The following is a 56996-nucleotide window of genomic DNA, read 5'->3' as shown; positions in this document are numbered from 1 at the left end:
AATTTTACCAGACATTGCAAAGCGGTTTTTAAAGTTTGAAGGGAAACAGCTTTCATCGTCGTTTGCAGAAAAAGTAAATGAGGTTTTAATAAATGTACTGACAGAGTCTCAAAAAATTATTGGTGGTGTTTCTCATCTTGTAACAATTATAAAAGAGCTCAAACAAATATTTAAAACAAAAAAAGCATCTAAATTAAGTTAGATGCTTTTTTTGTTTTATGGGGTGTGGGTTAGAAGTTGATGTATTTAGCAGGGATGTATTTGTATTTCTTACCCGCTCTAATAATGAGTGAAATCATTGGAGTAAAAGAATAAGCCCAACCAGCATCACCACCAAGATTAGCGGTTCCGAATAATGGGGCAATAGCAACTGTATGTTGTTTGTCGAAAATATAGGTAAATACAGGTCCACCTCTTACAAATTCTATACCTGTAAAATCTTCACTCCATCTATAAAAAGGTCCAACCAATCCACTTACAATAAATTTTTCACTTACAATTTGGTTATAGGTGATTACATACCTGAAACCATGTCTTAAGTTTCCTTTGGTATCAATATCCATTTGGTATTTTATTTGGTTTACAAACTGGCCTTTTAATACATTTTTATCATTGGTGAAATTAAATTTTCTTACACCTCCTAATCCGAATCTAAAATCTTGTCTATCCGTTTTAACACTTGCTCTAAAATCAGGTGCTATCTCCCATTTTGCGTTAGGGGAGTAGGTTAAAACACCTTCATAGTACCATTCTTTTAAGGCACTCATATTTTCATTAACACGCCATTGTAATTCATGAGAATGTTGAAAATCATTTTGACCACCAAAAACAATTTTATTCCCCACAAGTAGCCAGTTATCCCATCGGTCAATGTCGTCTTGAGCTTGTGCAAAAAAAGAAGTAAATAGGAAAGCAAGAATTACTAATCGGGTTGTTTTCATAAATCTAGATTATTTCAATTGATTATAGGGCTATTCTTCCTCTAATACCGGCAATAAAAATGTTGTTCGTGTTCGGATTTAAAGCAGGGTTTACCAAATATTGAAGGTCGGGTGATAATGCAAATCTGTTTGAGAAATTTATTTTATAAAAAATTTCTGCCGTAATTTGATTGTCTAAATCAGGTCCAAAAGAAGTTTCGTTAACTTCACCCCAACCTAAAGATACTCCTAATAAACTCCCTTGTTCTGTAGTTTGATAAGCGAAGCCACCAACCAATGATTTTTGCAAAAGAGTTCCTCCATCTTTAGCATAACCTCCTCTAAAAAAAGGATGCAGTCCATTTTTGAAATAATGAGTTGCAGAGAAAGCGAGTCCCCAACCCGGTAGTGATGCGGTTACAGGACTACCATCAGAATGCCAATAAGTAAGATGTATGTTATCAAGAAAGAAACGGTCTTTTCCGGTGGTGTATCCAAATTCTACACTTTTAAAATAGTTGTTGTTTGAAAAAAATGAATTGAAATTATCCCATGGTTTCGTCGGGTCCGACCCAGCATCACTGATGCTCGCGATTCCATAAATATTGTCTGTTATATACATCGCAACAGCCGCACCTAATGCAGCATCATTGGGAATATATACAGCTTCTGATCCGGTACTAAATTGGAAGTTCATAAAACCAGTCCAAGGACTAGCATATGCATAAACGTCTACATAATCTGTGGCATCCAAGAGTCCGGCTACAAAGGATATTCTTCCATCCATTAACCGTTGTCTCCAATAAAAGTTGGTCATTCTAAAGCCATCTTCGTTAAAAGCGGGTACCTGCATTCCAACATAACCCATTTCAAATCCGAAATTCTTTGGGGTTATCGCTGTGTATTTATGTCGGTGCTCTATTTTGTAAACCAGCGCTCCGTTGTTTTTAGAACCTCGGTTCACAAGTTCCCATGAACCATATAATCTTACCATTCCAGCTGCGGAAGATTGATCTCCCAAACTCTCTGAGGCTCCAAAGTAGACAGAGGAATAATCAACTCCAAAATCAAAACCTGACTTTTCTTTTAATTTACCTTTAGCATCAAAATAAGATTTCATAAAGTCGAATTCGAATATAGAAGATTTATCCTGAGCTAGTTGGTTGTCAACTTGATCTTTACTACCTAATTTGTAGTCCTCATCTTTTTTAGTGTTTTCAGATTGTGCATAAAGAGCTCCTAAGTTCAGAAGCATTAAGGTGTATAAGGTGTATTTTTTTATCATAGTTTATGGTTTACCAAGGAAGATTAATTACAGGAGTTATTTGAAAGAATATGCCCCAACTAGGTCCAATAGCTTCGGGTCTTGTAACATAATATTGAGCTTGGAGTGTGAATTTAAGAGGTGTTTTTCCTATCAATTGAGTTTTTGCGAAACCTAGATTTAGCGGAATTGAAAAATCTATGTCGCTAGCAGTTATGTAATTAGCAGTAGGGATGGGGCTACCTCCAATTTGCCAACCATTTCCTACAGGAAACCAATAAAATAGCTGTGCAGTCCCGGTATTAACTTTATTGTTGTTTTCATTGTGTCCAGAAATTCCCCACCAATGCTGCCATAAAACCCCAAGGACTCCCCATTTTTTTACAACCCCTACTAAAGCAACGGGTCCGATCTGGAATTGATTTTTCCCTAATGAAGTCTCGCTTGCTGTGGGAAAGAACATCGTAGGACCTGCACCCCAGATAAAACCTTTTTCATTCATTGTTCCATACATTGCCATTAATCCAATATCTCCCAATCCTCTTTCTGTAGACCATGTCCCTGCTTGGTTAACAGGAGCTGCGGCTACAGGTAAACTAGGTCGAATACTGATACTTCCTTTTTTTAGTTTAACAGGGATTGTAGGCATGAAAACTAGTGCTGAAGTATGTTGATTTGAAGCTCCTGAAATGGAACCATCCCATCCTGTGTAGGTTCCTTGGAATGTTAGACTTGCTAATGTTCCTACAGGATTTGACAGTTCTTGGGCTATTTCATCGGCAGATTTTTCAGTGGCTTTTTGAGCATTAATTTGAAAGAGTGCGATAATTGTTCCAATGGTTAGTAATTTTCTTTTCATACTAGTTTATCAAATTAAAAAAGATCAAATCTTAAAATCATTAATCTAGGATTAGTAAATATTAATAATAATGGATATTTAGACAGTAAACTGATTTATTTTGCTTTATAATTGAAAGAGTATTTTGCTGAAAATTGCAATCTGTAAAAACCATCACCTGATCCATCTTCTAGTCCACGATAGGCATACATGGTTTCAATTCCAAAAAGTAAATTTTTATCAGGTTGGTAAATAATATTTGCCGATCCGCTCCATGCATTTTTATTTGCGTTTTGCTTTGTGATATTCTTTGGGTTTTCAGCATTTAAAAATGAATAATTAACACTAGAACGCCATTTATGGTTCCAATGATGCAGATAAGATACGAAACCATTTGTAGATTTGATAGCTTTCAAATCTCCTTGATCATTCACAATAGAACTGTTTAGAAAAGCTAAAGCAAGATAACGACCTAAACCATTTCCATAAGTACCTTGAATTCTAAGATCGTCGCTTTTACCGATATTAAACTTTGCACCACCCGTGATCCCATAGGCATTAAAACTTTTACGATTTTCATTAATGTCGTAGTATCTTGGGTTTCTATAGATAGCTGAAACCCCTGCAGTACCCCAATTCCCATTAAAATTTCTTCGTAGGATAATGTCGGGTATTCCACCTGAAGAAATTACAAATGGTCCGCCATCGTTTGGAGTAACGGTAGATTCTGGTACCTCTAAAGAAAACTGCCAGTGTTTCGTGGAATAACGAATTTGAGGCTGTCTATTGAACACAATTCCTTCAGCAGCTCCAGAAAAATCGAGATCATCAGGGATGATAACAATCATAAATGTTGACCAGGTTTGGCCAAAAAGCCATTTTTCATAATTGATATAAAAATGTCTGATTCTTGGATTGTATGAGTTACTAACTCTAGCATCTCCTGCCGCTGAAAGTAAAAAATCCATTTCAAAATAAGCTTCAATTTTTTTGTTGTTTTGCAATATTTGATCAAAATCTAAATAAAATCTTGATTCTTTAATATGCATATGTGTATCGTATGTCTGTTTACCACCAACCGGAATGGCACTTGGCAAATGAATATCTCTTAGTGGACTTTCAGGATCGGTAAGTTCTCCTCCCTCAAATACGGTGATCATAGCATCCATTTTAGCAAAGCCTCCTATCGAAAAATTTGTTTTTTGTTGCTTAGGAGCTTGGGAAAAGATAGCTGTCGGTAAAAGAAATAATAAGAATATTTTTTTCATTGCAATAGGGTTAGAGAAAACAAAAAACAATCTAGCATCCTTAAAGATAGTAGATTGTTTTTGGTTTTTGTGAAAAGTGAAGATTATTTACCTAAAGTATTTTTGTAAATAATCCCATCTTTCATAATTATTTTCATTGTTTTGATACCTTTTCTTACAGGAGCATCAAACCATTTTTCATTTCCTCCGATTACTGAAATATCTTCCAAAGGATTTCCGTCTACTAAAAGTAAATCTGCGTAAGCACCTTCTTCAACAACTCCTAGTTTTCCATCTGGGTATGGATCCATAAACTCACCTGAAAGTTTTACAATTTCTCCATTTACAGAGGTAAGCGCTTTTAAGTAATAATGGTTTCCGAAGTAATGGGCACCTAAATATATTTGATGGTCATTTTGTTTGTTACAAGCATCTGGCATACCTACACAATCTCCCTGATATCCTAATTTTGGACGATGTTTTTTAACATTTTCAATATATCCTTTAAAGGCTTCTTGAGCAGAATTAGCTTTTCTTGCAGAAGCTTTACTTGCAGAGATAGCAGAAACTTGTGATAAAGCAGGAGAGAAAGCTTGCATATTAGTTGTCATATAAGCACCTTTTTTCTTCATTAATTTAGCAACATCACCATCAAACATAAAACAGTGCTCAATTGTTTTTACACCATTTTCTAAGCAACGCATGATTGATTTTTTACTATAAGCATGTGACATTACATAGGTACCATAGGCATCTGCTACTTCCACAGCTGCTCTAATTTCTTCAGGGCCGTACGCATCTAACTGCCAAGGGTCAAATTGTGATACCACACCGCCACTAGACATAATTTTTATTTGAGAAGCACCTTGCATAAAGTTTTGACGAGCCGCTGCTTTAATTTGATCAATCCCATCTGCAGTAATGGTCATTCCTAATTTACCTCCGCTAGATTGAATCCCGTTAAAGGTTTCATTTGGTGTATTGAAATTTCTAAAATCAGCATGAGAACCGGTTGGTCCAATGAAACCACCAGAAGGATAAATTCTAGGTCCTAAAACCAAGCCAGCATCAACAGTTTTTTTTAGTCCAGCACCCATTCCACCAGCATCTCTCCAAGTTGTAAAACCAGAAAGTAAAGCATTTTTAGCGTTTACAGTAGAGCGTACGGCTAGTTCTTCCCAATTTCTACTATTCTCAATGTCACTTATAGAATGGCCGTTCATTTGTAAATGACCATGTCCTTCGATCAATCCGGGCATTAAGGTCATTCCTTTTCCATCAATAACTTTAGTGCCTTTTGGAGCAGCAATATCTGCAGCTATTGTTTTAATTAGATTGTTTTCAATTAAAACAGACATTCCAGAAGTCAGTGTTTCTGAAGTTCCATCAAAAATTTGAATATTATTAAATAAGATATACTTGTTTTTTTCTTTTTGTTTTTTTTGCGCCGAAAGTGTAAATACACTTAACACCAGGGCAATATATAGCGACAGTAGTGATTTTTGTTTCATAGAAGTATCATTAAGTTTTATAAAATAAAAATAGAAAAAAATTATTACAATCCAAACCTGTAATTAAGGGAGAGCATGAGTTGTTGTTTTGATTTTAAAAATCCATATTCTCCTCTAAATTGCCACTTGTCGTTGTGCTGATAATTGAAGCCCAATAGCATGTTCCATTCATATTCCAATCGTTTGTTGAATTTGTAATATACATTTTGATCCACAACCCCACGAACCAAATTATAGGTTGCTTCTGCTCTAATTTTTTCGGCTAAAGTCAGATCACCCCAATAATCGCCGTTACCATTAGGAACATCACCATTTTTAAAACTATTCCAATGATTGTCTAAGTTTTGCTTGTCTTCTTCTGTGATTCCAAGTGCTTCATCAAAGGCAATATTACCAGAAGTTTGGCTGTCTAATTTTTGAAACTGTGCACCTCCCCAAATTGCCCAAAAACGTCCTTTGGTGGGGGTCATGATTCTTTTGATAACTCTCATACCACTTACATTTACCAAAACCGGTTTGTCAAGTCTAGCATTGGTAGTCCAAGACCATGAGTAATCTGCAGCAATGTTAATAGGTCCGACTGGAGCAACGGCAAGTAAATTTAAACCATAATATTTTCCACGTATATCAGTAGTACTTTTTATCAAGTCGCTACCTACCACACTGAATGTAATGTCTTGTTCTCCCCAAACTTCTCCATAATATCCACCCACTGAAAAAAATGGAAGAATCCAAGTGTCTAAGCGAGCATTGACAGTATTTATTCTACCTTCAGAAGGGCCAAAATCTAGAATTCCATCAAGAGCGAAATAATTTGTAGGTGGTGTTTGATCATCACTAATAGCCATTTCAAAATTATCAATCACAATACCTTGTTTGTTAAACAGGGTTCCGAGCATCACACCAAATGGTTTTTGTAATTCATATCCTTTAGCATAGGCTTTTTTTCCTAAAATAGGTAACACATAAGGATATTCTTTACCTATTTGAGTAGAGTCTATGGTTTGTGATTGAGAGGTAAAAGTAAAAAAGATACATATAAATATAAAGTATGTTTTATGCATAATTTAGGTTGTAAATGTTGGCTTTATGTATAGTGTTGATAAAATAAAAATAAGACAAAAATGGTAAATAAAAAAGACTACAATTATTGCAGTCTTTTTTATTTAATATTTATTAATTTTTAAGGAGTGATATTTTGCACTATAGCCAAATAAAGTGGCATCCCAATGGTTATATTTACAGGGAAAGTAACCGCTAAGGCCATTGGTAAATATAAACCTGGGTTTGCTTTTGGTACTGCCATTTTCATTGCTGCAGGTACAGCTATATAAGAAGCACTTGCGGCTAGAATAGCAAAAATAAATCTATTAGAAATGTCATCTGTAATGTAACCACTAAGGATTCCGAAGATGCTACCATTGATTAGGGGTATTAATATGGCAAAAATAAATGGATATATTCCCTTAGCGATTAATGCATTTAATTTACGACCACTAACAATTCCCATATCTAATAAAAATATGGCTAGGAAGCCTTTAAATAAATCATCTGTAAATGGTTTTATATCATTGGCTTGTTCTGCACTAGCAAGGTAGCCAATCACTAAACTTCCCATAATTAATAGTACACTTCCGTTGGTGAGGGAGTGTTTCAAGGCATCTTTTTTGTTGATTTTGTCGTCATTGTTTTTATTGTATAATGATATTAGTATCAAACCGGCAATAATAGCGGGACTCTCCATAATAGCCATAATCGCAACCATATGACCATCCATATGTAAACCTTGCGCTTCTAAATATGAGATAGCCGTAACAAAAGTTACTGCACTTACAGAGCCATAGGCAGCAGCAATTGCCCCTGCGTTTTGAATAGTGAATTTCTTTTTTAAAATAAAAAACGTGTAAATGGGTATGGCTACAGCAATAAAGATTCCAAATAGCATGGAATATATAATCTCACTATTAAATTCTTCATGAGAAAGCTCTTGCCCTCCTTTAAAACCTATGGCAAATAAAAGGTAAAGAGAGATGAATTTTGAGGAATTGGGGGGGATTTCTAGATCACTCTTCAAGCAAACAGCTAGGATACCTAGAATAAAAAATAATAAAGCAGGGTTGGTTAAATTACTGATAAGTAGATCAATGTTCATTTTTTGTTATTTGATGATTTATATTGATTTGTGATAAAAATTTTTTGATACTTCTGAATTTTTTACATCTATAATAGACGACGACAATTCAGTGATAATAAGTTCCAATAAAACGTTTTTAGGAGTTTTCTTGATTTCATTAAGAACTTTTTTCTCTTGAAGAATTTTTTTACGAATTTCATTGGTGTCGGTATCTTGAGATTCACATTTTTTTAAAAGTTCTAAGTTGAGGGTATTCAACTTTTTTTGGATGATTTTTTTTAATTTTTCATTTGATAAAGACATCGAATTAGTGGAGTTTTGAATATTCATTTTGTTCTTATTAAAATTAGACATTGCAAAAGTAATTGCTCATAGTCATAAATTTTTATTTATGTTTGTAATGAATTGTATTAAAATATTTTATGAATTATACTTTGAATCAATTGCAAATCTTCTTGAAAATAGTTGAAACGCATAGTATCACTAAAGCTTCAGAGGAGTTGTATTTAACACAACCTGCAGTTTCTATTCAGTTAAAAAATTTTCAATTACAGTTTGATATTCCACTGACAGAAGTGATTGGTAGAAAAATTTATATTACTGAATTCGGTAAAGAAATTGCTGTTTTAGCACGTGAAATTATTGATGGAGTGGAGCAGATAAAAGCAAGAAATTTAGCATTTCAAGGCAAGGTTTACGGAAAATTAACCTTATCCATTGTGTCTACGGCCAAATATGTAATGCCCTATTTTTTGAGTAAATTTATCAGAATGTACCCTGAGGTAGAATTAGAAATGAATGTAACTAACAAATCTAGTGTTGTTAAAGATTTGGAGAATAATCTAGTTGATTTTTCCTTAGTTTCTGTGATGCCGGATACTATAAATTTAGGTAGCTATGAGCTTTTAGCAAACAGGTTGTATTTGGTAATTAAATCAGATGTTGATATTCCAAAAGGTGAATCTGCTAAGCAAATTTTAGAAAATTTTCCTCTTGTTTATAGAGAGTTAGGATCTGCGACTCGTTTTTCTATGGAGAATTTTATTAAAAAAGAAAATGTATCCAATATTAAAAAGATTGAATTGACTTCAAATGAAGCTGTTAAGCAAGCAGTTTTAGCAGGGATGGGTTGCTCCATTATGCCGCTAATTGGTCTAAAGAATGAAATTTTAAATGGGAGTTTGAAAATTATTCCGTTAAAAAACTTACCCATTGAAACGCAATGGTCCCTTGTGTGGCCAAGCGGAAAAAAAAGAACCCCTGTAGTAGAAAAATATTTTGAATTTTTAGATACCTATAAACAAGAGATTATCGAGGAATACTTTTCATGGCACGATAGTTATCTCTAATTTTCAGGTTTATGGGTAAAGTAAATACTTGGCTCTTTTTACTTTAAATTTTATAAGATCGTTTTGCCATGATTGCTCTATTTCTTCTGCCGTTTTATTATTTTCTAGCTGCTCTTGTAATTTTTTATTCCCAGCGTGAATGGTAAATGTTTTGCCAAAAAAATCTTTTTTGTTTGGGTATTTCTTGTAAGCATTCATTAGAAAAGAGATATCTACTTTAGAGCGTTTTTTTGTTTTTGATAAATCGTAACCGTAACATTTTTTATTTTGATCTTTTGGGTATTTACTACCAAAATTAGCAACAGGAAAATATGCAAATAACGTATTTGGAAATTTTGAAGATCCATAACGTTGGAATTGATATTCGGTTCCTCGACCTGCATTGATAGGAGTTCCTTCAAAAAAACCTAAGCTAGGGTATAGGTTGATTGATTTTGAGTTGGGGAGATTAGGTGAGGGCCTTATTGGTAAATCATATTCTTTCTGATGGTTATATTTTTTTAAAGGGACTATAGTTAAATCACATTGAATTTTGTTTTTCAACCATTGTTCTCCATTGATCATTTTAGCATATTCTCCGATAGTCATTCCATATACCAAAGGAACTGCATGCATGCCAACAAAACTTTTATATTGAAGGTCTAACGTTGGGCCATCTATGTAGTGCGCATTTGGATTGGGCCTGTCTAGTACTATTACAGGAATATTGTTTTCCGCGGAGGCCTCCATGACATAGTGCAAAGTTGAGATATAGGTATAAAAACGTACCCCAACGTCTTGGATGTCAAATACAACGATGTCAATGTTTTTTAGCTGCTCTTTAGTTGGTTTTTTATTTTTTCCATACAGAGATATAATTGGTAAGCCAGTTTTTGTGTCTATTCCATTTGCAACATGTTCGGCGGCATCTGCTTTTCCTCTAAACCCGTGTTCTGGAGAAAACACCTTGATAATTGAAACATCATGAGAAACCAAAGAATCCACAAGATGAGTATACCTATTTCTAGAGGTTTTGTGGAAAATCACTGAGGTTTGATTTGCTACAATGGCAATTTTTTTATCAGCTAGTAATGGTAGGTAGTTTTTTGTCTGGTTGGCTCCTACAGAAATCTGTTGTTGTGATTGACATGAAAATTGTAATCCTGTGAAAACGAAAACAAGCATAAAATTAAGGAGCTTAATTTTGTCATGTATGAAGCCATTAAAATCTTTTTGCTTTGTAGGATTTGCAAAGGAATTATATGTATTTTTGAATCTCAACATTGATACGAATAAATTGAATTACGAATTATTTTTAGCCAAACGTTTTACCGCCTCTAAAAAGCATAAAAGTAGTATATCATCACCAATAATAAAAATTGCTATTACGGCCATTTCAATTGGAATTCTATTAATGTTAATAACGGTTTCTACTGGAGTTGGACTTCAGAACAGAATACGAGAAAAAATATCTGTATTCAAGGGGCATATTCAGATTACGAATTATGACAATAATACTTCGGAAACTACACAAAACCCGGTAGCTAAAAGTCAAGAATTTTACCCAGATTACACCATGTTAAACGGTGTGTCTAAAGTACAACCTTTTGCTACAAAAGCAGGGGTTATTAGAACAGAGAAAGATTTTGAAGGTGTTGTTTTGAAAGGGGTGGATGAAAATTATGACTGGTCAGGTATAAAAGAATATTTGGTTGAAGGTAAAATTCCGTCAGTTTTAGAAAAGACTATTGGTAAAGAAGTTTTAATCTCTAAAATTCTTGCAGATAGGTTAGGCCTAAAGGTTTCGGATACATTTGATATGTATTTTATCAAAGAAAATTCTTCAAGACTGCCGAATAGGAGAATTTTTACGGTAACTGGCATTTATAATTCAGGCTTTAAGGATTTTGATGAGAGTTTTATTTTAGGAGACTTAAAGCAAATTCAAAAATTAAATAAATGGACTACCAATCAGGTGGGAGGTTTTGAGGTTTTTGTAGATGATTTCTCAAAAATTAGTGAAACAGGACTATCCGTATACAAAGAGATAGATCCCATGTTGAATAGTCAAACTTTACTAGAGCTTTTTCCTGCTATTTTTGAATGGTTAAAGTTGTTTGATACAAATATTGCGGTAATTATTGGAATTATGATATTGGTTGCTGGAATTAATATGATTACGGCCTTGTTGGTATTGATATTGGAAAGGACTCAAACTATTGGAATTCTAAAGTCGCTAGGTAGTACCAATTGGAGTATCAGAAAAATGTTTTTGTACAATGCCTCTTATTTAATATTTAGAGGTCTGTTGATAGGGAATGTTTTGGGAATAGGACTTTTGTTGATTCAAAAATATTACCAAGTGATACAATTAAATCCTGAAACTTATTATGTGAGTAGTGCTCCGGTTAGTATCAATCTTTGGCATGTATTGTTGCTGAATTTAGGTACACTTGTATTATGTTTGGTAATGTTGTTGGTGCCATCTTATATAATAACAAAAATTAGTCCTGCAAAGGCTGTTAAATTTGCTTAAGAATTTCTAAAATTCATAAAAAAACAGCCCCATTGATAAATTATCAATGGGGCTGTTTTTATAGTATAAACGGATTGTTATCCGAAAATTTGATCTTTAGAAAAATGAAACTCAGATTCTAAAAGAGCATTTTCATCGCTATCAGATCCATGTACTGCATTTTCTGTAACGGAAGTAGCAAAACTCTTACGAATGGTTCCTTCAACAGCATCGTCCGGATTGGTTGCACCGATTAATAGTCTAAAATCTTCAACCGCATTTTCTTTTTCTAGAATGGCTGCTACAATAGGACCACTGGTCATGAAAGCAACCAATCTTTCAAAAAAAGGAAGTCCCTTGTGTACTGCATAAAATTTTTCAGCATCGTTTTGAGAGAGTTGTGTTAATTTCATTGCAACTATTTTAAATCCAGATGCATTTATTTTTTCAAGAATAGCACCAATGTTTCCCTTAGACACAGCGTCTGGTTTTAACATTGTAAATGTTCTATTTGTTATCATGTTTAATTTTTTTATCTACATTTTGTGCGCAAATATACTTTATTCTATTGAAAAATAAGTTACTGCAAAACAATGCTTTTATGAACCTTTGGTTCTGCGTTAAAAATTAGGATTTATATTAAGTTTTTTTAACTTTTTTTTTGCAGGATTAATAAAATCAAGGCTTATTTAAATCGTATATTCGCAAACTATGAATGAAAATGAAATTAAAGAGATAAAAGAGTTGTTGTCAACTCCTAAAAATATTGTTTTAGTAGCGCATAAAAATCCTGATGGTGATGCCATTGGTTCTACTTTGGGAATGCAACATTACTTAAAGCAAAAAGGACATAAAGCAACAACGGTTTTACCAAATGATGTACCAGAATTTTTACAATGGTTGCCAGGGGTAGAGACTGTTTATAAATATGATAAACAAAACAAACAATCCAAACGTGCTTTGGAGGAAGCTGATATTGTTTTTGTTTTAGACTTTAATGCTTTTCATAGAGTGGGTGATGATATGCAAAAAGCCTTAGAAGAATATAAAGGGACGTATATTATGATCGACCATCATCAGCAGCCTGATCCAATTTCTAAGTACATTTATTCTGATACTTCCATTTGTTCTACTTGCCAGATGGTGTATCATTTTATTGAAAAAGTGGGGGAGTTAGATTTGATAAATGCAGATGTTGCTACCTGTTTGTATACTGGAATTATGACAGATACAGGTTCTTTTAGGTTTCCATCAACCACCAGTACAACCCATAAAATAATTGGAGAGTTAATAGATAAAGGTGCTGATAATGCTAAAATTCACGATAAGGTTTTCAATGCAAATTCATATAGTCGTTTGCAACTGATGGGAGCTGCATTAACTAATTTAACAGTTTTTGAGGAATATCATACTGCTTATATTACGTTGTCACAGAGGGAATTAGATACATATAATTACCAGAAGGGTGATACCGAAGGTTTGGTAAATTATGGATTATCAATGAAGGGGATATATTTGGCTGCCATATTTATTGAAGATGTAGAACAAGGAATTATTAAAATTTCGTTCAGATCTAAAGGGCGTTTTTCAGTGAATCAATTTTCTCGTAATCATTTTAATGGAGGTGGGCATGACAATGCAGCTGGAGGTAGGTCATTGACATCTCTTGATGACACTGTAAAACAATTTTTAACGGAGTTAAAAGGATATAAAAAGGAATTAGCTGCTTCTTATGAAAATTAAGTTTCTCTTACTTTTGTTAGGGCTTAGTATTTTGTCATGTGCTAAGGATAAGCCGAGATACGCAGTTTCTGTCTCAAAAATATCTAACCTAGAGAAAACAATTGCGTTAAATAAGCGTTTGTTTTCAGAAGAAAAGGCTTTGATGGAAAAATATATGCGCATGGATTCAACTTTGACCTATGTAAATTCGAATAAAGGTTTTTGGTATGCATATGTAAATAAAGAAGAAAAAGGAAGCACTCCAGTGAAAGGAGATGTAGTTTCGTTTGAACAAGAAATTATTGGTTTAGATGGAGTTATTTTATATGCAAAAAAAGACTTAGGTTTGCGTACCTATGTTGTAGATAAAGAACACATCATAAAAGGATTAAAAGAAGGTATTAAAATAATGAAGGAGGGGGAACAAGTAAAGTTTTTGTTTTCTTCTTTTGTAGCTTACAGAATGAATGGAGATAAAAACCGAATTATCGGAAGTAATGAGCCTATTGTAAGTAACATACATTTAGTAAAAATTAACAAGTAATATATAACAATTAAAATAACAAAAATGAAAATTAAAAGTATCGCAGTTCTTGGATTGGTTGCTACCGTAGCATTCACATCTTGTAATAAACAAAAAAGACAAGATAAATTATCTACAGAAATTGATTCTGTAAGTTATGCTTTAGGTTTGGATATGGCCAACAAGATTAAATTGAACTTTCCAAATGCAAATGGAACTGCATTTATCGACGGATACGAGGATGCAGCAGATACTGCTAGTGTAAAAGTTAAAGTGGCTGATATAGATAATATTTTGAGAACTTTTTTCATGAAGAAACAGCAAGAAGCTGCTATGAAAGCTGCAGATTCAACTGCTTCAGAAACAGAAAAAGTAAATAACAATACAAGTTCTAAATTATTAAGCGAGTATGATACTGTAAGTTATGCTTTAGGTTTAGATATGGCGATCAAAATGAAACCAAGTTTTGAAGAAATTAATGACCCATTATTTATTCAAGGATATAAAGACTTAGGGAATGAAAAAGTTTTATTACAATTAGATGGATTGGATAATATTTTAAGAACTTTCTTTATGGCTAGACAGCAAAAACAAGCTGAGGAGCAAGCAAACAAAGACTTTGGTCAAGTAAAAGAAGATGGTTTGAAATTTTTAGAGGAAAACAAATCTAAAGAGGGAGTTGTTGTTACTGAAAGCGGATTGCAATACAAAGTTATTCAAGAAGGGAATGCTACACATCCATCTGCTACAGATAATGTAACCGTACATTACCACGGAACAACACCTGATGGTACAGTGTTTGATAGTTCTGTTGATAGAGGTCAACCAGCGTCATTTGGTTTAAACCAAGTAATCAAAGGATGGACAGAAGGATTACAATTAATGGGAGAGGGTGCTAAGTATACTTTTTATATCCCTCAAGAATTAGCATATGGTGCTAACCCAAGAGGAGGTGGTCCAATCAAGCCATTTATGCCATTGGTTTTTGAAGTAGAATTGATTAAAGTAAATAAGTAAAAATATGAAGTTTCTAAAAGCAATTTTTTCGTTTGTATCCATAGTATTATTAAGTTCTTGTTTGTCAGATCCAGAACCTGGTATAGAGCAATATTACCCAAATAGAGACGCAGGAATTGCTTTTTTAGAAGCTAATAAATCTAATGAAGGGGTTGTAGAGACCGAAACAGGTTTACAATATGAGATTCTGTCTGAAGGAGAAGGAGACTATTTGAGTGAGTTAGATATCATTAAAATGAAATATAAATCTACTCTTATTGATGATACGGTGTTGTATTCGAATCAAGCTTTAGAGGATGAGCAAGTAGGTTATAATCAAATAAGTACTTTGTTGGAAGGGCTTAAAGAGGGGTTGCAGTATATGCAAATTGGAGGCCACTATAAGCTATACATTCCATACGAATTAGCTTATGGAGAGTCTTTAGATTATAATTTTATAAACCCTTATTCTGTTATTATAATGGAGATAGAACCGATGGAAAACGCGTTTATTCAATTTAAAAATAGTGGATTAAGATATGATATACTTGAAGAGGGAACTGGTGAAAAACCGGTTGCAAATAGTAGAGTAAAAGTTCATTATGAAGGTTCTTTCTTAAACGGTGTTGTGTTTGATAGTTCTATTGAGCGTGAAGAACCGTTTGAATTTTATGTAAATTCATCAGTAATTGAAGGCTGGGTAGAAGGTGTGCAATTGATGAATGAAGGAGCAAAGTATAGATTCTTTATGCCGCCTAATTTGGCGTATGGAACTGCTGGTAATGGTTTAATCCCTTCAAATACAGCATTAATATTTGAAATAGAGCTTATCGAAATATTAGATTAAATTTTTTATTTAATAGTAACTTATAATTGTAGCAATTTTTATACTTTATGTATAGGAATTGCTATTTTTGCTTTTAGAAAAAAAATACTATGAAAATATTTAAACTATTACCTCTCGTTATTATTGTAATCCTAATAAGTTGTGATCGCTCTCATCCTTATGATGGCATGTTTGCGGATATCGATACAGAGAAAGGTAAGATCATTGTAGAGTTGTTTTATCAAGAAACACCTATTACGGTTGCGAATTTTGTATCGTTGACTGAAGGTACCAATACAAGGGTGAGCGACTCTTTAATAGGGAAAAGGTTTTATAAAGGATTGCCTTTTCATAGAGTGGTTAAAGACTTTATGATTCAAGGTGGAGATATTTTAAGAAACGGAAAAGGAACACCAGGATATACTTTTGAAGATGAATTTCCAAAGGATAGTTTAGGAGAGTTGCTGCATAAACATGATTCTAAAGGAACCTTATCCATGGCAAATTCTGGTCCGAATAGTAATGGGAGTCAATTTTTTATTACACACAAAGAAACCTCTTGGCTAGATGGTAAGCATACCGTTTTTGGTAAAGTGATTGAAGGCTTGGATATTATTGATTCTATTCAGCAAGATGATAAAATTGTTTCTGTTTCTATTGTAAGAAAAGGGGAGACGGCTAAGAAGTTTATTCCAGAAAAAGCGATAGAAATCGCTAGAGAAAAGAAGCTTCAAGCAGAATTACTAGTAAAAGAAAAGTTTAAAAAAGATAGTTTGTTATTTTCTCTTTCAATGGAAGAAGAAAAAGCAAAAGTGTTGGCTTCAGGGTTGAAAATTTTGGTGTTGGATAAAGGTCATGGTAAAAGAGTTAAGGAAGGAGATAATGTAAAAGTGCATTACAAAGGATATTTTGTAGATGGAAAAGTATTTGATACTTCTTATAAAAGACATAAACCATTCCAGTTTACATTGGGTGTAGATAGAGTTATTGAAGGGTGGACAGAAGGTATTGCTCTATTAAATGCAGGTGATAAAGCACGATTTTTTATTCCATATGATTTAGCATATGGAGCAGGAGGCTATGGTCCTATTCCCGCAAAAGCAAAATTAATATTTGAATTAGAAATTATTGAAATAGTAAAATAATGTTTGAAAAAATAATTCAGTTAGACAAGCAGCTTTTAATTTTCTTAAATAATTTAGGATCGCCACAATGGGATGGTCTATGGTTATTTATTACAAAACAATTCCATTGGGCGCCCGTGTTTATTTTGGTTATATTCTTGTTTTTTAGATATCTTGGTTGGAAAAAAGGGATGTATCTATTGTTGTTTTTGGCTGTGCTAGTAGCGTTTTCAGATCAATTTGTAAATATGATTCGTGCAATTTTTGAGCGATTACGACCAAACAATGATCCAGAAATTCAAGATCAGTTAAGAACATTGATCAATCCACAGAATTATAGTTTTATATCAGGTCATGCAACTACATCAACCGTGGTTACTGTTTTTGCTATATTATGCCTTAAAGAATATACTAAATATATTTATCTATTCGTATTATTCCCGTTGTTCTTTGCTTATAGTAGATTGTATCTAGGCGTGCATTTTCCGATAGATATATTAACAGGAGCAACGGTTGGATTTTTGTTAGGTACCGGAGCTGCTAAATTGTTTACTAATAGTTCGAATAAATTTTTTTCTTAAAATAAAAAAAAACTCTTTAGAATTTCTAAAGAGTTTTTTATTTGATAAATGTTGACTTAAATGTCATCAAAGTTTACATCAGTAAAGCTAGAGGAAACGCTTTCTAAAGCCGGTTCCTTTTCTTCTCTTTTAAAGTCTTTTTGGTGACGTTCACTTATTACTTCAGATCCTTTTTCATTTAAAATAAACTCGGTAGCAGCGCTTAACATCTCGTTAAACTCGTTAAAGTCTTCTTTGTAAATGTAAATTTTATGTTTTTGATAGTGGAAAGACCCATCATCATGTGTGAATTTTTTACTTTCAGTAACGGTAAGATAGTAATCTCCTGCTTTGGTAGCTCTTACATCAAAAAAATAAGTTCTTCTTCCTGCTCTTAATATTTGTGAAAATATCTCTTCTTGTTCAATGTTTTCTTTCATGCGATTTTTCCTATTTAAAAATGTTAATTTTTTTTAGATTACATCACAAATCTAAAAAAATATTTAACTCAACAAAATATTTTCATTATTCTTTTTCTAAAAGTTGTTGTTCGTATAGTTCTTTATAATAACCTGCAGCTTTTATAAGGTCTTCGTGTTTTCCTTGTTGGATAATCTCCCCATTATCAACGATTAGTATGCGGTCCGCATATTTAGCGGAAGAGATTCTATGACTAACGATAAAAGTGGTTTTATCTTGAGAAATTCTTTTAAGGTTGTTTAAAATAAGCTCTTCTGTCTCGGTATCAACCGCAGAAAGACAATCATCAAATAATAAAATTTCTGGATTTTTGATCAACGCCCTTGCGATTGATATACGTTGTTTTTGACCACCAGAGATGGTAATTCCTCTTTCTCCTAATACGGTTTCATATTTTTCTTTGAAGCCCATAATATTATCGTGGATCACGGCATCTTTAGCAGCTTTTTCAATCGTTGTTTGGTCAGCATCTTCTATTCCAAATCTTATATTATTTGCAATGCTGTCAGAGAACAAAAACGGATCTTGCGGTACCACACCAATGTGTTTTCTCATTTCAGCTAGATCTTGATCTTTTAGATTGATTCCATCGATACTTATATTTCCTGTTGTAGGGTCATACATACGAGAAATCAGATTTAATACACTAGACTTACCACAACCCGTTTTACCCAAAATAGCAACGGTTTCGCCTGCTTTTACATGGAAACTCATGTTTTTAATAGCAGTGATATTAGTGTCGTCATAGACTAAACTAACATTATCAAATAGTATTTCACCACGGTACTGAGCAGGGGCTTCTGTTCCGCTCTTAATTTCAGGATCATGTTTTAAAAATTCATTAATTCTTTTTTGTGAAGCTTCGGCTTGTTGAACGGTAGAAGTAACCCAACCTACTATTGCCACGGGCCAGGTTAACATGTTTACGTACATAATAAATTCAGCAATGGTCCCAATACTAATGATTCCATTTATGTATTGCATCCCACCAACATATAAAACGATCAAGTTGCTAATCCCGATAAGTAAAATCATAGAAGGGAAAAATAGGGCCTGGGCTTTGTATAGCTTGATGTTTTTTTCTTTGCTGCCATTGGAAAGTTCCTCAAAACTCTTCAACATATTTTGTTCAGTATTGTAAGATTTAATTACGTTGATTCCTGAAAATATTTCTTGTCCAAAGGTGGTCAGGTTAGATAGGTATTCTTGTACGATGGTACTTCTTTTATGAATGACGCGACTTAAAAAGAAAACGGATACCGAAAGTAATGGGAACGGAATTAAGGTATACAAAGTAAGCTTTACATCAATATGAATCATTTTGTAAATGGCTACACTAAATAAAACCAACATATTGATCGTATACATCACGGCAGGACCAACATACATTCTAACTTTTCCTACATCTTCACTGATACGATTCATTAAGTCACCCGTTCTATTTTTTTTGTAAAAATTGACAGAAAGACGCTCGTATTGTTGGAAGATTTCATTTTTCAAATCAAACTCAATCAATCTAGAGGTTACAATGATTGTTTGTCTCATTAAAAAAGTAAAAAATCCAGATAAAAAGGCGAGTCCAATGATTAATGACACATTATAAAACAATTCATCTTTTACAATCTCAATACTAGTAACTACACCGGTTCTGTAATCATCAGCAACATTTATAGAGTTTTTCACTATTTCTGGAACCTTAACTGCCAAATATCTAGAAAGAATAGAGATAACAATCCCTGCAATAAGACGATAACGGTATTTGAAAAAGTATTTGTTTATATGTTGTAATGCTTTCATTTATAGCCGATGAATAGGAAATTATTTTTAAGCCTGCAAGATACGTGTTTAATTGAAAACAATGGATTGCTACAAAGTGTTTTCTAAAGAAAAAAAAACCATCGTTTTCCCAAAGACAAACAAAATAAATAGTACTTTTGTGCCCGTATTGAAACATAAATCTTAAGTTCTTTAAAATGATCAACAGAAGACATATTCGTGTAAAAGTAATGCAATCTGTATATGCATTAACTACATCAAATAGTGATAACATTGTAAAAGAAGAAAACTTTTTGAACAATAGTATTGAAAAAATGTACGATTTGTATGTTTTAATGTTGGATACTTTGCCAAGAATTAAGCATTTGGCAGAGGAGCAAATTGAAATTTCTAAAAAGAAACATTTTGCAACAAAAGAGGATTTAAATCCGAATACCAAATTTATAGATAACAAAGTTTTAGCTTTGATTGACGAGAGTATTTCTTTTCAAACTTATAAAGAGGAGCATAATTTAGATAACTGGCATCTTGAAGAAAAATATATTAGAACTATATATGAGCATTTATTAAAAAGTGCTTTGTATAAAAAATATATGGAGAAAGAAACAAGTTCTTTCAAAGAAGATGTAAAGTTTGTTGTAGCGCTATATTCTGAGTTTATTGCTCCAAATGAAAAATTAGCGGATTATTTTGAGGATATTAATATTAGCTGGGTAGATGATATTCCTTTTGTAAATACCTGGGTTGTTAAAACATTGCAAGGTTTAAAAGAGAACAAATCATTGGTGCTGGGGAGAATTTTTAAAGATGATGATGATAAAAAATTTGTTTCTAATTTGTTTAGAAAAACAGTTTTAAATCATAAAACTTTCGAAAAGGATATTGAGAATAAGACTCCGAATTGGGAGACTGATAGGATTGCAGATTTAGATATGATTATTATCAAAATGGGAATTTGTGAGTTTTTGAATTTTCCATCAATTCCAACAAAAGCTACAATCAATGAATATATAGAATTAGCCAAAGATTACTCTACACCAAAAAGTGGATTTTTTATCAATGGAGTTTTAGATAAGTTGTGTAAAGAATACGAAGCAGCCAATAAATTAAATAAAATTGGTAGAGGGAAATTTTAAGATTTTTTGAAGGAAAAAATAATTTTCCATATTTTTTTAATTGTTACATTTACGAAAACAAAATTAAGATGAGAAAAATAATATTATTAGTAGCAGTTGCTTTGAGTGTTGTTTCTTGTAAAGAAAGTGCAGCGTCAAAGGTTAAAAGTGAAAATGTTGCATCTGCAAAGGAAAGAGATGTGAAATATGAGAATTTACCAGTAATTTCTTTCGATAAAGCTTCTTATGATTTTGGGAAGATAAATGAGGGAGATGTGGTAGAAACAAGTTTTGTGATTACCAATACCGGAAAATCAGATTTAATAATTAAAAAAGCAAGCGCTACTTGTGGTTGTACAATTCCTGATTGGCCAAAAGATGCGATTAAGCCTGGTGCTTCTGCTCCAATGAAAGTTAAATTTAATTCTCGTGGGAAACGTAATAAAATTTCTAAAACTATTACTTTGGTTACCAATACAGAATCAGGTAAAGAGACCGTGAAAATTACAGGATTTGTAAATCCAAAAGAAAAAAAATAAAGTACTAATAAATTAAAATACAATTATGTTACCATTACAGGCCGGAGAGTTTAGCATCCAAAGTTTATTACCATTTGCATTAATGTTCATTGTTTTATACTTGTTCATGATTCGTCCGCAAATTAAAAAGCAAAAAAACGAGAAAAAATTTCAGAGTGAAATTGGAAAAGGATCAAAGGTGGTTACCACAAGTGGAATTCACGGGAAAATAGTTGAAATCAACGATGCAACTGTTGTAATTGAAACTGGAGCTGGGAAGATTAAATTTGAGAAATCTTCGTTATCTATGGATTTAAGTAAGCAATATGCTGTAAAAACGAGCTAGTTTGATTCCAAAAATATTTAAAAGTGAGCTTTGGCTCACTTTTTTTTTGACTAATTTTAACGAATTAGTAGAGTTATAATAAGAGAGCGAATCTCTTTTTGTATATTTATTTTTTTAAGTAAAAAGCTTCTATGAAAGGCCGAATAACAAAAAGTTTTATCAAAAGATCCACTACAAAAAAACAGCATGTTTTGATTGTTTTTTTATTGATATCTACCTTGTTTTGGTTTTTGACTAAATTATCAAAGGAATATGAAACGGTGGTAGTTTATAATGTAGAGTATCAAAATCTTCCAAGTTCTAAATTGTTTCAGAACAATCCAAGTAAACAAATTTCTTTGATTGTAAAGGGTACTGGTTTTAAACTTTTAAGAGAAGAAATGAAAGGAGCTCCATTGAAAATGAATTTAAGAAATGTAGTTGCCAATGGTGGGTATTCCTATTATTTATTGTCTCGAACAAAAGAAACTCAAATACAAAATCAACTAGATAAACATATAAAATTGATTGGATTTGAGAAAGACACTTTGTTCTTTGAATTGGGGTTTAATAAACATAAAAAAATTCCCGTAATTTCTAATTTAGATCTAAGATTCAAGTCGGGTTACAATGTTTCAAATAGAGTTTTTTTGGTTCCTGATTCGATTGAGGTAAGCGGTCCAGAAATTCAAGTGAATAAGATAAATGAGATTAGTTCAGAAAGCCTGAAACTTGTGAATGTTATTGATGATGTTTACAGGGAAATTTCTTTAGTAAAACCGAAAGGACTTGATAAATTAATTTACAGTGCTGAAAAAGTACAAGTAGTGGCAGAAGTAGAAAAATTTACAGAGGATAGTTTTGAAATTCCCTTCCAAATAGAAGGACTTCCATTGGATACAAGAATAACGACGTACCCGAATACCGTAAAAGTTGTTTTTCAAGTTGGATTGAGTAATTATAAAAAGATCGCTGCTTCAGATTTTAAGGTTATCTGTGATTATAAGAAATCCAATGGTCAGAATAAACATTATTTAGTACCTAAATTAATAGAAAAACCAAGTTTGGTCTCATCGATTAGATTGGTTCCGGATAGGATAGAATATTTGATACATAAATGAAAGTAATTGGATTGACAGGTGGCATAGGAAGTGGTAAATCCACGATTGCTAATTTTTTTAAAGAGTTAAATGTTCCTATTTATGTTTCAGATATTGAAGCGAAAAAAATAATGCACCACAATAAAACGGTGGTTACTGCCGTAACAAAATTGTTTGGAGAGAAAGCTTATGTCAATGGAGAGTTGAATAGAAAATTTATTGCAAGTATCGTTTTTCATGATGCATCTAAATTAACAGCACTGAATGCGATTGTTCATCCAGCCGTGCAAAATGATTTTCAGGAATTTTGCAGCACTCAAAAAGCTCCTTATATCGTTTATGAAAGTGCGTTGTTATTTGAGAATAAATCTGAATCACAGTTTGATGCTGTTGTGTTGGTGGTTGCACCATTAGAGCTTAAGCTAGAACGTATTCAGAAAAGAGATGGAAGTACAAGAGCAGAAATAGAAGCAAGAATTAACAATCAATTGTCGGATGAAGCGAAGATGAAAAAAACCGATTTGATTCTTTACAATACAGATTTAGAGAAGACAAAATTGGAAGTACAACAACTTCATGAAAAGTTCTTATTATAAGGCTGCGTTAACGGTAGGCTTTGTAGGTTATCATTATTCTTAATTATTCGTTAATATCCTTAATTTGCTATTAAAAACTTACTAAAATAGGGGAGACAGTGTTAATAAAATCCTATTTTTGAGTTATGAGGAAAAAGATTTTTGTTCTTATTATTTTCTTAATGAGTATTTCTCTTGTTGGAATTATTACGGTTCAGGTTTTTTGGATTAGTAATGCAATTGAAATTCGTGAAAAACAGTTTTCACATGATGTGAATTATGCCTTGGCAAGAACTAATGAACGGCTTTATAAAAAAGATTTTGTAGACTTTACTGTTCAGTTTATGGATTTTTTCCAGAATAAAAAGTTCGCAAAACAAGCTGATTTTACAAAGTTTGTATATGAGCAAATCAATACATCTACTAATGAAACTTTTCGTTTTGCATCAAGTGGTGTGTATGAGAAAACCTTTTATAAAGGAGTTAATAATTTTTTTAAAAATGACTCCATTTTAATTTCTTCTGTTTCCAGTAAAAATGATGTTTACAAGGTTAAAAACTTAACGGATAATACAGAACTTTCTAAAGTAAACCCCGTAGAGCGTTTTACATTTTTCAATAGTTTAAATGAGATTGAAAAAATGACCTTGGAAGATACTTATCATAACAAAGTAAAACCAATTGAATCGCGTCTTTCAGTAAAGTCTGTTAAAGAAATTTTCAGCAAAGAATTAGCTGGTTTAGGTATTGATTTAGATTATGATTTTGGTGTGTTTGATAAAGGCTTACTTACGGACATCAAAACACCGAAATTTAGAATTTCTGAAGCACATAGTTTTACGGCTCCGTTATTTACCAAGGACAGGCATCAAAATAATTATGCTTTACAGGTGGCATTTCCTAAAAAAGGGCATTATATATTTTCTGATATAGGCTTGATGTTTTTATTGTCGATATTTTTTACCATAATTATTATGGTTGCATTTGCAAGTAGTTTGTATCAAATGGCGAAACAAAAGAAAATATCTATGATTAAAACGGATTTTATCAATAATATGACTCATGAATTTAAAACACCCATTGCTACCATTAATCTTGCTCTGGATGCGATAAAAAATCCAGTTGTAATCGATGATAATGAAAAGGTGATGAAGTATGTTTCTATGATCAAAGAAGAAAATAAAAGGATGCATGCTCAAGTAGAGAATGTGTTGCGTATTTCTAAACTAGAGAAGAATCAGATAGAGATGGATAAAGTGGTTGTTGATTATTCAGAGATTTTAGAAGATGCTGTTTCTCATACTGCTTTGTTATTAAAGGATAAAAATGGAATCTTAGAAATTCATAGCAATCAAACTTTGACAGAAGGTTTAGGGAATGAGTTTCATTTGACAAACGTATTTGTGAATATTATTGAAAATGCGATTAAATATGCTGAAAACTCGCCTAAAATAGATATTTTTATAGAGAACACAGTAAAGTCTTTAACTGTCAAAATAAAAGACAATGGAATTGGGATGAGCAAAGCTGCCCAAAAGCAAGTTTTTGAGAAGTTTTATCGAGAACAAGCAGGAAATGTACATGATGTAAAAGGTCATGGATTAGGCTTGGCTTATGTGAAAGAAATAATTGATAATCATCACGGGAAAGTATTTGTGGAAAGTGAAAAAGGAAAAGGAAGTACTTTTACAATTATACTTCCGTTGGTGTCTTAAAAAAATATAGATATGAGTAATAAAAAGATTTTACTAGTAGAAGATGATCCAAATTTTGGAATTGTTTTAAAGGATTATTTATCCATCAGTAACTATGATGTTACGCATGCAAAAGATGGTTTAGAAGGTTTGATTGAGTTCAAGAATAATGACTATGATTTGTGTATTCTTGATGTGATGATGCCAAGGAAAGACGGATTTTCTTTAGCGGAAGATATCAGAAAAACAAATAAAGAAATCCCCATTATATTTTTGACTGCAAAAACGATGAAGGAGGATATTTTGAAAGGATATCAAGTAGGAGCAGATGATTATTTAAATAAACCTTTCGATTCAGAGGTATTATTATATAAAATTAATGCAATTTTGCAGCGCAAAGATACTGACAAAAGTGCGGAGGATGATATGTTTGAATTTGAGATCGGTTCGTTCTTTTTAAATTCAAAGCTTAGACAACTTTCTTTTAAAGGAAATGACCCAATAAAGTTATCTCCAAAAGAGAACAAGTTGTTGAAAATGTTAGCTTTGTATAAGAATGACTTAATGCCTAGAGAATTGGCATTGACAAAAATATGGAGAGATGACAATTATTTTACGTCGCGAAGTATGGATGTATATATTGCAAAATTAAGAAAATACTTGAAGGAAGATCCTTCGGTAGAAATTATAAATATCCATGGTGAAGGTTTCCGATTGGTGACAGATAATAAATAATAAAACTATAGTTACATAGAGAATTTGATGGTAGAAGAACAAGTGATATTAGTTGATGAGAATGATCAACAAATAGGATTGATGGCAAAGATGGAAGCGCATGAGAAAGCTGTTTTACACAGAGCATTTTCAGTTTTTGTACAAAATGATAAGGGAGAAATAATGTTACAACAAAGAGCAGCGGATAAGTATCATTCGCCGCTTTTATGGGCAAATACTTGTTGTAGTCACCAAAGAGATGGTGAAGCTAATTTGGATGCTGGTAAACGTAGACTTCAAGAGGAAATGGGGTTTGTAACAGAGTTAGAAGAGGCTTTTTCATTTATTTACAAAGCTCCTTTTGACAATGGTTTGACAGAACATGAATTGGACCATGTGCTGTTAGGTCATTATAATGGTGAACCAAATATCAATAAAGAAGAAGTTGAAAGTTATAAATGGATGACTCCTGAGGCTATTAAAGAAGATATTGCTCAACAACCTGATATTTATACGGCTTGGTTTAAAATTATATTTGAAAAATTCTACGATTTCGTGAAATGAAAAAAACACTTTACAAATTATTCGTAGGGTTTGTGTTTAGTTTTTTCGGTATGTTGGGTAAATTATTATTCACGAAAAATGAAATGCCTGTCGAAAAATTATTTTACGATGAAAATTTCTGGATTAATTATATCATATTTTTTACTATTGGATATGTTATTTTAGGAAATGTTCTGTGGTCTAGTGCTCTAAAAAACAAGCAGAAGAAGATTTAAATGAAAGTAACAGTACATAGAAAGGCACACTTTAATGCCGCTCATAGGTTATTCAACCCAGCTTGGGATGATGAAAAAAACAAAAATGTTTTTGGTAAATGTAGCAATCCTAATTATCACGGTCATAATTATGAATTGATTGTTGCGGTGAAAGGTGAAGTAGATCCAGAAACAGGTTTTGTAATGGATATGAAAATATTAAGAAAATTAATTTCCTCGGAGGTCGAAGAAAAATTAGATCATAAAAATCTAAACAGAGAAGTAGAGGAGTTCAAAACCTTAAATCCAACGGCAGAGAATATTGCTGTTGTTATTTGGAAAATATTACGAAAACATATAAAAAGTGACTTGGATTTAGGTGTTACTTTGTATGAAACACCAAGGAATTATGTTACTTATAACGGAGAATAAAATAAACTCACAGATGAAAAAAATTGCTTGTGTTCTATTTTTATTTTCGGTTGTGTCTTGTGTAACACCCAATTATGTTACCAATATTACGAGTTACGAGAAAGTACAACACCTAAATAAAAAGTCGGTTACAGTAGTAGGGTTAGATAGAGTTTTTGTACATAATTATGAAAAGACCCTGTACAAGAATTATAATAGTGACGTTGATTTTGTAGCAACTATTGCAAAGCAATTTGCCAGTTCCCTAAACGGGGCTACATTCCATAAAGCTATTTATGACTTTTCTTCAGAATGGAACCACATAAATACAATGGCTTCAAAAAAAAGCTATTTAAAAGTTCAAGAATTATTAAAAGAGTGTACAACTGACTATGTGATTATTTTAGATGAGTTTGAATTAAAGAAAATAATAAATAATACTACGACATATACAGGGGCTGGAGATTTTAATAATGGTCAATATAATACTACAACGGAGATGATTCATTTGTCGGCAAAAGTAAAAATGTTTGACGTCAAAACTCATGATCCAATCATTGACTTTGATGTCTATGGAGAGGATCAAGTTGTTTTGTTTTCATATTCTAATTCTTTAGATGACGCAAAAGATAAAATGATCGGCCACTCAATAGAATTTTTAGCAAGTCATAAAAAATAATTATTTAAGAATTTTGAATACAGCTTTTCTTAAAGGTGCCGGTTGGTCAATTTGCATCATGGTTTGATGGATGTCATCGGGGAAGAATATAGCAAAATGACCTTTATGTAATTGAATCAGTGGCAAGTTTTCTAGGGTATAGAACATATAATCTCCTTCTTCGTTATAAGGTGTTGTTGGCTGTTGTTGATCTAGGGTAGTTATCCCAATATGTTCAGACCCCTCAATCATATACTGAATATCAATATATTTTTTATGTGTTTCAGATTTACATTCTGCCACTTCTTGAGTTGTGTATTCCATAACAACTACAAAAACGTTTTCACCGTCAATGAGATGCTTTCCCAAATCAATTGCTGCTAAGTCATTGTTTTTTATAAAATCGAAAACTTTTTCAAAACCTTTATGAACCGAACTGTATATATGACTATTGGAGATTTTATCTAGAATCATCTTAATTATTTTTAGAATAGTATTCGTTTAATTCATCAATATATTTTGTTTTTGTTTTTGAATCTAACAAAGAGTACTCAAATGAGTTTTTACTCAAGTTATAGATATCTTCAACAGTTAAGTGCAAAGCTTTCTGTATATCGATAAAGTTTTTATTTATTTGACCTCCAAAATAAGCTGGATCATCAGAGTTTACGGTAACCTTTAAACCAAGTTCCATCATTTTTTTTAATGGGTGATTGGATAAATCATCTACAACTTGCAAAGCAGTATTGGATAAAGGACATACTGTTAAAGCAATATCTCTTTTAATAATTTCTTTTACCAAATTAGAGTCTTGCAATGCATTGTTTCCATGATCAATTCTTTTGATGCCTAATATATCAATAGCCTCCCAAACATAGTCAGCATTTCCCTCTTCACCTGCATGTGCTAGGGGTATGTATCCTTCATTTACTGATGCTTCAAAAACCTTTTTAAATTTTGAAGGAGGGTTGCCATTTTCAGAGGAATCTAATCCTACTGCAGTGATCAAATGTTTGAATGGTAGTGAGGCCTCTAAAGTTTTAAAAGCTTCTACCTCGCTTAAGTGTCTAAGGTAGCTCATAATTAATAGTGAAGATACTTTTAAGTTGTTCTGAGCATCTTTCATTGCATTGGAGATCCCTGTAATCACAGTTTCAAAAGAAACACCCCTATCAGTATGTGTTTGAGGATCAAACATAATTTCAGTATGTCTTACGTTTTGATCAGCACATTTTTTTAAATAGGAGTAGGTCAAATCATAAAAATCTTGAGTATGTATTAGAACATTTGCTCCTTGATAATAGATATCTAAAAAATCTTGCAAACAATCAAACTCGTATGCTGCCTTTATTTCTTCTATGGATTTAAACGAAATCTCTATCTTGTTTCTTTTTGCAATTTCGAACATTAATTCGGGTTCAAAAGTTCCCTCTATATGTAAATGCAATTCTGCTTTCGGTAATTTTTCAATGAATTTTTCCATGGCTCAAAAATAAAAAAAGCTTTTACAATCTATGGATAGAGACTAATTTATTTTACTTTGACGGATATTTTACGGAAATATTTATAAGAAACCCTCTGTATATATTGTTTTGATTATGGATAACTCTGAAATTAGACCCGCTATTGTCTGGATTGAGAAATATACTTTAAAACGCTTTTTTTATTCTTTCCAAGTATCAGTTCTAAAGGAAGAAGCTGGTAAACCTGCAGTACTAAAAATACTCGCCTCTACCAAATTGTGAAAATTATATCTAACCGCAATGGGAGATTTTACTTTTTCACTAGTTAATAATACAGCGCCATTAGGGTACCCTTTTCGAATGATTTTCGCATTCGCAGGATAAAATACTTTATCTCCTCCAGCTAACTCAAAACCAGTTACTTTTTTTCCAAAAGAAGAAATACCGTTCGGTGCGTTGTCGAATGTTAAAGTTATTTTTGAGCCTTCAATTTTCATTGCTTTATATGTTGGTCCAACATATTCAATACCAGAAATTTTATAATCCTTTGCTAAGGCCCAATAAGCAAGTCGTTCTCCAACTTTTCTTTTTTCAGCAGGATGTATGTAAGTTGGGTTTCCTATATCTAAGGTTACTGCCATTCCTGAATTTTTAAGGCTTTTCATGGTGTGTAATTGTGCTTCTCTTAGGAATGCAGAATTTGCTTTTTTTTCGTAGTTAAATGGTGCTATTTGTACATAATAAAAAGGAAAGTCCCCCTGGTTCCAACTAGCTCTCCAAGAGGTTACCATAGAAGTGATTAGTTTTTCATATTCAGAGGCATGATTTTTATTAGATTCACCTTGATACCATATAACTCCTTTAAGGGTGTAGCCAATAACAGGATGCAACATAGCATTGTACAAAACGGTAGGTGTTTTTTGAATCTCCTTTTGCGGTATTTTAGTTGGTAATTGAACAGATTTGAATTCTTCAAGTGTAGCTGCATCTGTCCAAGCTTCTGCTCTTGAGCCACCCCAGGAAGTCACAATTAAACCCACCGGAACCTTTATTGATTGTTGGATTTTATTACCAAAAAAATAGGCTGTGGCACTAAAATTTCCAACTGTGCTAGAAGTTGCTTTTTTCCATGATCCAGCAACCTCGTTTATAGGTTGCAATGATTGGTTTCTTTTAATTTTAAAAACTCTAAGCTGGTCGTTGTTACCATTTAAAATAGCTTCCTGACTACCATTTATAGGTTGATTTAGAAACCCTTTTACAGGCATTTCCATATTGGATTGACCAGAGCACAACCAAACTTCTCCGATTAAAATATCTTTCAAAACAATAACGTCAGATCCATTTATCTTGATAGAATATGGACCACCTGCTTTCGGTGTTTGGATCTTAACAGACCAGTTTCCATTAGTGTCTGCCTTAACAGCTGACGTTGCTCCCCAACTTGCAGATATGGTGATTTTTTTCTTTGGTTTTTCAGTTCCCCAAAATGAAACTTTTTCATTTTGTTGCAATACCATTTGATCGCTAAAAATGGAAGCGAGTTTTGTTTGGCCGAATGAAATTGATTGTACTGCTATAAAAAGGATAATTAATGCTTGTTTTAACATGGTTGTTGGTTAAGTTATCGTCATTAAAGATATCCTTTTTTTTATTAAATATTGACTTGAATTTTATGCAATAGGGGTGCTGTTTACTCCAAAACAAGCTTCAAATGGTTCTCATTGAGAAATTTAGATCATTTTCGACCAGGCAGTAAAACCGCCATCTAAATTAGTAACATTTTTAAATCCATGATGCATGAGGATTAACGACGCTAAATAACCTCGTAAGCCTTTTGCACAATAAACAAGGTAGGGAGTATCAGGGTTTAATTCCTCTATTCTAGATCTCAATGCATCAAGTGGGATGTTGATTATATTATTTTTAATCATTGTAGAATTTTCAACCTCTGTTTCTGTTCTTACATCTATTATCTGTATCGGGTTTAAAAATGCAATTTGATCTGGGCTAATTTCTTTTACGTTGATTTTTTGAAAATTTTGCGCAACAAAACCAGCTACAATTACAGGATCTTTGGCAGGTGAGAAGGGAGGAGCGTATGCTAGATCTAACTGAGTTAAGTCCTCAATGGTTAATTTTGCATAGATAGCAGTTGCTAAAACATCTACGCGTTTGTCAACTCCTTTTTCTCCAATAAGTTCAGCTCCTAACAAAACGTTTGTAGAGGAATTATAATAAATTTCAATAAACATATCTTTACCAATACCCATAAACCCGGGGTGAGAATTGGAGATAACCAAGGTTTTGTTAAATGCAATATCTTTTCTTTTCAACTCAGTTATACCCATCCCAGTTCTTGCTATGGTATAATTAAACATCTTCATGATAGCTGTACCATAACCTCCGTTAAAATGCTCGTTGGATCCGGCTGCATTTGCACCGGCAACACGTCCTGCTTTGTTAGAATGTGTTCCCATAGGAAACCAAGCCGATTCTTGTGTAAGTCCATGTGGTAGGGCGGCACAATCACCTGCGGCATAAATATTTGGAATGGAAGTTTCCATTTTTGTATTTACAATTAATGCACCATTTTTTAAAGTATGTGCCCCAATGTCTGAAAGTAATTGTGTATTTGGTTTTACACCAATAGAAATGATTACATATGAAGTTTTTAAAATAGTCTCGTCACTTAATCTTAGTGTACCATCTTCGTTAATGTTCTCAATTTGTGTTTTTAACTTTACTTCAACTCCATTTTCTTCCAAAACTTTAGTCCCAAAGGTTGCAAATTTAGAATTCCAAGGAGTAAGTATTTGATCGGCCAATTCCACAACTGTTACTTTTTTACCCATCTTTCTAATATTCTCTGCAGTCTCTAGTCCGATAAGTCCAGCTCCAACAACGGTTATGTGATGAGCCTTTTTAAAGGCTTCTGAAGTGTTGATTCTATCAAAATCAGTGAGTGACTTGGCATGTGCCCAGTTTTTAAACTGTTGTAATCCAGGGGTATTGGGAGTAAAGGCACTTCCTCCGGTTGCAAAAATTAATTTATCATATGAATAAATTCCGAGAGTTGTTTCTACCGTTTGTTCAGCGCTGTTGATTTTAACAACGGGTTCGTTTAAATGAACATCAATACGGAAACGATTTTTCAACAATTCTGGTTTAACTACTAATAGACGCTCTCTATCTTTAATTTCACCAGATATAGCATATGGAATTCCGCAAGTCGCATAACTAATATCTGCTGTTTTTTCAAAAAGTATAATTTCTGCGTTTTCATCAAGCCTTCTTGCTTTTGCTGCCGCTGAGGGGCCTGCGGATAAACCTCCTATCACAATAATTTTTTTCATGATAATTTGTTTTTTAATTGTTGCCATGCACCACCATTATAAGCATCAAAACCGTTAGCCTTTAGTATTCTTTTTGCGTTCGAACTTCTAATACCCGAAGCACAGACCGTAATAATAGTTGACTTTTTGTCTAACATATTTAGTTTAGAAGATAATGTCTGTAAAGGAATATTTTTACTGTTTTTTATGTGTCCAGATTTATATTCTTGTGGGCTTCGGACATCAATAATTTGTCCGCCATTTTTTATTAATGATTTGTAATCAACGGTAGTGATGCCAAATATTTTTCTTAGGAAGTTTATCATAATTATAGAGCGTTTATAGACATCCAACTTCCACCGTTTTCACAATCTATACCATTGGCAAGTAGATATTTTGTTGCCTGTCCTGACCTATTACCACTTGCACAACACAGTACAATCGGACTTTTAAAGTTAGTGAATTCATTTATTCTTGATTGAATTTCATTGAGTGGTATGTTGATGCTCCCAGGAACATGAGCTCCCATGAATTCTCCAGTTGTTCTTACGTCAATTACTGTCATATGTTCTTTATTTTCGTTATTAATTATATCTTGAATTAATTTTATATTTAATTCTTCAACAAATTTATAACCATTTAAAGCTACCAAAAGTAACAAGTGTTACATATTGGTTTAAAAAAATGAAATAAATAGACTAAATGGTCTTTTTTATAGCTATGAGTGCTAATCCATCACAAATTTACATCCAAATGAAAACAAGTTGGCTTTAAGACCAGTGTTTCTTTCGTACATATTGTATTTAAAATCCAAACTTTTCAATCCGAAGTTCCAAATATGGGCTTTGGTAAAAACATCAGTATAATTTAATCCAATACCATATTGACTTGTTGTGAACTCTGATAAATCATAATCAGAGGTGTAAAATTCTTGTGTAGACTGATGGGTTTCAAAACCAGCGAAATAATCAGCTGCAGTTTGGGTGTAGTATCTAAAGCTAGGGTAGAGAGTGAACTTACTCATAAATTTTATTGGTAATTCGATATACGCCGTGTTTGATGTTACTCCCCAGTTATCTGTGTAAAATCTGTAATACGTACGCAGTACAAAAATTTCATTGATATAATAATTGAATCGTGCTCCAAGAGGAATTTTAAAACGAGTGTCTGGTAAGCGTTCTATATCATCCGCTAGTTGAAAAACGTCTGTATTTGTTTTAGAGGTATAGTTAGGAATATTGTCTTTATTTCCAACATAATAATTGGCTTTGTCTTTAAAATAGACACGCTGCATTGGGTTTGCCAACCAACCTTGCTGTTGCACTATGTCCATGGTAATAGAGAATTGTGCTCTTTTATTTATGATTTGAGAAAAATTGATGGAAGCGGAATAGCTATGCCTTGCTTTGTTTTGAATTCTTGAAAAATTTGGAGTCCAGTTTGTGTTTTCGTAATTTGGATCACTCATGTCTTTGTTAATTTCTGTTTGAGATTCATTATAAATAGGCAAACCAGCAAAAAAACCTCCGTTTAGATCTTGTCCTGCTTCTAAATAACTATCTAGTTCTGTAGGGTATTCAGGCAACCACTTGTCTAAATATACTTGAGCACTAATTCCAACTTCAGTATTTTTATTGTTAAAGAGTTTGGTTAATTGTCCTCCAAAACCGAAAGAAATATAATCCCATTCTGTAGCAAAACTAGCATGAAACCCGGTGATGGTATTTCGATCGTCTGAGCTATGACTATAAGCGCTAGAAATGGAAACCCATGTATCCTGTCTAGAAGGACCTGAAGATGCTACCCAAGGACTACCAGTTACACTGCTAGGATCTAAAATAGTGTCATCGTCGTCATCGTCATCACCTCCTCCAGAGGCACCGGAAGAATCAAAAGGATCTAGATTACTAGATGATGCTGAAGTATAGGTGGAAATTCCAACATCAACCGTCAAAACATCATCAGCATTTAAAGGCATTGAAATAACAATACTCGGTGCAAAATCAGTTAATTCTTCGGTTCCAATTCCACCTGTTACAGATGCATTATCACCATCTTGCGAATAATAGCTCGCTAAAAAGTCAACCTCTGTTGATTCTAAAACACGTTTTTTATAGTTAGAGTCATTATCCTTTTTTTGTTGTCCTAATGTTGTGAAAACGACACAAAGGAAACAGGCTATCGTTAGGTTTATTTTTTTCATAGTTTCCTTTTTTAATTACATCCACATCCACCACCAGATTTCCCTCCATTGGCTCCTGAAGCACTTTCTCTATAAACTTGAAAATTTGTTTCATATCTATCGATAGGCCTTGATGATAATTGCATGTCAGGATCATTTAAATTTACTTTTTCGTATTCTTTTACGGTGCTGCAAGAGGATAAGCAAGAAATAACAATGATTAAATAAAATAAAAATTTCATACTCTTAATTTTTAGTAATATCGTTAAACGAGATGTTTTTAGAGTTGTGTATTCTGTTGTTTGAGTCAATAAAAACGCATTCAACCCCTTTTAATTGATTAATAAAGTTTATGCCCACATCAATTCCCATAACAAAAAGAGAAGTTGAAATGGCATCGGCTAATTCAGCACTTTTTGTAAAGACTGTAACACTTTGTATGCCATGGCTAGGATATCCAGTTCTAGGGTCAATAATATGGGTGTATTGGATACCATCAAATTCCACAAATTTTTCATAATTCCCAGAAGTAACAACTGCAGAATTTCTAACAGGCATCCATGAAAAAGCTTTTTTCTTGTTGAGAGGGTTTGTAATAGCCACCATCCAATCATTACCATTGGCTTGTTGTCCCCAGGTGTTCAGATCTCCTGATGCGTTAATGATGCCACCTTTTACTCCTTTATTTTTTAAAAGAGTCTTGGCTTTATCAGCAGCATATCCTTTTCCAACAGCACCAAAACCAATTTTCATCCCTTTGGTTTTTAAATAAACGGAATGATTTTCTTTGTTTAAGATGATATTTTGGTAGTTTACTTTGGCGACAGATTTTTTTATGGCTTGTTCAGATGGTTTTGATGTCATACTACCATCAAATTTCCATATTTTATCCATAGAAGCATAGCTTATATCAAAAGCCCCATCTGTTAATTTTGAAATTGATAAACAACGTTCAATTAAACTGAATAATTCTTGAGATACTTGAACTGCTTTTTCGCCAGCAAAATGATTTATTTTACTTGTCTCAGAATTTTTGTCCCATGATGAAATTAGGGATTCTATTCTTTTTATTTCGTTGATAGCTAGAAGGATGTACTGATCTCCTAAAGTTTTGTCGGCAGCAACAACTGTTATATCAAATCCACTTCCCATAAGGATTAAGGATTTTTTTAAATTCTGTTGAGCATTCGCTGTAAATCCGGCTAGAAATAAAAGTATGATGAGCTTTTTCATTCTATTGAGTAAAAGAAATTAAGCTGTTTAAATATGCTTTGGGATCTAATTTGTTGTACCCTGTTTTCCCTAAAACATTTCCTTCTGCATCTAGAACAACTACCAACGGGAAATGTCCATTTTGGTTATAAGTACTTGCTAATTTATTATTTGCCTTTTGTTGTTCTTTACTTAATGAGTTCTTTTTCTTTCTTGGGAAATCTGCTTCTAAAAGAATAAAATTTTTATCATAATTTGAAATAAAATAATCTGAAGTAAAAATTTTTTGATCTAATTTCATACATGGAGCACACCAGTCAGATCCTTTAAAAACGAGTAGAATATTTTTATTTTCCTTCTGTGCTTGCTTTTTGCTAGCTTCTATATCGTGATTCCAATTTTGAGCAAAAGAAAGTGATGAAACGCAGCATAAAAGAAATAGAAAACATATGTTTTTTTTCATAATTAATTTAGGTTGGTTATGGTTTTAACGAATATAGTTAAAATTTAATTTAAATATGTGGTGCGCAAGAAAGAAGCATTTCGGTGAAAGGCAAAAAAAAAGCTTGTCATTTATGACAAGCTTTTTGAGATCAATAAAAATATTGAGTAGCTAATTAAATTACTTTAACGTCTACTGCATTCATACCTTTTCTTCCTTCTTTTAAGTCAAACTCTACTGAGTCTCCTTCTCTAATCTCATCAACTAATCCTGAGATGTGTACGAAGAACTCTTCGTTTGAATCTGTGTCTGTAATAAATCCAAATCCTTTAGATTCATTAAAAAACTTTACTGTACCGTTTTTCATTATAATATATTTTAAAACGCAAATGTAGTGTTTATTATACACACACCTTAGTTTTTTGTGTTTTATTTTGTTTTATTTTTTTTACGTGAAAACTATGCCAATTTGAAATATCTTTTTCTAAACCAAAAAGATACACGTACTAGAAGAATCAAGGCAGGAACTTCTACTAGCGGCCCGATGACGCCTGTAAAAGCTTGTCCTGAATTTAATCCGAAGACAGCAATTGCAACCGCAATGGCAAGTTCAAAGTTGTTTCCAGAAGCAGTAAATGCAACTGAGGCCGTTTCACTGTAATTAGCACCGATGGCTTTGGTAACAAAAAAACCTATGATAAACATGGAAACAAAGTAGATTAATAGCGGAACTGCAATTATAAGTACATCCATCGGTATTTTTACAATCATTTCTCCTTTTAAACTAAACATCACAACAATAGTAAATAATAATGATATGAGCGTTAGTGGTGATATTGTTGGGATAAATTTGTTAGCGTACCATTCTTCACCTTTGAGTTTTACTAGGACGATTCTACTGGCAATTCCAAGTAAAAAAGGAAGTCCTAAATAAATAGCCACACTTTCCGCAATGGTTTGAATTGAGATGTCAACAATAGCTCCTTCAAATCCAAAGTAGGGAGGAAGGACTGTTATAAATAACCATGCATAAAAACTATAAGCAAAAACTTGGAAAACACTATTGATGGCAACTAAACCAGCTCCATATTCAGAGCTTCCATCAGCTAAATCATTCCATACTAAAACCATGGCGATACATCTAGCAAGACCAATTAAAATAAGTCCTACCATGTACTCAGGATAATTATGTAAAAAGACAATCGCTAAAATAAACATCAAAATAGGTCCCAATACCCAATTCAAAAATATAGAGGTACCTAAAATTTTTACATTTTTAAAAACTTTTGGAAGCAATGCATAATTTACTTTTGCTAGTGGAGGGTACATCATCAATATCAAACCTACAGCAATAGGGATATTGGTTGTGCCGTTGCTCATTGCATTTATTTTTTCAGGAAAAGAAGGAGTAAAATAACCTATTCCAACCCCTAAAATCATTGCAAGAAAAATCCATAGAGTTAAATTACTATCTAAAAAGCTAAGTTTTTTATTCTCTGACATAGTTTAGAGTTTTACTTGTTGAAAAACATACGATAATTCAGTTGCTATTTGAACACTGCGCTCCAAGTATTTTTCTACTTGTTGAGGCGTGTTGTCAAAAGCTTTTGGGTCTTCAAAAGTAATAGGAATTCTTTTTTCAGCACCAGCAATAAATGGACAACCAGCATCTGCACTTGAGCATGTTAAAATTGCTGCGAATTCTGATTGAGGATTGAATGAATCATCAAAGGTTTTAGAAAAGCCAATCACAGCTGCCTCGTTTTCTGCATGTTTTATAGCATAAACAGGGTTTTCAGACTGTGATAATTTAGCAATTTCAAATCCTTGGTTTTTCAAGGTTTGCGCCGCAACAGGAAAGAGCGCTGTCGCTTCTGTTCCTCCTGAATAAGAATAAACATTGGATATTCCGTAATAAGTAGCCAATGCCTGTGCCCAAACCTGTGAAAGGTGACTTCTTCTTGAGTTGTGAGTACAAATAAAATTCAATCGGATGATTTCATTTTTAGCCGCTTTATCTTTAATGTATTCAATTAGTGGCAATAATACTGCCTTCCTATCAGAGGAGATTATTGAAGTATCCAATCCTTCAATAACCTCTGTGATTTTTGTAAATTGATTGTTCTTTGTCATGTTATTTTTGTTTAGCAACAGCCAGAACCTGGTGCGCAACTGTTAGCGTTGTTTTGTGTAAGTTCAGTTAATTGAACCTTCGGTTTTGCAGGAATATCGCATTTGTCTTTCGCCAAGCAATCCGTTAATGTGTTTGTTAAAAGAAAATGTTTTCCATCAAAATCAAGACCATATTTTCCAATAGTATTGCCTTGGTACTCAACTTCAATATTTAAATCGCCAATTTCTAAAAGTTTTTCTGATAACTCTATAATAGATACAAGCTTTTCTGGATGTAATCTATGGTTATAATCATCGGCCTCCCATAACTGAAAATTAACAACTTCTTCTTTTCTAACGGTTCCTCCGCAATCAATAAAATGTTTAGAAATTTTTCCAACTTCTGTAACATGGAAATGTTCTGGTACTAAGTCTCCATTCGGTAATTGAAACCCTATTTGATTAAGATTCCCTAAGTGTGATTTGATTTCTGATAATTTCATGTTTTAAATATTTAATATTGTTTAACAACAGTTTGAAGGGTTTGACGAAAATTCGAAGAAGGAAGCAAATGTAGCTCTAATATGAGCCCATTTTTTTTCATCGATACAATAACAAATACTGGTTCCTTCAATGTTTCCTTTTATAATTCCAGAGTTTTTTAATTCTTTCAGATGTTGAGAAATAGTTGGTTGTGCTAAACCTATTTCTTGAACTAAATCTCCGCAAATACAGCTATTTACCTTTACTATATGTTGTAAAATGGCAATTCTTGCTGGATGTCCTAAAACCTTTGCTAATCCCGCTATCTGGTTTTGTTCCTCTGTAAATTTCTCTGATTTGGTCAAGCCCATTTTAATCGTATTTGTTTATTGCAATATTACGATGAATAATTGAACTGGCAAATTTTATTTGAGATTTTTGTAAATCATTAAAGTTTGTTAAGACTATTTATTAGAAGGTCACAACCTTCTATAATCTCGTTATCTGAAATGGTGAGAGGTGGTGTTATCCGAACAGCACGACCCTCGTATAAAAGCCAAAATAAGAGGAGTCCTTTATCTAAACAATCTAGAATAACACGAGTCGCTTTTTCCGGATTCTCTAGTATCAAGGAAAGCATTAACCCAGTACCTCTAACTTCTTTTATTTCAGAGTGTTGTAGTTTTGTTTTTATGAGTTTTTCTTTTCTGGAAACCTCTTTCATTAAGTTGCTTTTTGTTACTTCTTTAAGTGTAGCTAAAGCAGCTGCAGCAATAACAGGATGCCCACCAAATGTGGTTATGTGTCCAAGTTTTGGATTTCTTTGTAAAAGGTCCATTTTTTCTTTAGATGCGATAAAAGCACCTATCGGCATTCCGCCACCCAAACCTTTCCCTGTAATAAAAATATCAGGTGTCACATTATATTTTTGAAACCCAAATAAGAATCCAGTACGTCCAATTCCAGATTGAATTTCATCTAAAATTAACAAGGCACCTACCTTTTCACATTGTTTTTTTATTTTAAGGAGATAGTCGTTTTGAGGTACTATGCAGCCTGCACCTCCTTGTATAGTCTCCATTACAACGGCAGCAGTCTTTTTTGTTATTTTGTTTATATCAGGGAAGTGGTTGTATTCTATAAACTTGACTCCAGGGAGTAAGGGTCTAAATGCACTGTTTTGCTCTTCAGCTCCACATAAACTCATTGCACCTTGTGTATTCCCGTGATAGGCGTTTTTACAAGCTATAAACTCACTTCTGCCTGTAGCTTTTTTGGCAAGTTTCATTGCTCCCTCAGTAGCTTCAGTTCCAGAGTTGGTAAGGTATACAGAGTTAAGTGATTGAGGTAAGTGCTGAGCTAGAAGTTTACATAAATCTAAAGAAGGTTTTTGAATAAATTCACCATAAACCATAACATGGGTGTAGGCATCTACTTGATCCTTTATAGCCTTACTAACTTTTGGGTGATTGTGACCTAAGCTATTTGCAGAAACTCCTGCCACAAAATCAAGATATTTTTTTCCGGAGGTGTCATAAACATAACTTCCATCTGCCTTTTCAATTTCAATTGCAAGCGGATGGGGAGAGGTTTGAGCTTGGTGTTTTAAAAAATCATCAATCATAGGATTGTGTTTTGTTATAATAACAAATTTGTTTTAATTACAGGTTCATCGATAAAGATGTCCTCCTTTTCTAAAGGTTTTTCACTTTCTCTCCAAATGAACCCTTTGAGAAATCTTTTGTCTGCCGGATATTTTGATGGCGGATATGTTTTTCCTTCAGGTTTCATTAAGAACTTAATAGATTGAATACCATTGTCTTCTAGACTAAAAAGGATATTACTACAGATCATGTTTAGAATTGCAATCAGTTTCTTTTCTTCATCACGAGCATAATTAATTACTTCCCCGTTTCCTTTGGTAAGAAGTGATTCAAGTTGATTGTCAACAAATTTTCCATACATGTTTTTTCCTTTGATTTGGCTAAAACCAGCAGAGTCTTTTTGTATGATAAATGCATTTCTTTTAATGAATAGAGAATCTAATTTACTTGTTTCTAGGTTGGAAGTTAGATGAATACTATCTCCTGTTATTTGGTTTTCTCCCGACCAAATTACAGGATGTTTGAACATTTTTGTAATTCCTAGTTTTTGGTTGGTGTGTAATGAATCACATTTACCTCTTAAATCAGATTTAAAAAACTTAACCTTATGATATGCTCTAATAATTCTTTCGTCCGGTTTTCCAGTTATCAATAATGTATCACCATGAATAAATAAAGAATCAGCTTCAGCGATAGAAATGGCCATAGCTCTTTTAACAACAAAAACTGAGTCTTTTTCTTTAAAAAATTCAGCGTACCCACCTTTTACGATGGTTTGATTTACGGTATCTGTCATAACGATGTTCCCAGTACTAGACGCAAAGCCTTTTTCTTTGTCGCTATAAATACTATCTCCCTCTATAATTCGATTGTTATAGTAGATTTTTGCATCTTTTGTAAGTCTGGAGATTCCTATTTTTGTATCATAAAAACCTTTTTTGGCTACTGCAACACTTTCTTTGGTAGTAATGGTAGAAGGACCATAGAAATAAGTTTGTCCTGTTTCTGTATAATAATCCAAATGATTAGACTCTAACTTATTCTCAGGATTATGAACAACAACATTGGTAGTTGCCGTAAAACGTTTTAAATCGGTAGTATAAACTCCGTTTTTACTTTCTAATTGATTATTGTCATCTGTAATGGTTGCAAAACAATCATAAGTCATTTCTTGCGTAACTCTATCAAAGTGTAAGGTATCTGTCTCTAGACGCATGCTTGGGTCTTTTAAAACTACATCTCCCCAAGAAATTACTTTTTGAGTGTTTCCATTATAATTAGCATAATTACTTTTTTGTGTAATAGTGTCTCCTTGGTTTACAAATACGTCACCATAAGCATGTAGTACATTTTTTTCTTGATAAAATAATGCTTTATTACAGTCTAAAGTAGCACCTTCATGACTTACTTTTACGTTTCCGTTTAGAATAATTGCTCCAGGATATTTTTTTTGATCCTTGTAGGTTTGTTCAGAGTTGAGAATCTTGATTTTCTTTTGTTGTGCAGAAACAATAGGAAAACTCACTAGTAGGATTAGAAAAAAAATGAAGTGTTTCAAATGAAAATATTTTTTGAACAAAAATAAACAAAAAGAGCTATGTAGCCCATTTTCATTGTTAAAATTGCACTAAAGTATGAAATGGTAAAAATCAAGGTTTTATAGAGATTCAAAAACTCCTAATTGTTTATTCTTACGAACTTTGTTCCATGGAAAACATACTCCATTCATAACGATATATACACCAGGTTCTGTAGTTTGTACATAGGCGATCGCATTGGCTACATTGAAAGTGGCATCTGAGTTTTCAATGGAAAAAGGGACCATTGCCCCGGTTATGATGATAGTTTTCTTTAGTTTTAGTTTTGCGATTGCGGTTGCCGTAATGACCATAGTGTCAGTTCCATGAGTAATAATTATTTTCTCATTTTGACAAGTTTTACAAGCCGATACTATGGCTTCTCTTTGGCTATCAGTCATTTCTAGACTGTCTACGGACATCAAGCTTTTAACTTCTGTTTTTTCTGAAAGTTTAGCGGTAGAAAGGATTTTTTGAATAATACTATCTTCAAAGCCCAGCTCACCAGTCAATGGATTGTATACCTTATCAATGGTACCCCCTGTGGTAAAAAAATTAATTTCCCCCATTTTTGTGCTTTTCATGGTGTAATTTTCGTAACACTTTTTGATTGAATTCCATTTCTGCAAAATGCAGTTTGAGCAATTGCTGTGGAGTTAATATCAATTCAAGTTTTTCAAAAGTGACCTTTTTATTATTTACATATCTCTCTGTGATTTTGATAAAATCATTAGACAAAGCTGTTGCTTCGGCATCAGTAAGAGTTTCTATAGAACCTTTAGTTTCAATCTTTTTCTTGATATTTTTTATTTTTACCGATCTAAGTTTTCTGTTTACTTTTTCATATTCATTGTAGATAGGCCAAAATTTCTCAGCAACTTCTGGAGTTAAATTTAATTCTGTTGAAATATAATTAACTTTTAAAGTTGCAATTTTTTCAAAACTCATTCCTTTGTGTTGTCCAAAGGAAATGGAAATACTCGTTAATGTGAGAAAAAAAAGAATTAAATATTGTTTTTTCATAATGTTTTAATTTTCTAAAAATAAAAATTCAGGATCGACTTGGTCTAAATAATTATTCAATTCATCGTTTGAAATATTATCTTCAATAAGATCATTGAGGTTTAAGTCCACATCAATATTGGCAATAGAGTATGCGTCAATACTCATATTTCCGTCAGCGATATAGGCCTCGATATCTGTAACTTCTAAGGTGTCAAATGTAACAACTTTGGATGCTTGGTATTTGATAATTCCAAGATATAAAATAAAAGCTGCGGCAATGGTTGAAATGCTATAAAGTACACGTAATTTGCCTTTTGGTTTTTCTTTTGTTTTAGGTATGTTTGAAAGAATGGAGTCATCAAGGTTTTCAAAATATCCTTTAGGTACGGTAAAACCACTATCTTTAGGTAGTGTTTCTTCGTTTAATTTAGCAAAAAGATTGTCAGAAAATTCCTCAAAGTAATTTTCAGGAGTTTTGAATCCAGGTTTTGTCAAACCTAGTTTTTTCAAAGTATCTATATTTTTTCTTTCCTCTTGTTTCATAATTGTTAGACCAATTCCTTTGATAAAGGTTTAATGTTCTTCAATATGTTGTTTGATTTTTTTTACTGCATGAAAATAGGAGGCCTTTAGTGCCCCGATAGAAGTATCTAGGATTTCAGAAATTTCTTCATATTTTAAGTTGTCAAAATATTTCATATTAAAAACCAACCGTTGTTTTTGAGGTAAGGTTTGTATTGCTTTTTGTAAAATTTCTTGAATCGCAGTACCATCAAATAATATATCATCCTGTAGTGAATGGATATGCGTTATTTGATATTCATCGATGGATACATTTTTTTCCTTAGCTCGTTTGTTGATAAACGTAATAGATTCATTTGTAGCAATTCGGTACATCCAAGAAAATAACTTAGAATCTCCTTTAAAGTTAGAAATACTTCTGTGCACCTTTATAAAAGTGTTCTGAAGTACATCATTGGTGTCTTCATGAGAAATTAAAATTTTTCGAATATGCCAATACAAACGCTCCTGATACAACTGTACAAGTTCTCTAAAAGCCTTGTCTTTTGTTTTAGGGTCAATAAGCCTATTGATAAATTTTTTTTCGTTTTCCACTTATGAATTCAACTTTCAGGAGTGTAAGTTTACGAAATTATTTTTTTACTTGCTGTCTGGATCTTGAATATCCAAACAATCTATTTCTTTTTATAAGTTCAGATATACCTTCTGGTAACATTTCTTCCCAACCAGCTTTAGAAGTTGCAATCATATCTAAGATAGTTTTTGAGAAAACCGTAAGTATTTTAGGATCATAATTTTTGATATCTACAAGTTTTCCGTTGTTTTTGAAAAACTTATAAAGTTCTGTCATCCTTGGGTGAACCACTAAATTTTCACTTGTAATTATTTTTCCACTATTTCTATCTTTCAAAGGATATGCATAGATTTTTAAATCTTTGAAATACATTTTCCCAATAGCTTCTAATATACCTCCACTTAGGGTTCTGTAATATTTTTCATCAAATATATTGATCAGACTTTCAAGTCCTAAAGCCAATCCCATTCTTGATTTGGTAAATTCACTAAAATATTCAACCAACTTATAATACTCTTGGAAGTTGGAAATCATTACGTTTTGACCTAAAGAACATAATAACTCAGCTCTGTCTAAAAAGTCTCGTTCGTTGATTTTTCCTTCAGATCTAAGGTTGGCAAGTGTAATCTCAAATATAATCTGTGTGTTTTCTTTTTCTACCTTGTTTTCTTTAAAAAATAATTCACGAGCATTTTCATAAATATCCATGTTTACTTTGGTAACAGGTCTAAAGCTACCACGTAATGCAAGGATGTTTTTTTTGTACAAAACACTTGCAGGAAGTAAGTTAACTCCGCTTGAATCAAACATTACGGCATTTGTCATGTCATTTTTTACCAATTGCAAGCTCATCAGCCTGTTGTCTACATACATAAACCTAGGACCAGAAAAATTAATCATGTCAATTTCCAATTGGTCTTTATGCAGATTATCATACAATGAAATCAATAAATCCTTAGGATTATCGTTCATGTAAAAGGCACCATGAATTAAGTTTACCCCTAATTTTCCAAGCGTTTCTTGTTGCAGCGTAGTATCCGTTTCTTTGAATCTAAGATGTAAAACAATTTCGTTATAATCTTCTAAAGGATCTAATTGAAATCGAATTCCAACCCAACCATGACCTTTAAATTTTTTAGCAAAATCAATGGTGGTAACCGTGTTCGCATAACTAAAGAAAAACTTATCTGGGTGCTTTTCTCTACTCAACCTATCCTCAATCAATCGAATTTCATGATGTAGCATTTTTTTCAAACGACCTTCAGTGACATATCTTTTGTCATCTTCCATTCCATAAATGGCATCTGAAAAATCTTTATCGTAAGCGCTCATTGCTTTCGCTATTGTTCCAGAAGAACCACCTGCTCTAAAAAAGTTTCGAACCGTTTCTTGTCCAGCACCAATTTCAGAAAAAGTACCGTATATATTATGATTTAAATTGATTCTAAGAGCTTTCCCTTTGATAGTAGGGGTGTTGCTCATTTCTTTGTCTCCTTTGAGTGTTACAGCCATCTAGAAAAATAGGTTTGTTTATGTTACACAAATATAGTAATTATGCAGTATTAATGATAGTTCAATGCTTATTTTTGTTACACTAGATGAACAATTATTTTTAAGTTATGTCCAGAGAAAAAATTAAAATAACGTTTTTAGGAACGGGTACTTCCCAAGGTGTTCCTATGCTGCTTTCTGATGAAGAGGTAAATTTATCTCAAGACAAAAGAGACAAACGCTTACGGTCTTCAGTGTTATTAACTTGGAATGGTAAAAATGTATTAATTGATTGTGGACCTGATTTTAGGTACCAAATGTTACGTGCCGAGGTGAAATCTATTGAAGGAATATTGTTTACTCATGAACATTCTGATCATATAGCAGGCTTAGATGAAATTAGGCCTTATTGTTATAAACAAGGAGCAGTAAATATCTATGCTAAGGATAGAGTGATGAAATCTTTAGAGAGAAGATATGAGTATATTTTTGCCAAAGAAAACAGGTATCCTGGTGCCGCGAAAATTATAGAGAATGTAATTGATGATAAAGTGTTTAGTCTTATGGAAACACCAATTATTCCTATCAATGTAATGCATGGTCGTTTAGAGATATTTGGATATAGAGTAGGGGATGTAGGCTATTTAACGGATGTAAAAACGATTTCTCAAGAAGAAAAGAAAAAGCTACTCAATCTAGAGATATTGGTGATAAGTGCTTTACGAATCGAGCCGCATCCAACACATTTAAATCTTGAGGAAGCGTTGCAAATGATCAAAGAACTGAATCCGAAAAAAGCCTATTTAACACATATCAGTCATAGACTAGGGTTTCATGAACAAGTATCTAAATATTTGCCAGAAAATGTGTTTTTAGCATATGATGGTTTAGTAGTGGAACAAGAATAATTAGAGTCTTTCTTCGATCCAGGCTTTAAAATCATAAAAATTTTGTGGATGAACCCCGTGACCTACAGGATATTCTTTAAAAATATTTGAGACTCCTTTGTTTTTTAAAAAAACAGGAGCTTTTCTAGCCCATTCAACCGGTATTACTTGATCAACACTACCATGAGAACAGAAAAATTGTGTGTTCGTAGTGGCTTTCTCATCAGCTATTAAATCTTCATTTAAGTACCCGCTTAAAGCTACTACATAAGGGATTTTATCTGTGTTTAATGAGAGACCATAACTTAAAATAGCACCTTGACTGAAACCGACGACAAATAATTTATTCGCATCAACATTATGGTTTTCAACAAATTCATCAACAAATTCAGAAATTTGGTCTAAAGATTCTCTAGCTTCATCCAAGTCTGAAAACTTATTTTGGTCAGCATCAAAATTGATACTATACCAAGCAAAGCTGTTATATCCTAACTCTAATGGAGCTCTTAAACTAACAACATGTAAATTTTCTGGTAGTTCTGAAGCAAATGAAAACAAATCCATTTCATTACTACCATAGCCATGGATTAATATCAATAGAGGAGCAGGTTCGTTAGAATTTGTTAAAGGAACTCTTTCTACAAAATGTAATTTTGTTTTCATACGTATTCGGTTGTGTTTGATACTATTTATTTAAAACTAATTGACCTTTTGAAAAGATTCCATAGGCTTTTCCTTTTATCTTTTTGTCTAAAAAGATTGAATTTTTTGAGGTAGAAAGAACATCTTTTAGTTCAAAAGTAGTTTCATTGCTATTTGTAAATAGAGAGATACTAGCAGGTTTACCCTCTTCGATAGGCTCTTGGTTTATTCCAAAAATAGCTTTAGGACCTGTTGTAAGTGCATCAATAATTGTTTCAGTATCTAATATTGTTTTTAAACTTCCAAAAAGATTTTCAAGACCGATGGTACCGTATTCAGCATTATTAAACTCTACCTTTTTATTTTCAATGTCGATAGGGTTGTGGTCTGATGTAATACAATCTATGGTGCCATCTTTGACTCCTTCAATTAAAGCTAACCTGTCTTCTTCGGCTCTTAAAGGAGGCATCACTTTAGTATTTCCATTAAATCCTTTTAGTTCTGCATCTGTCAATGTCAAATGATGTGTGGTAACACTACAAGTAACTTTAAGGTTTTTCTTTTTGGCTTCTCTAATTAATTCTACAGATTTTTTAGAACTTATAGTTGGAATGTGCAGTTTACCACCGGTATATTCAAGTAAGGAAAGATCTCTTGTGATTTGCATCTCTTCTGCTAATCCTGGGATTCCTTTTAAACCCAGTAAGGTACTGTTTAAACCTTCATGAGCAATTCCTTCACCACCAATAGCGTTGTTTAATGGAAAGCTAAGAACTAAACCATTAAAATTTTGCGCATATTGTAGTGCAACTTTCATTAAATTGTCGTTTTCAATAGCCTTGTTGTAGTCTCCAAAAGCAATAGCTCCTGCAGTTTGCATATCAAATAATTCAGCCATTTCTATCCCTTTAGAGTTTCTAGTTAAACTAGCAATAGGGTATAAATTGGTTGTTTTTATTGCGCTTAGACTTTTCAAGTACGCAACCGAAGCTTTGGTGTCTAAATATGGATTGGTATTTGAGTTTACCGCTACTTCTGTAAAACCGGATTTGGCAGCAGTATCTAAACCGTTTGATAAGTTCTCACGTTCTTCATATCCTGGTTCTCCAAAGGATACAGAGGAGTCAAACCAACCATTTGATATTTGTAAGTTTTCTAGATTTATTTGCTCACAGTTTTTAGGGCATTCTATAGAATCTGCAATTTGAGTAAACGTGTTATTCTGAATTAAAACATCTTTTGTTTGCTTGTGAAACTTACTGTTTTTATCAAAAATGGTTGCAGATTTTAATAGAATATTCATTGAAAATTATATTTTAATTTTTTACACAGATTCCCTTCATACAAGTTTGCTTGTATGAAAAATTTTGAAGTAAAATGGTATTGTAATATTTAGAATTAAAAAAAAACAATGTACTTGCTAATGAATTTAGCTTGTAGAAAAGTAGTGATTTAAGATACTTCTGCTGCATTGTTTCCTAAGATTGGTCAAAGATACATAAAGTAAATTAAATGATGATTTTTTTTGATTTGGATTTTTCTAAAAAAAGTTAGGTTTTAACCATAGTTTCCTATGAATTAAAACCTAACATAAATATTGGATAAATTTAGTTATTACCCGTCAACCATTGGTTTAAAATGGTTTACATCACCCGTTCCTCTTGCAAATAATATGTTTAGAAAAACAACTGCTTCTTTTTTAGACTTTAAATTTAATTTTAGTCGATCTAGTTTAGACATGGTGGTATGTTTTTCTAAATCTTTATAAAGATTTTCAATTTGATTTTCTTCCACCTCTGCACTCAGACTTAAAGAGAGATCTGAAAACATATTAGAGTGAACTATATAACCATACTTGTTGATTGTGTTTTTAATCTCTTCAATAATTTTCATTCGGTTTTTTGAAGAGAAAGCTTCCCAATTAAATTTTGATTTTCTCATACCGTTCTCCTTTAAAATTCATAATAGTAAAAATAATAAAACACTTGTTTTTAGTAATATAAATTAAAGTGAAGTAACCAAAATACTAGATGAGATGGTGGATTTTTAAAAAAACATTAAAATTGAATGCAGTATTGGATGCATTCTTTTTTTAAATTACATTTGAGAACCGCTTAAGAAATAGAAAAATTTGAAATATGAGCTTATCGAAAAAGATTGTAATTGGATTATTGTTAGGAGTTTTTATCGGATTGTTCTTTGGGGAATATTGTAATTTCTTTTCCTATATAGGAGACGGATTCATAGGTCTTTTACAAATGACTGTTTTACCATATATTATGGTTTCCATTATTGCGAATTTAGGACGTATGTCTATGGAAGATGGAAAAACTATGGTAATGAACGGATTGAAGATATTATTCCTTTTGCTAGCAACAGGAGTGGTGTTTTTGGTTTTACTTCCTTTGGCATTGCCAAGTTGGTCAGCCGCATCTTATTTTAAGCCATCTAGTATTGAAGTGGTTCCTCCCTTAGATCTATTAAGTCTATACATTCCTTCCAATCCATTTGCTTCAATGTCTAATAATGTAGTGCCAGCGGTGGTACTCTTTAGTATTTTCTTGGGGATCGGAATTAGTAAAATTGAGCAAAAAGAAGGGGTGCTTTCTGGACTAGACGTAATTGGAGAAGGGTTGAATCATATCAATAAAATGGTAGTTAAATTAACGCCATATGGTGTATTTGCCATAGCTGCTTATAATGCAGGTACAATGTCATTTGAAGAGATTCAGAGATTGCATGCCTACATTATAATTTACAGTGTTGCTGTGTTGCTGTTAGGGTTTTATTGGATTCCATTATTGATTTCTAGTTTTACAGGGATTCCGCCAAAAGCCTTGTTTAAAGAAACGAAGAGTACTTTGTTGACTATTTTTGCAACCGGTAAAATTATTGTAGTGTTACCCCAATTAATAGAGGATATTCAGCGTTTAATGAAGCAAACTTTGGTAAATGATACTGAGGAAGTTCAAAAAGAAAGAAAAGCGCAATCCGAAATATTAATGCCATTGGCATATCCTTTTCCTAACCTTGGGACTTTTGTGATTTTTGTATTTGTTCCTTTTGTAGCTTGGTTTTTGGGAAGTTCATTTAGTATTTCTGAAAATTTAACATTTTTAGGAGCCACGCTATTGAGTAGTTTTGTGGCACCAGTAACTGGTATTCCATTTTTATTGGATCTGTTAAAATTACCTCAAGAAATGTTCCAGTTATTTGTGATTTCTAGTGTGTACACAGATCGTATTAGAGTTGTTTTAGGTTCTATTCATTTGATTGCAATTACTATAATCACGATTCAAATTACGGTTTCAAAGGCTCCTGTTTTATGGGGGAAGTTAGTGAGAGGTACTGTTTTAGGTGTTGGGCTTACAGTAGCTTTATTGATTGCAACACGTTTGTATCTTTCTGTTACTTTAGGAGAGAGTAATCAGTATGATAATTTTGTTCATATGGAGTTTAGCAAAGAGTTAAAAATGTTACCTACAAAAAATATTGAAAAACTATATGCGTCAGATTCCTCCGGACGGCCGGCAAATCAAATAAGGGCCATCAAAAAAAGAGGAACTTTGAGAATAGGATTTTTGGCTGATTGTTTGCCGTTTGCCTTTAAAAATGATGAAGGGCAAGCATTGGGTTACGATATTGAAATGGGGTATTTGCTGGCGAAGGAATTGAAGGTGAAGCCTGAGTTTTATAAAGTGACAAAGAAACAACTGAAAGAATTATTGGCTATAGGGAAACTAGATATAGTTATGTCAGGAATGGCAATTACTACAAGTAGATTGAGTGAGTATGCTTTTAGTGATTCCTATATAGATCAAACGATGGCCTTTTTAGTAAAGGATTATAATCGTACTAATTTTCAGTCAAAAGAATCAATGATGGCCTTAGATACTTTAAAAATCGGTTGTGGAAATCCTTATTTTGCTGACAAGTTTAAAAATTATTTACCCAATACAACTGTTGTAAATTCTGCTTCACCAAGACCGTTTTTAAAAGGAAAAGATCCTAGTTTAGATGCATATTTGGTCTCTGCAGAAGCGGGATCAGCATGGACTATTATTTTTCCGTCTTTTAGTATAGCGATACCAGATAATACGCTTGTTAAAATTCCTTGCGCATATCCTATGCCTAAGGATGAAGGATGGATTCAGTATGTAAATACTTGGATAGAGTTAAAAGAAAAAGATGGAACGAAAGCACGCCTGTTTCAACATTGGATAGAAGGGAAGGGGGCTGATGTAAAAGAACCAAGATGGTCTATTATGAAAGATGTGCTACATTGGAGCCTTTAATTATGTTTGGATTTTAGTATTTTGAAATAAGGAATATTTAAGAGTTTTGTGCGGAGCATAAATACCAATGGAACGAGTATAAAAGCAATGTCCCAATAAATTACGTCTATAAAAGCAATACCTGCCGCAAGTATGGCTATCAATGGTTCTGTAAGAATTTGTTTTTTTGCGGTGTTGATGATGTCCATATCCACATCTTGATGCATCAATCTATGTTTCGGATTGGCAGCGTAATTGACACTTAAATAGGAAAAAGCACCAACCAATACCATATTAGCACTCAAAAAAACTCTAATGGCAATATTTTCAGGGAAAATTTCGATATAGCTGTTCCAAAAAGGAATCAACATGACACTTGCTAAAAACAAAAGCTGCAACCAAATAAAAGTTTGATTCACTAATAATATAGAGCTGTAATGTTCTAGGTGTTTCATCCAGTAGACAGCAATAACAATGAAACAAACAAAAAACACCCACATATTACTCAGTTGCTTGATCAAAAAAACACCGAGTTCTTTGGGATCTGTAATATGTCCAAAATCTGGAATTTCAATATTAAAAATCATCACCGTCATAGCGCTACCAAAAATAATGTCGCACAAGAATTTTAAACGATTACGTCTTTCTGTATTGGCATGTTGTTCAAGGTCTTTATAATCCATATGTGTTTTATTAATTAAAAAGACTGATGTAGCTTTATTTTAAAAGATGATTGTTCTTTACAAAATTGGCTTTATGTCTTTCACTAAATGGGATATTCTGTTTGCAATCTAGAACAATTAGGTTGTCTTCTAGATAGATTTCATTGATTTTATTTACATTGACCAAATAGTTTCTGTGCACTTGAATAAAGTCAGGGTTAGAGAGTAGTTCTTTTACTTTTTTTAAAGAAAGTTTTACTAAAAATTCTTCATCAATTAATGAAAACTGACAATACTTGTCCTGAACTTCGATATAATTAATTTTTGAGACATCAACTTTCATCAAGCTTTTCTTCTTTTTGATAAAAATATAAGAAGGACTAAGTACAGCGTTTTGTGGATCAAAACTTATTGAATTTGCTTGGTCAAAATATTTTTCAATAGCCAGTTCCAAAGTAAATAATAATTCTAGCTCGTTATAAGGTTTTATGAGGTAGGTGACAGGTTTGGTATGTTTGGCTTTTTCATATAGAATTTTGGTTTGCATACTAGAGAGAAAAATAAATGGAATATCAAATCCTAATTCATTCATTTTTTCTGCCATGGTAATACCATCTGGTTTTCCGTCAATCATAATGTCAAGCACCACCAAATCAAACGAATGTCTTTTTAACAAACGTTCTGTTTGGTTGATGTTGTGACTGATCATTACATCGTAATTGTTTTCATTTAAAAAATCCGCTAAATCATTAGCATCTTCTATATCATCTTCTAGTAGAAGTAAATTAAGGGTTTTCATTTTCTTCGCAATAATTAGGGTAGCAAAATAGTAAATTTTGAGCCTTTTTCAAGGGTACTTTCTATTTTTATCTCTCCTTGGTTCTTTTTGATGAGGGTTTGACATAATATCATTCCTAGTCCAACACCTTCTGCACGGTCAATTTTATCAATGGATAAATCTTTTAAATTTCTTATTTTTTCAAGATTTTCAGGATGGATTCCTATTCCATTGTCTTTGATACGCACAAACTTTTTATGGTCTTTAGTGGTACCACAAGTAACTTTGATACGACCTCCTTCTGGAGTGTATTTTATGGCATTGTCCACCAGGTTACGAATTACAATTTTCAAGGATTCTATATCCACTTCTATATTGACTTCTTCCAGAGAGGTGGCAAGTTCTATGTTTCTGGCCAGTGCAATATTTTTAAAATCGTACAACACATGTTCCACTAAATTATGCAAAGGATATTCTGTTGGTACAAATACCATTTGTTTGCTTTGCTCTAAGGACCAACTAAGTACATTGTTTAAGAGTTTATAAGTGCTTTCTGTTAAGATAAGTGCTTTGTTGTTAGTGGTGGTGATGGCTTCTAGATCTTCTTTTTTTATTTGTCTTGCCAAGCGCTTGTGCAATTTACCAAGGGTATTGATAGGACTCCTTAAATCATGTGAAACCACTGAAAATAAATAGTCTTTAGTTTTGTTGGCAGCAGTCAAATCTTCTTTTTGTTGGGTGATCAATTTGTTTTGAGCAGTTCTTTGTTTGTAGAAAAACCAAAGCACGAGGATAAAAATAAATAAAAACGAAATACCAATGATCAAAGCGTTTCTTTGGGTTTTCTGGCGTTTTACTTTTTCTTTTTCTACGGCAATTTCTAATTCTTTTTGAGCAACAGCAATTTGCTTTTCTTTTTCTGTGAGTTCCCAAATTCTGTCTCGGTTGTATATTGAGTCCTTCCAGTTATAGGCCTCCAAATAATACTGATTGCTGGCTTGGTAGTTTTCTCTGTTTTGTTCCACTACCGCCATATTAAGGGTGGTTGATTCTTTCCATGAGAAATCAGAATAATGCTGGGCTAATTGATATGCTTCTTCGAATAAAGGAATTGCTAAATCATCTTTGTATTGACCATAATAGACATTGGCCATGGCCTGCAAGGAGTTTAATTGAGTGAGTGTGTCGTTTTTATTCTTGATCAGTTCGGCCTCTTGTTTTAAATAATTTTCTGCTTCTTTGTTTTTATTCAAAATGTTGTACATAATTCCTAAGTTATGTAAGACTCTTCTTTTTTTTAACTCTGTTTCTTTGTCCGAATTTTTCAACCATAATTCGTAGTGGTAAATTGCTTTATTATATTGTTTCAATTCCAAATAATTATAACCTAGCTGGTTATTTTTTATGTTTCTATAAAGTGTATCATTAGATATTTGAAGTACACTTAGCAATGCCTTCTTATGTAGTTTTTTATTATGAGCAGATTGATTTAAAAAATAATATAATAAATCTTTTTCTTTTGTGTTTTTTGATAATAATATCGCTCTACTGGAGTTTATATAACAGGAATCATATTGTTGGTTTATAAAAAACTTATAGGAACGACAAAAGAGCTCCTTATCCGCTTGTTGGCAAATAGAAAGAGCCCTTTGATTAATTATACTTATATTTTGATCAGGAATTGAATTCTGAGCCAAAAATATAAAAGGGAATATGAAAGTTAGGGTTTTAACCAAATTCCTTATAGATTTTATAATCCTGGTCCATCACCTATAGGAGTTGTAACAGTTCCTCTATCAATTCTTGGATCAAGGTCGTTTGTGCGAACGATAATAGCTTCTACAGAGTCAATATTTTCTGGGTAACTGTACTCAAACTGAATATGTACTTTGTTAAATTCTGTTTGATTTTCTGGTCCATCAAAAATGATTTGAAAATCTCTACAGGTTACGTCAGGTTTAATTTCTGTGTTTACTTCTGCTACCGGTTGGTTGTAACGCAAAGCAACTTGTTTGTTGATTGCCAAACTACCTTCTAGTTGCTCAGCTGTTAATTTGTTTCTTTCAGCACCGATATAGGTTAAGATATTTACGATGTAGGTGTTAGTTTTACCTTCTACGGCGTAAATATTAACAAGTGGTTCTTTTGAAACACCATCTCCTTGGCTTAAATCTTTACTACCTACTTTTTTGTAAAGCAAAGAAAATTCTAAATCTCCAATTTTAGTTGGCGCAGTGGCAACTTCTTTTTCTGTAATCATTTTTTAATTTTTTAAGGGTTTTAAAATAGAGGGATTTTCCCTCCACAAATATAGTGATACAAGTTTAATCTAAACAAAAGTTAAGCGCAATAACTAAAAATAGGTAATTTAAAATATCACTATAAATAGCTAGTGGTTATTGGTTAGTTTGTTTGTTTCTAAAAAGGATACGTTTATTCCTTGTTTATCTACGTTTGCGACTTTAACTATTTACTAGGAGAGGAAAGGAGTTATATTTGTATAACTTTAAAAAGTTAACGTAATCTTAGGGGTAGGATTATATATAGCTCGAGTATAATTTTATATTCGAGCTTTTTTTTGCAAAAAAAAATAATTATCAAACCACACTTATTCTTTGTATTGTTGCGCTTATGCTTTAATTCAATACGCTTGGTGTATAATTGTATTTAGAAGGATAACATTTGTTAATTTAGAGTGAAATTGCTAAGGAAATTAACAAAGATTGCTATGAAAGAGTTTTTTAAACTAGTTATCTTAGGGGTAGGATTACTGTTTAATTCGGTTGCTTAAAAGCAACCGAATTTTTTTTCTACCAATATAAAATAGATTAAAGTATTTTACTCCTCTTGCTTTTTAGGAAATATGTTGTTTGGTAAATCTTTGATGTAAACATCTTGATGAGGATATGGGATTTCGATACCGTTTTCCTTGAATTTATTATAAATGGCAATAGAAACATCACTTCGTGCACTCAATCCATTTTCATTCTGAACCCAGAATCTAAGTTTAAAATTTAAAGAGCTTGTTCCAAAGTCGTTTAATAAAGGAAGAGGAGCAGGGGTTCTTAATACTTTATCACTACTTAAGGCAGCGTCCGCTAAAATTTTTATTACCTCATTAGGATCAGCAGCATAAGTAGTTCCAATAACAATTTCTAATCTTTTTACCTTGTTTGAAAGGGTCCAGTTGATAAGATTATTTGAAATCAAGTTGTTATTTGGAACCACAACCTCAGCACCATCAAAAGTGGTGATACTAGAAGATCTAACACCGATTCTATTTACTGTTCCTAAAAGATTGTCTACTTCCACAGTATCGCCAGGGAAAATAGGACGTTCGAAAACAAGAATAAGTCCTGAAACAAAATTAGAAATCACCGTTTGTAAACCAAAACCAATACCCAGTCCAAGTGCTCCAGCCATCAAGTTGAATTTGCTTAAGTCGATTCCTAAGGAAGACAATGCAAGCATAATACCGAAAGCGATAATAAAGTATCTTACTACTAGTGAAATCGCAGCTGGCACACCTTTAGGTAGTTTTATGATATTAAATAACCTGTCTGATTCTCCAAAGGTAAAAGAAACGAGCCTTGTTATGATAAAAGAACCGCTAAGGATTAAAATAAAGCTAACCACTGCACCTAGCGTAAAAGTTAGGTCACCAATTTTATAGGGATCAGACAAAATATTATCAAAAAAATCAATTACATAGGTTAGGACATCGATCAATTTTAAGAATATAAGACTTCCTAAAATAGTCATGATGATTCTAATAATTTTAGAGGCCTTTCTTTGACTTTTCTTTTTGAGCTTTACATCATATCCAGCCTGTCTGTTGTAGTGTCTATGAATCACAATAACAGAGATACTGTTGATGATGAGTAGTATGTAGTAGAAAAGCATGGTGATTACCGCTCCACTAATACATATTTTTAAAGTGGTTTCTGTTAGATTAGTATATCCTAACACATTTGAGATGATTGCTATTGCGGCAATAACATAGAGTGTAGGGGTTAGTTTTTGAAGATATCTACTAAAATATCCAATCTTCATCTTCCTTGCAGTAATTTTATCAGGTCTGATGATAAAAGTGGCAATTATTACTAACAAACTCATTGC

The 56996-nt window shown here is 32.7% G+C and carries 64 protein-coding genes (2 of these 64 cut by a window edge); 22 read left to right on the top strand and 42 right to left on the bottom strand.

Annotation, left to right across the window (positions count from 1 at the left end):
* Window positions 1–202, top strand: partial view of a hypothetical protein gene (locus tag AC2DZ0_RS04325; protein ID WP_484491791.1) — the 3' portion only. The gene continues 119 nt to the left of window position 1, outside the view; 202 of the gene's 321 nt are visible here — the last part of the coding sequence; its start codon lies off the left edge, out of view; its stop codon occupies window positions 200–202.
* A 28-nt stretch (window positions 203–230) separates the two neighbouring features.
* On the opposite strand, the gene AC2DZ0_RS04320 is transcribed toward AC2DZ0_RS04325, so the two are convergent.
* From AC2DZ0_RS04320 to AC2DZ0_RS04285, 8 genes are all read right to left on the bottom strand, one after another.
* On the bottom strand, window positions 231–941 hold the full coding sequence (locus tag AC2DZ0_RS04320) for a hypothetical protein (RefSeq protein WP_484643905.1): 711 nt from the start codon (window positions 939–941) through the stop codon (window positions 231–233).
* Between the two features lie 22 nt (window positions 942–963).
* Window positions 964–2205 (bottom strand): carbohydrate porin, encoded by a 1242-nt coding sequence (locus AC2DZ0_RS04315; protein WP_484643903.1) that lies wholly within the window; start codon window positions 2203–2205, stop codon window positions 964–966.
* Between the two features lie 10 nt (window positions 2206–2215).
* Window positions 2216–3043 carry a hypothetical protein gene (locus AC2DZ0_RS04310; protein ID WP_484491788.1) on the bottom strand — a complete coding sequence of 276 codons (828 nt, stop codon included), beginning with the start codon at window positions 3041–3043 and terminating at the stop codon, window positions 2216–2218.
* Window positions 3044–3138: 95 nt separating this feature from the next.
* On the bottom strand, window positions 3139–4290 hold the full coding sequence (locus AC2DZ0_RS04305; protein ID WP_484491787.1) for a DcaP family trimeric outer membrane transporter: 1152 nt from the start codon (window positions 4288–4290) through the stop codon (window positions 3139–3141).
* Between the two features lie 83 nt (window positions 4291–4373).
* Window positions 4374–5780: a metal-dependent hydrolase family protein gene (locus tag AC2DZ0_RS04300; RefSeq protein WP_484491786.1), complete on the bottom strand. Its 1407-nt coding sequence runs from the start codon at window positions 5778–5780 to the stop codon at window positions 4374–4376.
* Between the two features lie 44 nt (window positions 5781–5824).
* Window positions 5825–6844, bottom strand: a complete 1020-nt coding sequence (locus AC2DZ0_RS04295; protein WP_484491785.1) for a hypothetical protein — start codon at window positions 6842–6844, stop codon at window positions 5825–5827.
* Between the two features lie 119 nt (window positions 6845–6963).
* Window positions 6964–7932, bottom strand: coding sequence for a sodium-dependent bicarbonate transport family permease (locus tag AC2DZ0_RS04290; RefSeq protein WP_484491784.1), 969 nt, complete (start codon window positions 7930–7932; stop codon window positions 6964–6966).
* Between the two features lie 18 nt (window positions 7933–7950).
* Window positions 7951–8244, bottom strand: a complete 294-nt coding sequence (locus AC2DZ0_RS04285) for a hypothetical protein (protein ID WP_484491783.1) — start codon at window positions 8242–8244, stop codon at window positions 7951–7953.
* A 92-nt stretch (window positions 8245–8336) separates the two neighbouring features.
* Between AC2DZ0_RS04285 and AC2DZ0_RS04280 the strand changes: the two genes are divergently transcribed.
* The gene (locus tag AC2DZ0_RS04280; protein ID WP_484491782.1) at window positions 8337–9263 is read left to right on the top strand and encodes a LysR family transcriptional regulator; all 927 of its coding nucleotides are present in this window, start codon (window positions 8337–8339) and stop codon (window positions 9261–9263) included.
* Window positions 9264–9272: 9 nt separating this feature from the next.
* Here the strand turns inward: AC2DZ0_RS04280 and AC2DZ0_RS04275 are convergent, their stop codons facing one another.
* Window positions 9273–10427, bottom strand: a complete 1155-nt coding sequence (locus AC2DZ0_RS04275) for an exo-beta-N-acetylmuramidase NamZ family protein (RefSeq protein WP_484491781.1) — start codon at window positions 10425–10427, stop codon at window positions 9273–9275.
* Window positions 10428–10539: 112 nt separating this feature from the next.
* On the opposite strand from AC2DZ0_RS04275, the gene AC2DZ0_RS04270 reads away from it, so the two are divergent.
* The gene (locus tag AC2DZ0_RS04270; RefSeq protein ID WP_484492481.1) at window positions 10540–11778 is read left to right on the top strand and encodes an ABC transporter permease; all 1239 of its coding nucleotides are present in this window, start codon (window positions 10540–10542) and stop codon (window positions 11776–11778) included.
* A 77-nt stretch (window positions 11779–11855) separates the two neighbouring features.
* Here AC2DZ0_RS04270 and AC2DZ0_RS04265 read toward each other — a convergent pair whose 3' ends face one another.
* Window positions 11856–12278, bottom strand: a complete 423-nt coding sequence (locus tag AC2DZ0_RS04265) for a nucleoside-diphosphate kinase (RefSeq protein ID WP_484643900.1) — start codon at window positions 12276–12278, stop codon at window positions 11856–11858.
* Between the two features lie 190 nt (window positions 12279–12468).
* On the opposite strand from AC2DZ0_RS04265, the gene AC2DZ0_RS04260 reads away from it, so the two are divergent.
* The 6 genes from AC2DZ0_RS04260 (at window position 12469) to AC2DZ0_RS04235 (ending at window position 17529) form a co-directional block, all read left to right on the top strand.
* On the top strand, window positions 12469–13500 hold the full coding sequence (locus tag AC2DZ0_RS04260; protein ID WP_484643899.1) for a DHH family phosphoesterase: 1032 nt from the start codon (window positions 12469–12471) through the stop codon (window positions 13498–13500).
* Entirely contained in the window at window positions 13490–14023 is a 534-nt protein-coding gene (gene gldI / locus AC2DZ0_RS04255; protein ID WP_484643898.1) for a gliding motility-associated peptidyl-prolyl isomerase GldI, read from the top strand. The genes AC2DZ0_RS04260 and gldI overlap by 11 nt, the downstream gene beginning before the upstream one ends.
* A 24-nt stretch (window positions 14024–14047) precedes the next feature.
* Window positions 14048–15019: an FKBP-type peptidyl-prolyl cis-trans isomerase N-terminal domain-containing protein gene (locus AC2DZ0_RS04250; RefSeq protein WP_484491777.1), complete on the top strand. Its 972-nt coding sequence runs from the start codon at window positions 14048–14050 to the stop codon at window positions 15017–15019.
* 4 nt (window positions 15020–15023) lie between these two features.
* On the top strand, window positions 15024–15845 hold the full coding sequence (locus AC2DZ0_RS04245; protein ID WP_484643897.1) for an FKBP-type peptidyl-prolyl cis-trans isomerase: 822 nt from the start codon (window positions 15024–15026) through the stop codon (window positions 15843–15845).
* A gap of 89 nt (window positions 15846–15934) precedes the next feature.
* Window positions 15935–16969 carry a peptidylprolyl isomerase gene (locus AC2DZ0_RS04240; RefSeq protein ID WP_484643896.1) on the top strand — a complete coding sequence of 345 codons (1035 nt, stop codon included), beginning with the start codon at window positions 15935–15937 and terminating at the stop codon, window positions 16967–16969.
* Window positions 16969–17529, top strand: a complete 561-nt coding sequence (locus AC2DZ0_RS04235) for a phosphatase PAP2 family protein (protein WP_484643895.1) — start codon at window positions 16969–16971, stop codon at window positions 17527–17529. The genes AC2DZ0_RS04240 and AC2DZ0_RS04235 overlap by 1 nt, the downstream gene beginning before the upstream one ends.
* 56 nt (window positions 17530–17585) lie before the next feature.
* Here AC2DZ0_RS04235 and AC2DZ0_RS04230 read toward each other — a convergent pair whose 3' ends face one another.
* Both AC2DZ0_RS04230 and AC2DZ0_RS04225 read right to left on the bottom strand, forming a co-directional pair.
* On the bottom strand, window positions 17586–17948 hold the full coding sequence (locus tag AC2DZ0_RS04230) for a PUR family DNA/RNA-binding protein (protein ID WP_484643894.1): 363 nt from the start codon (window positions 17946–17948) through the stop codon (window positions 17586–17588).
* Window positions 17949–18033: 85 nt separating this feature from the next.
* A complete protein-coding gene (locus AC2DZ0_RS04225; RefSeq protein ID WP_484643892.1) occupies window positions 18034–19785 on the bottom strand; it encodes an ABC transporter ATP-binding protein in 1752 nt (583 codons plus the stop codon).
* Window positions 19786–19961: 176 nt separating this feature from the next.
* Between AC2DZ0_RS04225 and AC2DZ0_RS04220 the strand changes: the two genes are divergently transcribed.
* From AC2DZ0_RS04220 to AC2DZ0_RS04175, 10 genes are all read left to right on the top strand, one after another.
* Complete coding sequence (locus AC2DZ0_RS04220) at window positions 19962–20900, top strand: transcription antitermination protein NusB (protein ID WP_484643890.1); 939 nt, start codon at window positions 19962–19964, stop codon at window positions 20898–20900.
* Window positions 20901–20968: 68 nt separating this feature from the next.
* Window positions 20969–21418: a DUF1573 domain-containing protein gene (locus AC2DZ0_RS04215; protein WP_484643889.1), complete on the top strand. Its 450-nt coding sequence runs from the start codon at window positions 20969–20971 to the stop codon at window positions 21416–21418.
* A 25-nt stretch (window positions 21419–21443) separates the two neighbouring features.
* On the top strand, window positions 21444–21743 hold the full coding sequence (gene yajC / locus AC2DZ0_RS04210) for a preprotein translocase subunit YajC (RefSeq protein ID WP_484491769.1): 300 nt from the start codon (window positions 21444–21446) through the stop codon (window positions 21741–21743).
* Between the two features lie 131 nt (window positions 21744–21874).
* A complete protein-coding gene (locus tag AC2DZ0_RS04205; RefSeq protein ID WP_484643887.1) occupies window positions 21875–22843 on the top strand; it encodes a YbbR-like domain-containing protein in 969 nt (322 codons plus the stop codon).
* Window positions 22840–23418 (top strand): dephospho-CoA kinase, encoded by a 579-nt coding sequence (gene coaE / locus AC2DZ0_RS04200; protein ID WP_484643885.1) that lies wholly within the window; start codon window positions 22840–22842, stop codon window positions 23416–23418. The genes AC2DZ0_RS04205 and coaE overlap by 4 nt, the downstream gene beginning before the upstream one ends.
* Before the next feature lie 125 nt (window positions 23419–23543).
* Window positions 23544–25112, top strand: a complete 1569-nt coding sequence (locus AC2DZ0_RS04195; RefSeq protein WP_484643884.1) for a sensor histidine kinase — start codon at window positions 23544–23546, stop codon at window positions 25110–25112.
* Between the two features lie 12 nt (window positions 25113–25124).
* Window positions 25125–25826, top strand: a complete 702-nt coding sequence (locus AC2DZ0_RS04190) for a response regulator transcription factor (RefSeq protein WP_300320952.1) — start codon at window positions 25125–25127, stop codon at window positions 25824–25826.
* A 27-nt stretch (window positions 25827–25853) separates the two neighbouring features.
* Window positions 25854–26369: an isopentenyl-diphosphate Delta-isomerase gene (gene idi, locus AC2DZ0_RS04185; RefSeq protein ID WP_484644825.1), complete on the top strand. Its 516-nt coding sequence runs from the start codon at window positions 25854–25856 to the stop codon at window positions 26367–26369.
* 215 nt (window positions 26370–26584) lie between these two features.
* Window positions 26585–26995, top strand: a complete 411-nt coding sequence (locus tag AC2DZ0_RS04180) for a 6-pyruvoyl trahydropterin synthase family protein (RefSeq protein WP_484491764.1) — start codon at window positions 26585–26587, stop codon at window positions 26993–26995.
* 13 nt (window positions 26996–27008) lie between these two features.
* Window positions 27009–27653, top strand: coding sequence for a hypothetical protein (locus tag AC2DZ0_RS04175; protein ID WP_484491763.1), 645 nt, complete (start codon window positions 27009–27011; stop codon window positions 27651–27653).
* Here AC2DZ0_RS04175 and AC2DZ0_RS04170 read toward each other — a convergent pair whose 3' ends face one another.
* The 22 genes from AC2DZ0_RS04170 to AC2DZ0_RS04065 all read right to left on the bottom strand — a co-directional run bounded on the left by AC2DZ0_RS04170 (window position 27654) and on the right by AC2DZ0_RS04065 (window position 45655).
* Window positions 27654–28106 (bottom strand): NanQ anomerase/TabA/YiaL family protein, encoded by a 453-nt coding sequence (locus AC2DZ0_RS04170; RefSeq protein ID WP_484491762.1) that lies wholly within the window; start codon window positions 28104–28106, stop codon window positions 27654–27656.
* A gap of 1 nt (window position 28107) precedes the next feature.
* Window positions 28108–29115 (bottom strand): adenosine deaminase, encoded by a 1008-nt coding sequence (locus tag AC2DZ0_RS04165; protein WP_484643882.1) that lies wholly within the window; start codon window positions 29113–29115, stop codon window positions 28108–28110.
* Between the two features lie 180 nt (window positions 29116–29295).
* Window positions 29296–30705, bottom strand: coding sequence for a sialate O-acetylesterase (locus tag AC2DZ0_RS04160; protein WP_484643881.1), 1410 nt, complete (start codon window positions 30703–30705; stop codon window positions 29296–29298).
* 123 nt (window positions 30706–30828) lie between these two features.
* A complete protein-coding gene (locus AC2DZ0_RS04155) occupies window positions 30829–32451 on the bottom strand; it encodes an FAD-dependent oxidoreductase (RefSeq protein WP_484643880.1) in 1623 nt (540 codons plus the stop codon).
* Complete coding sequence (locus AC2DZ0_RS04150) at window positions 32448–32756, bottom strand: rhodanese-like domain-containing protein (RefSeq protein WP_484491758.1); 309 nt, start codon at window positions 32754–32756, stop codon at window positions 32448–32450. The genes AC2DZ0_RS04155 and AC2DZ0_RS04150 overlap by 4 nt, the downstream gene beginning before the upstream one ends.
* A 2-nt stretch (window positions 32757–32758) precedes the next feature.
* On the bottom strand, window positions 32759–33091 hold the full coding sequence (locus tag AC2DZ0_RS04145; protein ID WP_484643879.1) for a rhodanese-like domain-containing protein: 333 nt from the start codon (window positions 33089–33091) through the stop codon (window positions 32759–32761).
* 66 nt (window positions 33092–33157) lie between these two features.
* Window positions 33158–34633 carry a DUF3570 domain-containing protein gene (locus AC2DZ0_RS04140; protein ID WP_484643877.1) on the bottom strand — a complete coding sequence of 492 codons (1476 nt, stop codon included), beginning with the start codon at window positions 34631–34633 and terminating at the stop codon, window positions 33158–33160.
* Between the two features lie 11 nt (window positions 34634–34644).
* Window positions 34645–34854, bottom strand: a complete 210-nt coding sequence (locus AC2DZ0_RS04135) for a DUF4266 domain-containing protein (protein ID WP_484491755.1) — start codon at window positions 34852–34854, stop codon at window positions 34645–34647.
* 4 nt (window positions 34855–34858) lie between these two features.
* Window positions 34859–35845, bottom strand: coding sequence for an FAD:protein FMN transferase (locus AC2DZ0_RS04130; protein ID WP_484643876.1), 987 nt, complete (start codon window positions 35843–35845; stop codon window positions 34859–34861).
* A gap of 1 nt (window position 35846) precedes the next feature.
* Window positions 35847–36287 carry a thioredoxin family protein gene (locus AC2DZ0_RS04125; RefSeq protein ID WP_484643875.1) on the bottom strand — a complete coding sequence of 147 codons (441 nt, stop codon included), beginning with the start codon at window positions 36285–36287 and terminating at the stop codon, window positions 35847–35849.
* Window positions 36288–36441: 154 nt separating this feature from the next.
* Window positions 36442–36633 carry a cold-shock protein gene (locus AC2DZ0_RS04120; RefSeq protein WP_152286575.1) on the bottom strand — a complete coding sequence of 64 codons (192 nt, stop codon included), beginning with the start codon at window positions 36631–36633 and terminating at the stop codon, window positions 36442–36444.
* Window positions 36634–36725: 92 nt separating this feature from the next.
* Window positions 36726–37769, bottom strand: a complete 1044-nt coding sequence (gene arsB / locus AC2DZ0_RS04115) for an ACR3 family arsenite efflux transporter (protein ID WP_484643873.1) — start codon at window positions 37767–37769, stop codon at window positions 36726–36728.
* Between the two features lie 3 nt (window positions 37770–37772).
* Window positions 37773–38399 (bottom strand): low molecular weight phosphatase family protein, encoded by a 627-nt coding sequence (locus AC2DZ0_RS04110; RefSeq protein WP_484643872.1) that lies wholly within the window; start codon window positions 38397–38399, stop codon window positions 37773–37775.
* Window positions 38400–38410: 11 nt separating this feature from the next.
* Window positions 38411–38881, bottom strand: a complete 471-nt coding sequence (locus tag AC2DZ0_RS04105) for a DUF6428 family protein (protein WP_484643871.1) — start codon at window positions 38879–38881, stop codon at window positions 38411–38413.
* A 21-nt stretch (window positions 38882–38902) separates the two neighbouring features.
* The gene (locus tag AC2DZ0_RS04100; RefSeq protein ID WP_484491749.1) at window positions 38903–39232 is read right to left on the bottom strand and encodes an ArsR/SmtB family transcription factor; all 330 of its coding nucleotides are present in this window, start codon (window positions 39230–39232) and stop codon (window positions 38903–38905) included.
* 77 nt (window positions 39233–39309) lie between these two features.
* Entirely contained in the window at window positions 39310–40485 is a 1176-nt protein-coding gene (locus AC2DZ0_RS04095; RefSeq protein WP_484643869.1) for an aspartate aminotransferase family protein, read from the bottom strand.
* Between the two features lie 14 nt (window positions 40486–40499).
* On the bottom strand, window positions 40500–42023 hold the full coding sequence (locus AC2DZ0_RS04090) for an OstA-like protein (protein WP_484643868.1): 1524 nt from the start codon (window positions 42021–42023) through the stop codon (window positions 40500–40502).
* A 99-nt stretch (window positions 42024–42122) separates the two neighbouring features.
* Window positions 42123–42626 carry an asparaginase domain-containing protein gene (locus tag AC2DZ0_RS04085; protein ID WP_484643866.1) on the bottom strand — a complete coding sequence of 168 codons (504 nt, stop codon included), beginning with the start codon at window positions 42624–42626 and terminating at the stop codon, window positions 42123–42125.
* Window positions 42598–43065, bottom strand: a complete 468-nt coding sequence (locus tag AC2DZ0_RS04080) for a hypothetical protein (RefSeq protein ID WP_484643865.1) — start codon at window positions 43063–43065, stop codon at window positions 42598–42600. The genes AC2DZ0_RS04085 and AC2DZ0_RS04080 overlap by 29 nt, the downstream gene beginning before the upstream one ends.
* A 6-nt stretch (window positions 43066–43071) precedes the next feature.
* Window positions 43072–43590 carry a hypothetical protein gene (locus AC2DZ0_RS04075; RefSeq protein WP_484643863.1) on the bottom strand — a complete coding sequence of 173 codons (519 nt, stop codon included), beginning with the start codon at window positions 43588–43590 and terminating at the stop codon, window positions 43072–43074.
* Window positions 43591–43620: 30 nt separating this feature from the next.
* Window positions 43621–44163, bottom strand: a complete 543-nt coding sequence (locus tag AC2DZ0_RS04070) for an RNA polymerase sigma factor (RefSeq protein ID WP_484643862.1) — start codon at window positions 44161–44163, stop codon at window positions 43621–43623.
* 37 nt (window positions 44164–44200) lie between these two features.
* Window positions 44201–45655 (bottom strand): TonB-dependent receptor, encoded by a 1455-nt coding sequence (locus tag AC2DZ0_RS04065; RefSeq protein ID WP_484491742.1) that lies wholly within the window; start codon window positions 45653–45655, stop codon window positions 44201–44203.
* A gap of 107 nt (window positions 45656–45762) precedes the next feature.
* Between AC2DZ0_RS04065 and AC2DZ0_RS04060 the strand changes: the two genes are divergently transcribed.
* Complete coding sequence (locus tag AC2DZ0_RS04060; RefSeq protein WP_484643861.1) at window positions 45763–46542, top strand: MBL fold metallo-hydrolase; 780 nt, start codon at window positions 45763–45765, stop codon at window positions 46540–46542.
* Here AC2DZ0_RS04060 and AC2DZ0_RS04055 read toward each other — a convergent pair whose 3' ends face one another.
* The 3 genes from AC2DZ0_RS04055 to AC2DZ0_RS04045 form a co-directional block, all read right to left on the bottom strand.
* A complete protein-coding gene (locus AC2DZ0_RS04055; protein ID WP_484643859.1) occupies window positions 46543–47184 on the bottom strand; it encodes an alpha/beta hydrolase in 642 nt (213 codons plus the stop codon).
* Between the two features lie 22 nt (window positions 47185–47206).
* On the bottom strand, window positions 47207–48466 hold the full coding sequence (locus tag AC2DZ0_RS04050) for a dihydroorotase (protein WP_484643857.1): 1260 nt from the start codon (window positions 48464–48466) through the stop codon (window positions 47207–47209).
* A 311-nt stretch (window positions 48467–48777) separates the two neighbouring features.
* Window positions 48778–49104 carry a hypothetical protein gene (locus AC2DZ0_RS04045; RefSeq protein ID WP_484644848.1) on the bottom strand — a complete coding sequence of 109 codons (327 nt, stop codon included), beginning with the start codon at window positions 49102–49104 and terminating at the stop codon, window positions 48778–48780.
* Here AC2DZ0_RS04045 and AC2DZ0_RS04040 point away from each other — a divergent pair.
* The gene (locus AC2DZ0_RS04040) at window positions 49046–49171 is read left to right on the top strand and encodes an HNH endonuclease domain-containing protein (protein ID WP_484492480.1); all 126 of its coding nucleotides are present in this window, start codon (window positions 49046–49048) and stop codon (window positions 49169–49171) included. The two genes, AC2DZ0_RS04045 and AC2DZ0_RS04040, sit on opposite strands and share 59 nt — an antisense overlap.
* 130 nt (window positions 49172–49301) lie before the next feature.
* A complete protein-coding gene (locus AC2DZ0_RS04035; RefSeq protein ID WP_484643855.1) occupies window positions 49302–51458 on the top strand; it encodes a cation:dicarboxylate symporter family transporter in 2157 nt (718 codons plus the stop codon).
* On the opposite strand, the gene AC2DZ0_RS04030 is transcribed toward AC2DZ0_RS04035, so the two are convergent.
* The 5 genes from AC2DZ0_RS04030 to AC2DZ0_RS04010 all read right to left on the bottom strand — a co-directional run.
* Window positions 51455–52120 carry a TMEM175 family protein gene (locus AC2DZ0_RS04030; protein ID WP_484643854.1) on the bottom strand — a complete coding sequence of 222 codons (666 nt, stop codon included), beginning with the start codon at window positions 52118–52120 and terminating at the stop codon, window positions 51455–51457. The genes AC2DZ0_RS04035 and AC2DZ0_RS04030 overlap by 4 nt on opposite strands.
* 34 nt (window positions 52121–52154) lie before the next feature.
* On the bottom strand, window positions 52155–52898 hold the full coding sequence (locus tag AC2DZ0_RS04025; RefSeq protein WP_484643852.1) for a LytR/AlgR family response regulator transcription factor: 744 nt from the start codon (window positions 52896–52898) through the stop codon (window positions 52155–52157).
* Window positions 52899–52912: 14 nt separating this feature from the next.
* On the bottom strand, window positions 52913–54247 hold the full coding sequence (locus tag AC2DZ0_RS04020) for an ATP-binding protein (RefSeq protein ID WP_484643850.1): 1335 nt from the start codon (window positions 54245–54247) through the stop codon (window positions 52913–52915).
* Between the two features lie 380 nt (window positions 54248–54627).
* Window positions 54628–55137 carry a hypothetical protein gene (locus tag AC2DZ0_RS04015; RefSeq protein ID WP_484643848.1) on the bottom strand — a complete coding sequence of 170 codons (510 nt, stop codon included), beginning with the start codon at window positions 55135–55137 and terminating at the stop codon, window positions 54628–54630.
* A 578-nt stretch (window positions 55138–55715) separates the two neighbouring features.
* On the bottom strand, window positions 55716–56996 hold the 3' portion of the coding sequence (locus tag AC2DZ0_RS04010) for a mechanosensitive ion channel family protein (RefSeq protein WP_484643846.1). 1176 nt of this gene lie beyond the right edge of the window; only the last 1281 of its 2457 coding nucleotides appear in the window; the start codon falls outside the window, past its right edge; it ends in the stop codon at window positions 55716–55718.

It is taken from the genome of Flavicella sp. IMCC45668 (assembly GCF_057219105.1).
The sequence above is the reverse complement of the archived record's forward strand: the minus strand, read 5'-3'. Positions and strand labels throughout refer to the sequence as shown.

Coding starts and splice junctions, on each gene's coding strand:
- AC2DZ0_RS04215 (WP_484643889.1), top strand. CDS start 20,969: ATGAGAAAAATAATATTATTAGTAGCAGTTGCTTTGAGTGTTGTTTCT.
- AC2DZ0_RS04140 (WP_484643877.1), bottom strand. CDS start 34,633: ATGAAAAAAATAAACCTAACGATAGCCTGTTTCCTTTGTGTCGTTTTC.
- AC2DZ0_RS04300 (WP_484491786.1), bottom strand. CDS start 5,780: ATGAAACAAAAATCACTACTGTCGCTATATATTGCCCTGGTGTTAAGT.
- AC2DZ0_RS04170 (WP_484491762.1), bottom strand. CDS start 28,106: ATGATTCTAGATAAAATCTCCAATAGTCATATATACAGTTCGGTTCAT.
- AC2DZ0_RS04130 (WP_484643876.1), bottom strand. CDS start 35,845: ATGAAAAAGCTCATCATACTTTTATTTCTAGCCGGATTTACAGCGAAT.
- AC2DZ0_RS04180 (WP_484491764.1), top strand. CDS start 26,585: ATGAAAGTAACAGTACATAGAAAGGCACACTTTAATGCCGCTCATAGG.
- AC2DZ0_RS04310 (WP_484491788.1), bottom strand. CDS start 3,043: ATGAAAAGAAAATTACTAACCATTGGAACAATTATCGCACTCTTTCAA.
- AC2DZ0_RS04175 (WP_484491763.1), top strand. CDS start 27,009: ATGAAAAAAATTGCTTGTGTTCTATTTTTATTTTCGGTTGTGTCTTGT.
- AC2DZ0_RS04055 (WP_484643859.1), bottom strand. CDS start 47,184: ATGAAAACAAAATTACATTTTGTAGAAAGAGTTCCTTTAACAAATTCT.
- AC2DZ0_RS04220 (WP_484643890.1), top strand. CDS start 19,962: ATGATCAACAGAAGACATATTCGTGTAAAAGTAATGCAATCTGTATAT.
- AC2DZ0_RS04125 (WP_484643875.1), bottom strand. CDS start 36,287: ATGAAAAAAAACATATGTTTTCTATTTCTTTTATGCTGCGTTTCATCA.
- AC2DZ0_RS04100 (WP_484491749.1), bottom strand. CDS start 39,232: ATGGGCTTGACCAAATCAGAGAAATTTACAGAGGAACAAAACCAGATA.
- AC2DZ0_RS04235 (WP_484643895.1), top strand. CDS start 16,969: ATGTTTGAAAAAATAATTCAGTTAGACAAGCAGCTTTTAATTTTCTTA.
- AC2DZ0_RS04205 (WP_484643887.1), top strand. CDS start 21,875: ATGAAAGGCCGAATAACAAAAAGTTTTATCAAAAGATCCACTACAAAA.
- AC2DZ0_RS04095 (WP_484643869.1), bottom strand. CDS start 40,485: ATGATTGATGATTTTTTAAAACACCAAGCTCAAACCTCTCCCCATCCG.
- AC2DZ0_RS04035 (WP_484643855.1), top strand. CDS start 49,302: ATGAGCTTATCGAAAAAGATTGTAATTGGATTATTGTTAGGAGTTTTT.
- yajC (WP_484491769.1), top strand. CDS start 21,444: ATGTTACCATTACAGGCCGGAGAGTTTAGCATCCAAAGTTTATTACCA.
- AC2DZ0_RS04165 (WP_484643882.1), bottom strand. CDS start 29,115: ATGGAAAAATTCATTGAAAAATTACCGAAAGCAGAATTGCATTTACAT.
- AC2DZ0_RS04305 (WP_484491787.1), bottom strand. CDS start 4,290: ATGAAAAAAATATTCTTATTATTTCTTTTACCGACAGCTATCTTTTCC.
- AC2DZ0_RS04240 (WP_484643896.1), top strand. CDS start 15,935: ATGAAAATATTTAAACTATTACCTCTCGTTATTATTGTAATCCTAATA.
- AC2DZ0_RS04230 (WP_484643894.1), bottom strand. CDS start 17,948: ATGAAAGAAAACATTGAACAAGAAGAGATATTTTCACAAATATTAAGA.
- AC2DZ0_RS04110 (WP_484643872.1), bottom strand. CDS start 38,399: ATGACAAAGAACAATCAATTTACAAAAATCACAGAGGTTATTGAAGGA.
- AC2DZ0_RS04275 (WP_484491781.1), bottom strand. CDS start 10,427: ATGCTTGTTTTCGTTTTCACAGGATTACAATTTTCATGTCAATCACAA.
- AC2DZ0_RS04225 (WP_484643892.1), bottom strand. CDS start 19,785: ATGAAAGCATTACAACATATAAACAAATACTTTTTCAAATACCGTTAT.
- AC2DZ0_RS04290 (WP_484491784.1), bottom strand. CDS start 7,932: ATGAACATTGATCTACTTATCAGTAATTTAACCAACCCTGCTTTATTA.
- gldI (WP_484643898.1), top strand. CDS start 13,490: ATGAAAATTAAGTTTCTCTTACTTTTGTTAGGGCTTAGTATTTTGTCA.
- idi (WP_484644825.1), top strand. CDS start 25,854: ATGGTAGAAGAACAAGTGATATTAGTTGATGAGAATGATCAACAAATA.
- AC2DZ0_RS04120 (WP_152286575.1), bottom strand. CDS start 36,633: ATGAAAAACGGTACAGTAAAGTTTTTTAATGAATCTAAAGGATTTGGA.
- AC2DZ0_RS04045 (WP_484644848.1), bottom strand. CDS start 49,104: ATGAGAAAATCAAAATTTAATTGGGAAGCTTTCTCTTCAAAAAACCGA.
- AC2DZ0_RS04190 (WP_300320952.1), top strand. CDS start 25,125: ATGAGTAATAAAAAGATTTTACTAGTAGAAGATGATCCAAATTTTGGA.
- AC2DZ0_RS04105 (WP_484643871.1), bottom strand. CDS start 38,881: ATGAAATTATCAGAAATCAAATCACACTTAGGGAATCTTAATCAAATA.
- AC2DZ0_RS04315 (WP_484643903.1), bottom strand. CDS start 2,205: ATGATAAAAAAATACACCTTATACACCTTAATGCTTCTGAACTTAGGA.
- AC2DZ0_RS04075 (WP_484643863.1), bottom strand. CDS start 43,590: ATGAAACAAGAGGAAAGAAAAAATATAGATACTTTGAAAAAACTAGGT.
- AC2DZ0_RS04250 (WP_484491777.1), top strand. CDS start 14,048: ATGAAAATTAAAAGTATCGCAGTTCTTGGATTGGTTGCTACCGTAGCA.
- coaE (WP_484643885.1), top strand. CDS start 22,840: ATGAAAGTAATTGGATTGACAGGTGGCATAGGAAGTGGTAAATCCACG.
- AC2DZ0_RS04295 (WP_484491785.1), bottom strand. CDS start 6,844: ATGCATAAAACATACTTTATATTTATATGTATCTTTTTTACTTTTACC.
- AC2DZ0_RS04195 (WP_484643884.1), top strand. CDS start 23,544: ATGAGGAAAAAGATTTTTGTTCTTATTATTTTCTTAATGAGTATTTCT.
- AC2DZ0_RS04135 (WP_484491755.1), bottom strand. CDS start 34,854: ATGAAATTTTTATTTTATTTAATCATTGTTATTTCTTGCTTATCCTCT.
- AC2DZ0_RS04245 (WP_484643897.1), top strand. CDS start 15,024: ATGAAGTTTCTAAAAGCAATTTTTTCGTTTGTATCCATAGTATTATTA.
- AC2DZ0_RS04150 (WP_484491758.1), bottom strand. CDS start 32,756: ATGATAAACTTCCTAAGAAAAATATTTGGCATCACTACCGTTGATTAC.
- arsB (WP_484643873.1), bottom strand. CDS start 37,769: ATGTCAGAGAATAAAAAACTTAGCTTTTTAGATAGTAATTTAACTCTA.
- AC2DZ0_RS04280 (WP_484491782.1), top strand. CDS start 8,337: ATGAATTATACTTTGAATCAATTGCAAATCTTCTTGAAAATAGTTGAA.
- AC2DZ0_RS04320 (WP_484643905.1), bottom strand. CDS start 941: ATGAAAACAACCCGATTAGTAATTCTTGCTTTCCTATTTACTTCTTTT.
- AC2DZ0_RS04285 (WP_484491783.1), bottom strand. CDS start 8,244: ATGAATATTCAAAACTCCACTAATTCGATGTCTTTATCAAATGAAAAA.
- AC2DZ0_RS04265 (WP_484643900.1), bottom strand. CDS start 12,278: ATGATAACAAATAGAACATTTACAATGTTAAAACCAGACGCTGTGTCT.
- AC2DZ0_RS04260 (WP_484643899.1), top strand. CDS start 12,469: ATGAATGAAAATGAAATTAAAGAGATAAAAGAGTTGTTGTCAACTCCT.
- AC2DZ0_RS04065 (WP_484491742.1), bottom strand. CDS start 45,655: ATGGCTGTAACACTCAAAGGAGACAAAGAAATGAGCAACACCCCTACT.
- AC2DZ0_RS04080 (WP_484643865.1), bottom strand. CDS start 43,065: ATGAAAAAACAATATTTAATTCTTTTTTTTCTCACATTAACGAGTATT.
- AC2DZ0_RS04155 (WP_484643880.1), bottom strand. CDS start 32,451: ATGAAAAAAATTATTGTGATAGGAGGTTTATCCGCAGGCCCCTCAGCG.
- AC2DZ0_RS04085 (WP_484643866.1), bottom strand. CDS start 42,626: ATGAAAAGCACAAAAATGGGGGAAATTAATTTTTTTACCACAGGGGGT.
- AC2DZ0_RS04160 (WP_484643881.1), bottom strand. CDS start 30,705: ATGTTAAAACAAGCATTAATTATCCTTTTTATAGCAGTACAATCAATT.
- AC2DZ0_RS04015 (WP_484643848.1), bottom strand. CDS start 55,137: ATGATTACAGAAAAAGAAGTTGCCACTGCGCCAACTAAAATTGGAGAT.
- AC2DZ0_RS04025 (WP_484643852.1), bottom strand. CDS start 52,898: ATGAAAACCCTTAATTTACTTCTACTAGAAGATGATATAGAAGATGCT.
- AC2DZ0_RS04050 (WP_484643857.1), bottom strand. CDS start 48,466: ATGAATATTCTATTAAAATCTGCAACCATTTTTGATAAAAACAGTAAG.
- AC2DZ0_RS04060 (WP_484643861.1), top strand. CDS start 45,763: ATGTCCAGAGAAAAAATTAAAATAACGTTTTTAGGAACGGGTACTTCC.
- AC2DZ0_RS04030 (WP_484643854.1), bottom strand. CDS start 52,120: ATGGATTATAAAGACCTTGAACAACATGCCAATACAGAAAGACGTAAT.